The sequence below is a fragment of the Peptoniphilus stercorisuis genome (assembly GCF_017874395.1).
In the GTDB taxonomy this organism is placed as follows: domain Bacteria; phylum Bacillota; class Clostridia; order Tissierellales; family Peptoniphilaceae; genus Anaerosphaera; species Anaerosphaera stercorisuis.
Genome location: NZ_JAGGLJ010000004.1, coordinates 57672 through 115342 on the forward strand (window position 1 = coordinate 57672; position 57671 = coordinate 115342).

The 57671-nt window shown below is 26.1% G+C and carries 61 protein-coding genes, 1 pseudogene, 2 riboswitches and 2 other annotated features (1 of these 66 only partly in view); of the genes and pseudogenes, 11 read left to right on the top strand and 51 right to left on the bottom strand.

Annotated features, from left to right (window positions below; genetic code table 11):
• Together ftsH and J2Z71_RS02765 are read right to left on the bottom strand one after the other, a co-directional pair.
• Positions 1 to 1111 carry the 5' portion of an ATP-dependent zinc metalloprotease FtsH gene (ftsH, locus tag J2Z71_RS02760; RefSeq protein ID WP_245311154.1) on the bottom strand. It extends 764 nt beyond the left edge of the window, so 1111 of the gene's 1875 nt are visible here — the first part of the coding sequence; the start codon lies at positions 1109 to 1111; the stop codon falls past the left edge of the window.
• A 250-nt stretch (positions 1112 to 1361) separates the two neighbouring features.
• Complete coding sequence (locus J2Z71_RS02765) at positions 1362 to 2123, bottom strand: hypothetical protein (protein WP_210060332.1); 762 nt, start codon at positions 2121 to 2123, stop codon at positions 1362 to 1364.
• A gap of 113 nt (positions 2124 to 2236) precedes the next feature.
• On the opposite strand from J2Z71_RS02765, the gene J2Z71_RS02770 reads away from it, so the two are divergent.
• A complete protein-coding gene (locus J2Z71_RS02770) occupies positions 2237 to 2650 on the top strand; it encodes a cytidine deaminase family protein (protein WP_210060333.1) in 414 nt (137 codons plus the stop codon).
• 6 nt (positions 2651 to 2656) lie between these two features.
• Here J2Z71_RS02770 and recR read toward each other — a convergent pair whose 3' ends face one another.
• Genes recR through dnaX form a run of 3 tightly spaced genes read right to left on the bottom strand, consistent with a single transcriptional unit; the run spans position 2657 to position 5252 of the window.
• On the bottom strand, positions 2657 to 3259 hold the full coding sequence (gene recR, locus J2Z71_RS02775; protein ID WP_210060334.1) for a recombination mediator RecR: 603 nt from the start codon (positions 3257 to 3259) through the stop codon (positions 2657 to 2659).
• A gap of 2 nt (positions 3260 to 3261) precedes the next feature.
• On the bottom strand, positions 3262 to 3600 hold the full coding sequence (locus J2Z71_RS02780) for a YbaB/EbfC family nucleoid-associated protein (protein ID WP_210060335.1): 339 nt from the start codon (positions 3598 to 3600) through the stop codon (positions 3262 to 3264).
• An 11-nt stretch (positions 3601 to 3611) separates the two neighbouring features.
• Complete coding sequence (gene dnaX, locus J2Z71_RS02785) at positions 3612 to 5252, bottom strand: DNA polymerase III subunit gamma/tau (protein ID WP_210060336.1); 1641 nt, start codon at positions 5250 to 5252, stop codon at positions 3612 to 3614.
• A 197-nt stretch (positions 5253 to 5449) separates the two neighbouring features.
• On the opposite strand from dnaX, the gene J2Z71_RS02790 reads away from it, so the two are divergent.
• Positions 5450 to 5737: a hypothetical protein gene (locus J2Z71_RS02790; RefSeq protein ID WP_210060337.1), complete on the top strand. Its 288-nt coding sequence runs from the start codon at positions 5450 to 5452 to the stop codon at positions 5735 to 5737.
• Between the two features lie 161 nt (positions 5738 to 5898).
• Complete coding sequence (locus tag J2Z71_RS02795; protein WP_210060338.1) at positions 5899 to 7476, top strand: zinc-ribbon domain-containing protein; 1578 nt, start codon at positions 5899 to 5901, stop codon at positions 7474 to 7476.
• A 160-nt stretch (positions 7477 to 7636) separates the two neighbouring features.
• Positions 7637 to 7844: a binding site (T-box leader), on the bottom strand.
• 52 nt (positions 7845 to 7896) lie between these two features.
• Here J2Z71_RS02795 and J2Z71_RS02800 read toward each other — a convergent pair.
• The 19 genes from J2Z71_RS02800 to J2Z71_RS02890 form a co-directional block, all read right to left on the bottom strand.
• The gene (locus tag J2Z71_RS02800; protein WP_210060339.1) at positions 7897 to 8541 is read right to left on the bottom strand and encodes an HAD family hydrolase; all 645 of its coding nucleotides are present in this window, start codon (positions 8539 to 8541) and stop codon (positions 7897 to 7899) included.
• Positions 8534 to 9001 (bottom strand): 6,7-dimethyl-8-ribityllumazine synthase, encoded by a 468-nt coding sequence (gene ribH, locus J2Z71_RS02805; protein WP_210060340.1) that lies wholly within the window; start codon positions 8999 to 9001, stop codon positions 8534 to 8536. The genes J2Z71_RS02800 and ribH overlap by 8 nt, the downstream gene beginning before the upstream one ends.
• An 11-nt stretch (positions 9002 to 9012) precedes the next feature.
• Entirely contained in the window at positions 9013 to 10215 is a 1203-nt protein-coding gene (locus tag J2Z71_RS02810; RefSeq protein WP_210060341.1) for a bifunctional 3,4-dihydroxy-2-butanone-4-phosphate synthase/GTP cyclohydrolase II, read from the bottom strand.
• A gap of 8 nt (positions 10216 to 10223) precedes the next feature.
• The gene (locus J2Z71_RS02815; protein WP_210060342.1) at positions 10224 to 10874 is read right to left on the bottom strand and encodes a riboflavin synthase; all 651 of its coding nucleotides are present in this window, start codon (positions 10872 to 10874) and stop codon (positions 10224 to 10226) included.
• Positions 10855 to 11964, bottom strand: a complete 1110-nt coding sequence (gene ribD, locus J2Z71_RS02820) for a bifunctional diaminohydroxyphosphoribosylaminopyrimidine deaminase/5-amino-6-(5-phosphoribosylamino)uracil reductase RibD (RefSeq protein WP_210060343.1) — start codon at positions 11962 to 11964, stop codon at positions 10855 to 10857. The genes J2Z71_RS02815 and ribD overlap by 20 nt, the downstream gene beginning before the upstream one ends.
• A 77-nt stretch (positions 11965 to 12041) precedes the next feature.
• Positions 12042 to 12156: riboswitch (FMN riboswitch) on the bottom strand.
• An 84-nt stretch (positions 12157 to 12240) separates the two neighbouring features.
• A complete protein-coding gene (gene thiD / locus J2Z71_RS02825; protein ID WP_210060344.1) occupies positions 12241 to 13059 on the bottom strand; it encodes a bifunctional hydroxymethylpyrimidine kinase/phosphomethylpyrimidine kinase in 819 nt (272 codons plus the stop codon).
• A gap of 47 nt (positions 13060 to 13106) precedes the next feature.
• Positions 13107 to 13204, bottom strand: a riboswitch (TPP riboswitch).
• A 104-nt stretch (positions 13205 to 13308) separates the two neighbouring features.
• Positions 13309 to 13581 carry a hypothetical protein gene (locus J2Z71_RS02830; protein WP_210060345.1) on the bottom strand — a complete coding sequence of 91 codons (273 nt, stop codon included), beginning with the start codon at positions 13579 to 13581 and terminating at the stop codon, positions 13309 to 13311.
• Positions 13582 to 13953: 372 nt separating this feature from the next.
• On the bottom strand, positions 13954 to 14610 hold the full coding sequence (locus J2Z71_RS02835; protein WP_210060346.1) for a DNA alkylation repair protein: 657 nt from the start codon (positions 14608 to 14610) through the stop codon (positions 13954 to 13956).
• The gene (locus J2Z71_RS02840) at positions 14611 to 15063 is read right to left on the bottom strand and encodes a GNAT family N-acetyltransferase (protein ID WP_210060347.1); all 453 of its coding nucleotides are present in this window, start codon (positions 15061 to 15063) and stop codon (positions 14611 to 14613) included. It lies immediately after the preceding gene.
• Between the two features lie 62 nt (positions 15064 to 15125).
• Positions 15126 to 15422 carry a DUF6506 family protein gene (locus tag J2Z71_RS02845; RefSeq protein ID WP_210060348.1) on the bottom strand — a complete coding sequence of 99 codons (297 nt, stop codon included), beginning with the start codon at positions 15420 to 15422 and terminating at the stop codon, positions 15126 to 15128.
• Between the two features lie 7 nt (positions 15423 to 15429).
• A complete protein-coding gene (locus tag J2Z71_RS02850; protein ID WP_210060349.1) occupies positions 15430 to 16404 on the bottom strand; it encodes a sigma-70 family RNA polymerase sigma factor in 975 nt (324 codons plus the stop codon).
• Between the two features lie 169 nt (positions 16405 to 16573).
• On the bottom strand, positions 16574 to 17068 hold the full coding sequence (locus tag J2Z71_RS02855; protein ID WP_210060350.1) for a prolyl-tRNA synthetase associated domain-containing protein: 495 nt from the start codon (positions 17066 to 17068) through the stop codon (positions 16574 to 16576).
• 23 nt (positions 17069 to 17091) lie between these two features.
• On the bottom strand, positions 17092 to 17682 hold the full coding sequence (locus tag J2Z71_RS02860) for a DUF4878 domain-containing protein (protein WP_210060351.1): 591 nt from the start codon (positions 17680 to 17682) through the stop codon (positions 17092 to 17094).
• An 84-nt stretch (positions 17683 to 17766) separates the two neighbouring features.
• The gene (uxuA, locus tag J2Z71_RS02865) at positions 17767 to 18849 is read right to left on the bottom strand and encodes a mannonate dehydratase (protein ID WP_210060352.1); all 1083 of its coding nucleotides are present in this window, start codon (positions 18847 to 18849) and stop codon (positions 17767 to 17769) included.
• A gap of 4 nt (positions 18850 to 18853) precedes the next feature.
• The gene (locus tag J2Z71_RS02870) at positions 18854 to 20443 is read right to left on the bottom strand and encodes a mannitol dehydrogenase family protein (RefSeq protein WP_210060353.1); all 1590 of its coding nucleotides are present in this window, start codon (positions 20441 to 20443) and stop codon (positions 18854 to 18856) included.
• A gap of 11 nt (positions 20444 to 20454) precedes the next feature.
• Positions 20455 to 21474, bottom strand: a complete 1020-nt coding sequence (locus J2Z71_RS02875; protein ID WP_210060354.1) for a zinc-binding alcohol dehydrogenase family protein — start codon at positions 21472 to 21474, stop codon at positions 20455 to 20457.
• A gap of 30 nt (positions 21475 to 21504) precedes the next feature.
• On the bottom strand, positions 21505 to 22782 hold the full coding sequence (locus J2Z71_RS02880) for a TRAP transporter large permease (protein ID WP_210060355.1): 1278 nt from the start codon (positions 22780 to 22782) through the stop codon (positions 21505 to 21507).
• On the bottom strand, positions 22775 to 23284 hold the full coding sequence (locus J2Z71_RS02885) for a TRAP transporter small permease (RefSeq protein WP_210060356.1): 510 nt from the start codon (positions 23282 to 23284) through the stop codon (positions 22775 to 22777). Before J2Z71_RS02885 ends, J2Z71_RS02880 begins: the two co-directional genes overlap by 8 nt.
• Before the next feature lie 54 nt (positions 23285 to 23338).
• A complete protein-coding gene (locus tag J2Z71_RS02890) occupies positions 23339 to 24346 on the bottom strand; it encodes a TRAP transporter substrate-binding protein (RefSeq protein WP_210060357.1) in 1008 nt (335 codons plus the stop codon).
• A 304-nt stretch (positions 24347 to 24650) separates the two neighbouring features.
• On the opposite strand from J2Z71_RS02890, the gene J2Z71_RS02895 reads away from it, so the two are divergent.
• From J2Z71_RS02895 to J2Z71_RS02910, 4 genes are all read left to right on the top strand, one after another.
• On the top strand, positions 24651 to 25316 hold the full coding sequence (locus J2Z71_RS02895) for a FadR/GntR family transcriptional regulator (protein WP_210060358.1): 666 nt from the start codon (positions 24651 to 24653) through the stop codon (positions 25314 to 25316).
• 102 nt (positions 25317 to 25418) lie between these two features.
• Positions 25419 to 26876, top strand: a complete 1458-nt coding sequence (locus J2Z71_RS02900) for an NAD(P)/FAD-dependent oxidoreductase (protein WP_210060359.1) — start codon at positions 25419 to 25421, stop codon at positions 26874 to 26876.
• A 9-nt stretch (positions 26877 to 26885) separates the two neighbouring features.
• The gene (locus J2Z71_RS02905) at positions 26886 to 28118 is read left to right on the top strand and encodes an NAD(P)/FAD-dependent oxidoreductase (protein WP_210060360.1); all 1233 of its coding nucleotides are present in this window, start codon (positions 26886 to 26888) and stop codon (positions 28116 to 28118) included.
• Positions 28115 to 28471, top strand: coding sequence for a DUF1667 domain-containing protein (locus J2Z71_RS02910; RefSeq protein ID WP_210060361.1), 357 nt, complete (start codon positions 28115 to 28117; stop codon positions 28469 to 28471). The genes J2Z71_RS02905 and J2Z71_RS02910 overlap by 4 nt, the downstream gene beginning before the upstream one ends.
• Before the next feature lie 79 nt (positions 28472 to 28550).
• Here J2Z71_RS02910 and J2Z71_RS02915 read toward each other — a convergent pair whose 3' ends face one another.
• Positions 28551 to 29573 (bottom strand): sugar kinase, encoded by a 1023-nt coding sequence (locus J2Z71_RS02915; RefSeq protein WP_210060362.1) that lies wholly within the window; start codon positions 29571 to 29573, stop codon positions 28551 to 28553.
• On the bottom strand, positions 29570 to 30196 hold the full coding sequence (locus J2Z71_RS02920) for a bifunctional 2-keto-4-hydroxyglutarate aldolase/2-keto-3-deoxy-6-phosphogluconate aldolase (RefSeq protein ID WP_210060363.1): 627 nt from the start codon (positions 30194 to 30196) through the stop codon (positions 29570 to 29572). The genes J2Z71_RS02915 and J2Z71_RS02920 overlap by 4 nt, the downstream gene beginning before the upstream one ends.
• A 334-nt stretch (positions 30197 to 30530) precedes the next feature.
• Here J2Z71_RS02920 and J2Z71_RS02925 point away from each other — a divergent pair, with 334 nt between their 5' ends.
• Positions 30531 to 31292 carry an IclR family transcriptional regulator gene (locus J2Z71_RS02925; protein WP_210060364.1) on the top strand — a complete coding sequence of 254 codons (762 nt, stop codon included), beginning with the start codon at positions 30531 to 30533 and terminating at the stop codon, positions 31290 to 31292.
• 12 nt (positions 31293 to 31304) lie between these two features.
• On the opposite strand, the gene abc-f is transcribed toward J2Z71_RS02925, so the two are convergent.
• The 10 genes from abc-f to J2Z71_RS02975 all read right to left on the bottom strand — a co-directional run bounded on the left by abc-f (position 31305) and on the right by J2Z71_RS02975 (position 44314).
• Entirely contained in the window at positions 31305 to 32933 is a 1629-nt protein-coding gene (abc-f, locus tag J2Z71_RS02930; RefSeq protein ID WP_210060365.1) for a ribosomal protection-like ABC-F family protein, read from the bottom strand.
• A gap of 264 nt (positions 32934 to 33197) precedes the next feature.
• Complete coding sequence (locus J2Z71_RS02935) at positions 33198 to 34514, bottom strand: MATE family efflux transporter (RefSeq protein WP_210060366.1); 1317 nt, start codon at positions 34512 to 34514, stop codon at positions 33198 to 33200.
• A gap of 168 nt (positions 34515 to 34682) precedes the next feature.
• Complete coding sequence (locus J2Z71_RS02940; protein ID WP_210060367.1) at positions 34683 to 35903, bottom strand: alanine racemase; 1221 nt, start codon at positions 35901 to 35903, stop codon at positions 34683 to 34685.
• Between the two features lie 164 nt (positions 35904 to 36067).
• On the bottom strand, positions 36068 to 36823 hold the full coding sequence (locus J2Z71_RS02945; RefSeq protein ID WP_210060368.1) for a sulfite exporter TauE/SafE family protein: 756 nt from the start codon (positions 36821 to 36823) through the stop codon (positions 36068 to 36070).
• A gap of 32 nt (positions 36824 to 36855) precedes the next feature.
• The gene (locus J2Z71_RS02950) at positions 36856 to 39270 is read right to left on the bottom strand and encodes an ATP-binding protein (RefSeq protein ID WP_210060369.1); all 2415 of its coding nucleotides are present in this window, start codon (positions 39268 to 39270) and stop codon (positions 36856 to 36858) included.
• A 2-nt stretch (positions 39271 to 39272) separates the two neighbouring features.
• Complete coding sequence (locus tag J2Z71_RS02955) at positions 39273 to 40373, bottom strand: metallophosphoesterase family protein (RefSeq protein WP_210060370.1); 1101 nt, start codon at positions 40371 to 40373, stop codon at positions 39273 to 39275.
• Positions 40374 to 40512: 139 nt separating this feature from the next.
• Entirely contained in the window at positions 40513 to 40821 is a 309-nt protein-coding gene (locus J2Z71_RS02960) for a winged helix-turn-helix transcriptional regulator (protein ID WP_210060371.1), read from the bottom strand.
• A gap of 114 nt (positions 40822 to 40935) precedes the next feature.
• A complete protein-coding gene (locus tag J2Z71_RS02965) occupies positions 40936 to 42018 on the bottom strand; it encodes an iron-containing alcohol dehydrogenase family protein (protein WP_210060372.1) in 1083 nt (360 codons plus the stop codon).
• A gap of 37 nt (positions 42019 to 42055) precedes the next feature.
• Positions 42056 to 43117: a branched-chain amino acid aminotransferase gene (locus J2Z71_RS02970; RefSeq protein ID WP_210060373.1), complete on the bottom strand. Its 1062-nt coding sequence runs from the start codon at positions 43115 to 43117 to the stop codon at positions 42056 to 42058.
• 18 nt (positions 43118 to 43135) lie between these two features.
• The gene (locus tag J2Z71_RS02975) at positions 43136 to 44314 is read right to left on the bottom strand and encodes a hypothetical protein (RefSeq protein WP_210060374.1); all 1179 of its coding nucleotides are present in this window, start codon (positions 44312 to 44314) and stop codon (positions 43136 to 43138) included.
• 64 nt (positions 44315 to 44378) lie between these two features.
• Positions 44379 to 44608: a binding site (T-box leader), on the bottom strand.
• A gap of 170 nt (positions 44609 to 44778) precedes the next feature.
• On the opposite strand from J2Z71_RS02975, the gene J2Z71_RS02980 reads away from it, so the two are divergent.
• The gene (locus J2Z71_RS02980) at positions 44779 to 45213 is read left to right on the top strand and encodes a Dps family protein (protein WP_210060375.1); all 435 of its coding nucleotides are present in this window, start codon (positions 44779 to 44781) and stop codon (positions 45211 to 45213) included.
• A gap of 27 nt (positions 45214 to 45240) precedes the next feature.
• On the opposite strand, the gene J2Z71_RS02985 is transcribed toward J2Z71_RS02980, so the two are convergent.
• Positions 45241 to 46305, bottom strand: a complete 1065-nt coding sequence (locus J2Z71_RS02985; protein WP_210060376.1) for an FUSC family protein — start codon at positions 46303 to 46305, stop codon at positions 45241 to 45243.
• On the bottom strand, positions 46302 to 46739 hold the full coding sequence (locus J2Z71_RS02990) for a MarR family winged helix-turn-helix transcriptional regulator (RefSeq protein ID WP_210060377.1): 438 nt from the start codon (positions 46737 to 46739) through the stop codon (positions 46302 to 46304). Before J2Z71_RS02990 ends, J2Z71_RS02985 begins: the two co-directional genes overlap by 4 nt.
• A gap of 164 nt (positions 46740 to 46903) precedes the next feature.
• Here J2Z71_RS02990 and J2Z71_RS02995 point away from each other — a divergent pair, with 164 nt between their 5' ends.
• Together J2Z71_RS02995 and J2Z71_RS03000 are read left to right on the top strand one after the other, a co-directional pair.
• Positions 46904 to 47524, top strand: coding sequence for a glycerol-3-phosphate acyltransferase (locus tag J2Z71_RS02995; RefSeq protein ID WP_210060378.1), 621 nt, complete (start codon positions 46904 to 46906; stop codon positions 47522 to 47524).
• Between the two features lie 13 nt (positions 47525 to 47537).
• Positions 47538 to 48866, top strand: coding sequence for an MFS transporter (locus J2Z71_RS03000; RefSeq protein WP_210060379.1), 1329 nt, complete (start codon positions 47538 to 47540; stop codon positions 48864 to 48866).
• Positions 48867 to 48927: 61 nt separating this feature from the next.
• Here J2Z71_RS03000 and J2Z71_RS03005 read toward each other — a convergent pair whose 3' ends face one another.
• The 13 genes and pseudogenes from J2Z71_RS03005 to J2Z71_RS03065 form a co-directional block, all read right to left on the bottom strand.
• Positions 48928 to 49797: a GRP family sugar transporter gene (locus J2Z71_RS03005; RefSeq protein ID WP_245311155.1), complete on the bottom strand. Its 870-nt coding sequence runs from the start codon at positions 49795 to 49797 to the stop codon at positions 48928 to 48930.
• Between the two features lie 24 nt (positions 49798 to 49821).
• Positions 49822 to 50817 (bottom strand): annotated as a pseudogene (locus J2Z71_RS03010) (ornithine cyclodeaminase family protein).
• A gap of 18 nt (positions 50818 to 50835) precedes the next feature.
• A complete protein-coding gene (locus tag J2Z71_RS03015; protein ID WP_210060380.1) occupies positions 50836 to 51636 on the bottom strand; it encodes a TrmB family transcriptional regulator in 801 nt (266 codons plus the stop codon).
• Between the two features lie 124 nt (positions 51637 to 51760).
• Complete coding sequence (locus J2Z71_RS03020) at positions 51761 to 52102, bottom strand: zinc ribbon domain-containing protein YjdM (protein ID WP_210060381.1); 342 nt, start codon at positions 52100 to 52102, stop codon at positions 51761 to 51763.
• Positions 52103 to 52181: 79 nt separating this feature from the next.
• On the bottom strand, positions 52182 to 52550 hold the full coding sequence (locus J2Z71_RS03025; protein WP_210060382.1) for an FtsX-like permease family protein: 369 nt from the start codon (positions 52548 to 52550) through the stop codon (positions 52182 to 52184).
• Between the two features lie 126 nt (positions 52551 to 52676).
• Positions 52677 to 53003, bottom strand: coding sequence for a branched-chain amino acid transporter permease (locus J2Z71_RS03030; RefSeq protein ID WP_210060383.1), 327 nt, complete (start codon positions 53001 to 53003; stop codon positions 52677 to 52679).
• Positions 53000 to 53710: an AzlC family ABC transporter permease gene (locus J2Z71_RS03035; RefSeq protein ID WP_210060384.1), complete on the bottom strand. Its 711-nt coding sequence runs from the start codon at positions 53708 to 53710 to the stop codon at positions 53000 to 53002. The genes J2Z71_RS03030 and J2Z71_RS03035 overlap by 4 nt, the downstream gene beginning before the upstream one ends.
• 212 nt (positions 53711 to 53922) lie before the next feature.
• Complete coding sequence (locus tag J2Z71_RS03040; protein WP_210060385.1) at positions 53923 to 54447, bottom strand: HNH endonuclease; 525 nt, start codon at positions 54445 to 54447, stop codon at positions 53923 to 53925.
• Between the two features lie 22 nt (positions 54448 to 54469).
• A complete protein-coding gene (locus J2Z71_RS03045; protein ID WP_210060386.1) occupies positions 54470 to 55183 on the bottom strand; it encodes a toll/interleukin-1 receptor domain-containing protein in 714 nt (237 codons plus the stop codon).
• A 75-nt stretch (positions 55184 to 55258) separates the two neighbouring features.
• Positions 55259 to 56008 (bottom strand): GNAT family N-acetyltransferase, encoded by a 750-nt coding sequence (locus J2Z71_RS03050; RefSeq protein ID WP_210060387.1) that lies wholly within the window; start codon positions 56006 to 56008, stop codon positions 55259 to 55261.
• A gap of 110 nt (positions 56009 to 56118) precedes the next feature.
• Positions 56119 to 56364 carry a hypothetical protein gene (locus tag J2Z71_RS03055; protein WP_210060388.1) on the bottom strand — a complete coding sequence of 82 codons (246 nt, stop codon included), beginning with the start codon at positions 56362 to 56364 and terminating at the stop codon, positions 56119 to 56121.
• 267 nt (positions 56365 to 56631) lie between these two features.
• Positions 56632 to 56985, bottom strand: coding sequence for a hypothetical protein (locus J2Z71_RS03060; protein ID WP_210060389.1), 354 nt, complete (start codon positions 56983 to 56985; stop codon positions 56632 to 56634).
• A 16-nt stretch (positions 56986 to 57001) separates the two neighbouring features.
• Entirely contained in the window at positions 57002 to 57490 is a 489-nt protein-coding gene (locus J2Z71_RS03065; RefSeq protein WP_210060390.1) for a VanZ family protein, read from the bottom strand.
• Between the last annotated feature and the right edge of the window lie 181 nt (positions 57491 to 57671).

Below are 57671 nucleotides of genomic sequence, written 5' to 3' on the forward strand. Positions count from 1 at the left end.
CTTTAACTATTTTTTTAGCATGAACTTTTAATATAGCTTCTCTTCCTGCAAGATCTGGAAGTTCAACAGGAACACGTCTATCAAAACGACCTGGTCTTAATAGAGCAGGGTCCAAACTTTCTGGTCTATTTGTAGCTGCAAGAATTACAACTCCATCATTACCTTCAAAACCATCCATCTCAGATAATAATTGATTTAGAGTTTGCTCTCTTTCATCATTTCCAGAAAATCCTGCACCATCACGTTTTTTACCAATTGTATCAATTTCATCTATAAATACGATACAAGGAGCTTTTTCATGTGCTTGTTTAAATAAATCTCTTACTTTTGCTGCACCAAGACCTACAAACATCTCAACAAATTCAGATCCTGAAATTGAAAAGAATGGAACATCTGCTTCTCCTGCTACTGCTTGAGCAAGTAAAGTTTTACCAGTTCCTGGAGGTCCAACTAAAAGTGCACCCTTTGGAAGTTTTGCACCAATATCAGAATATTTTTTTGGATTGTGAAGAAAATCAACTATTTCTGTTAAAGCTTCTTTTGCTTCATCTTGACCTGCTACATTTTCAAATGTAATTCCATCAGTGCTTTTAACATATATCTTAGCATTGGATTTCCCAAAACTCATTGGTCCAACGCCACCTTCATCTCCAAATCTCTTAACCATCATTTTAGAAATAAAATACCAAACAACTACAAGTATTAAAATTGTAGTTCCCATGGAAATTAATGTTGCTAAAACTGGATTTGGTTCAGTAGGATAAATTCTTTCAAATTTTACTCCCTCATTGTGAAGTCTTTCAACTAAAGTTGGATCCTCTAATTTTGAAGTTTCATATTTTTGTTTTTTACCATCTTTTTCAATTTCAAAAGCAACTTTTTTATCTAGTATTTCAGCCTTTGTTACAACACCTTTATCTACATAACTTAAAAATGTTCCATAGTCTGTAGTCTTAATATCAGGAGCTTTTTGTAACCTTGGATTTATTATAAAGGGAACTGCAAATATAAGTATAATCGCAATTACATAATAAACAAGAAGCGGCCATGATTTAAACTTGTTGTTGTTGTCTTTTTTGTTCTTCTTATTGTCATTTTTTTTATCAAACAATATATCACTTCCCTTTTTCAAAATATATACTACATTTAAGATCAAATATAGTAAAACATAGTATAAGAATACCCAATATATTATTACATAATCTCATGAGTAGACTCGTTCAATTATATAACACCTTTTTTAACTAAGCAAACTTTCACATTTCTTAAATATTAAATTCTATTTAAAAACTATTTAAATCTGCTCCTTATTATTATATATATCCTAAAATAATTAAAAAAAAGAGCAAATCTGCTCTTTTCTAACTAATAATCCTCTTTTCTTTAAATAAAACATAAAATAGCACTAATATTGAAGAAATTCCAATAAAAATTAAAAGCGGAAAATTTCTATTAAAACCATTTTCTGATACTTGATTTATAAAAATACCAATATATATCCAAGCTACTGCCAAAATATATATTCCATCTCTATTAGTTTTAAAAAAGTATATAGAAATTATTATTCCAAGTATTAATAATATAGAACTTATTATTATTGCAAATACATTAAAAGGTTTTAGACCTAAATCTACAAATAAAGCTAATACATTTATAATAGATGATACTGTAATTACACCAAAATATAAATTAAAAGGAATTTTAATAAAAATATTTTGCCTTTCATCTAATGTAAAATCATTTATAATAAAAGAGATTTTATAAAGAGTAAATAACATTAATATCATAATTAATACAGATGCAAAAATTTTATTATAATAATTAAATATATTCCAAAATATATTTAAAATCATATTAGATGCAAAAATTAAATTTATATTATTAAATATCCTTCTTTCTTCTCTTGTGTTTTCATTTTCAATAATATCTATTGAATACAATATATATAGTAATAATCCAAGATATACAATTGGAATAATCACATTAGTAATATTTGTCGGTATTAATAAATTTGAATAGCTTTTTATAATATTATTTTCAACTATATCAGCTTTTTTCATTAGATTTATTAGTAGATTTACAATTATCATAATTACATAAATAACTAAACTTAAGTATTTCATATTATTCCTCCCTTACTTATAATATTTAGTATTTATATTTACCCAAAACTTTAATATCAATTAAATTTTTATTTATTTTTTTAGGGTAGATATAAATGAAGGGAGATTTATTTATGATTGATGAAAAAATTTTTATAAATTTAGAAAAAATAGCAAAAGAACTAGTTGCTCCAGAAAAATTAAACAAATATGTCTCCATTGGAGATGTATCTTGTGCTCTTATTACAGATAAGGGAAATATTTATACAGGAATTAATATTGATACATCTTGTTCTCTTGGGTTTTGCGCAGAACATAGTGCAATCTCAGAAATGCTCAAAAATAGAGAGTATAATATAAAAGCCATTGTAGCTATTAATGAAAATTATAATCCTATTCCTCCTTGTGGCAGATGTAGAGAATTAATAAGTCAGATTTCAGAAAAAAATACAAAGACTTATATTAAAGTTTCAAAGGATAAAATTTTACAATTAAAAGATCTTCTTCCACTTGATTGGAAGGATGTAAAAAAAGAGCCTATTATTTAGGCTCTTTTACTTTAATTCTCTTCTATTTTCCAAAGCAGTTGATATTGTTACCTCATCATAATATTCAAGATCTCCACCAACTGGAAGTCCATATCCTATTCTTGTAGTCTTAACTCCTAGTGGCGATATTAATTTTGAAAGATATAATGCTGTTGTATCTCCTTCAACTGTTGGGTTTGTTGCTATTATTATTTCTTTTATATCATCAGATTCAAGTCGTCTTAATAGTTCTCTGATTTTAAGTTCTGCAGGTCCTATGCCCTTTGTTGGAGCAATCACTCCATGAAGCACATGATATAGACCATTAAAACAATTTGCTCTTTCCATTGCTTCTACATCTTTTGGATATTCTACTACACAAATTATAGAATTATCTCTTTTGTCATCTGTACATATTGCACAGGGATCTAAATCTGTAAAATTAGAACAAATAGAGCATTCCTTAACATTTTTCTTAGCATCAATTATTGAATTTGACAAAAGATTTACTTTATCCTCTTCCATATCTAATATAAAATAAGCAAGTCTTTGAGCAGTTTTATTTCCTATACCTGGCAACTTATTTAACTGATTAATTAAATTTTCAATTGGTCTTGCTGTACTTTTCATAATTAAAGTCCAGGAATATTTAATCCGCCTGTAAGTTTAGACATTTCAGAACCCATTTTATCTTCAGCTGTTCTTAAAGCTTCATTTACAGCTGCAACTATTAAGTCCTCTAACATTTCAACATCATCAGGATCTACAACTTCTTTGTCTATTTTTATTTCAACAACTTCTTTACTTCCATTTACCTTTGCAATTACTGCTCCACCACCAGCAGAAGCTTCAACAACTTCCTCTTTTAGTTTTGTTTGAACATCTTCCATTTGCTTTTGTAGTTTTTGCATTTGCTTCATCATATTATTCATATTTCCACCGCCTGGAAATCCTGGAAATCCTTTTGCCATTTTTATTCCTCCTAAATTCTATCTATATTTTCTTTACCAAAATAACTTTCTACTTTTGATATTGCTTTTTTCTTATCTAAAGTATCTGCTATTTCAATTCGTACATCGATTTTTTCATTGTATTTTTTACTAAAGAACTCTCTTAAAAATTCAATATTATCTTCTGTACTTATAGCTTTATAATGAAACATAAATTTTTCATCATATACAACTATAAGAGTATTTTGATTAAAATCAGAAAGAGTTGCTTCTCTAAGTAATGCTGATACATTTAACCTTTTTAAATCTTTTATTTCAATAAGTATATCTTCCCAATGAGATTTAATCAAATCAAGTGTAACTTTACCATTTTTAATTATATCAGAACTTTCTTTTTTTTGTGAAGCTTCTTCTAATTCTCTTTTTACTCTATTTTCTGCTATTATTTTTTGATTTTCTGTTTGAATTGGTTCTTTTTTTATTACTTCTTTTTCTCTATATTTTAAATCATCTTTTGAAATATTTGTTTTTTTAATATTTCCACTTTGAATCATATTCTCAAGTTGTTCTACTCTATCTTTAAGAGACAACTCATCTTTTGTATTACTTATTTTTATTAAACTCATTTCAAATATTACTCTCTTATCTGGAGCATATTTTACACTTACAAGAGTTTCATTTAATATTTTTAAAATTTCTATTATTCTATTAATCTCTATTTCTTCACATTGCTCTTTATACTTATCTATATTAGAAGTATATAATAATTCTAAAGGATTTTTAACAGTTTTAGTAATCATTAGATTTCTAAAATGAAGTATTAAATCACTTATTAGATTTGAAATATCCTTTCCACTTTTGTAAATCTCCTCAAGAGTTATCAATGCATTATCTATATCATAATTTATTAAATGAGAAGATAGTGTAAATAATATTTCATCAGTTGATATTCCCAAAATATCTGTAGCTAATTTATAATCAATATTATCTTCTCCATAAGACAAACATTGATCTAAAAGAGATAAAGCATCTCTCATTGCTCCATCTGAATTATTAGCAATTAACTTATAAACCTCTTCATCACAGGTTTTATTTTCAAGCTCAGTTATTTTTTTAAGATTTTCTACTATTATATCAGGTGAAATTCTCTTAAAATTAAATCTTTGAGTTCTAGATAAAATAGTTTGTGGAATTTTTTCTGGTTCTGTTGTTGCAAGTATAAATATTAAATGTCTAGGTGGTTCTTCTAATATTTTTAAAAGTGCATTAAATGCTCCCTTAGAAAGCATATGAACTTCATCTATTATATAAACTTTATATTTACTTGTTGATGGTGGATATATTACTTTTTCCTTTAATTCTCTTATATCATCAACACCATTATTTGATGCAGCATCCATTTCAACTACATCCATAATTCTATCTTCTAGAATCCCCTTACAGCTTGGGCATTCATTACATGGATTTCCATCTACTTCATTTGGGCAATTTATCCCACGAGCAAATATTTTTGCAGCAGATGTCTTTCCAGTTCCCCTTGTTCCTGAAAAAAGATAGGCATGAGAAGTTTCCCCACTTGCTATTTGGTGTTTTAGTGCAGATGTAATATGATCTTGTCCAACAAGTTCATCAAAAGTTTTAGATCTATATTTTCTATATAGTGCTTGATACATTTACTTCAACTCCTCTATTTATTATAACAAAATTAAAGAAAATAAGAATAGATTTTCAAATACTAATAATATTAAATAAGTAATATAGAACTAATGTTTTCTTTAATTCCCTTACATTTAACATTTAATACACATAATTTTCACAGATGAGCTATATAGTATAAACATACTAATTATTAATGGGAGGTATATTATTAATGAAAAATCTTAAAAAAGTTCTTAGTGTTGCAACTGTTGGTGTTATGATGTTTGGACTAGTTGCTTGTGGAAATAAAGAAGCTGCTAACAATGCTCCAGCTAACAATAACACAGCTGTAGAAGAAGCTGCTAACAATGCTGAAGAAGCTGCTAACAACGCAGAAGAAGCTGCTAACAACGCTAAAGAAGAAGAAGCAAACGCTAAAGAAGAAGAAGCTAATGCTAAAGAAGAAGAAGCTAACGCTGCTGAAGAAGAAGCTGCTAACGCTGAAGAAGAAGCAAAATAATTTAGCTTAAAATTTAATTTTAATAGAAATTTAGGGGAGCTCGTGCTCTCCTTTTTTCATATTATTATTAATAATATTGTAATTTTTTATTAAACTTTACAAATATTAAATATGTTATACTTATAGTAGTTTTAATAATTTATACAAAGAAGGTGACTTAAGTGTTTTGTCCCAATTGTGGAAATGAAATACCACAAAATAGCAACTATTGCCCAGTTTGTGGTAAAAAATTAAAAGATGTTAAAATATCTATCACTCCTATTAATACTGATGAAAATAAAGATACTAATAAATCTCTTGATGACAATAACAAAGATGCTACTAGAATCTTTAAACCTATTGGTACTATTGATGGAATTGATAATACAGACGAAATAAAAGATATTATAAAAGCTGTTGATGAAAAAATTTCTGAAAACATACACAAATATGAGACCAGTTCTTTTTCAAAAAGCGAACTTAATTTAGACAAAAAAGCTGATTCTAAAATCGATAAAAAAACCTCTTCTAAAAAAGAAGATAAAAAAGAAAATAAAACCAGCTCAAAACAAAAAAACGAAACTTTAGAAGAAAATAAAAATACTAAAGAAAATACTCCTTTAGTTGAGAAATCCTTTACTAAAAAAGAAATAGAAGAAACTCCAAAGAAAAAAAAGAATTTAAAGGAATTATGGAATAATTTTATAAATGAAGATGATGATAAGTTCTCTATATTCTCCTCTTTTAGTGAAGAACAAGATAAAAATACTAAAGAAGATAAAATTGAAATTTCAACTAGCGCCAATACCTCAAATACATCTGATACTTATATGGAAAACACAATGGGTATTCCTAAAATTGAAATTGAAAAAAAATTAAAAGAATCAGGATTTAAAGAAGACATAAAAAAAGATAATACTAAATCTAAAAAACTTCCTGAAAAAGAAAAAGAACAAAAAGCAAATAAAAAAAATAGTAAAAAAGAAGATAAAAAAACTAAAGACAAAGTAGTTGAAAAAACAAAATTAGAAGATCCAAAAGAAAAACTTAGTCATAAGAGTTTTACTGATCAAGTTAATGAGGAACTGAAAAAATTAGAAAATCAAAAAGATACAAATGATAATTCTAAAAAAGACAGTTCTAAATCAGAAAATCAAAAAGAAGATAAAAAAGTTGAAATAAATAATCCAACAAGACTTAAATTTTATAATTTTATGGATTTAGTTTCATCTAAACTTGATAAAGTAAATTCAAAAGTTGTATCTGATGGCAAAAGATCTTTTATGATTACATTGATTATAGGTATTATTCTTTCCTTTGTACCTATTATTATGGGATATAAAAGAATATCCTTTACACTTATATTACTTTTAGTTTTTAAATTACTATTTAATATTTTAGAGTTTTATGTACCATTAAATATTACAACAGAAAAAGTGTGGGTTGAAACAAGTGAGGATGAAGTTAAATATTTTGCTTTTATAAATTGGTTTATATGCCAAGTTTTCCTATTTGTATCCTTTGTATTGTCACCTTGGGATGGAGGATTATTTACATTTAATCTTCTTCCAGCACTGACACCACTACCTATTGCCACTATTATATTGTTTTTAATGGCTATTACTATTACTCTTGCTCAGTATTGGAATCAACTTAAATATGAAAATAAAACCAACTTTATTGGCTGGTATTCAATATCTTTTATATTAATTCATTTCGTATCGAAATTATTTTTTGTTTTAACAAATTTTATGTATTAAGAAAAGCCCATTTGGGCTTTTTTATTTTGCATAAAAAAATAACACGCATGTGCGTGCTATTTCTTAGTAGAATATTTAGTATAAGATTAAAAAATAATACTTATCGTAATTTAATTAGTGGCTCAATGTACAATAAAAAAAGTCTCTTTTTGTAAAAACAAAAAGAGACGTATAATCCGCGGTACCACTCTAATTGATGATTGCTCATCCTCTTAAAACTTTTATCGAAGTTAACCGTCAATAGCTTGTATATACTCACTATTAAATCTCCATAGTCCTAGTTCATATTTCCTTAATATATTGGTTCTCACCTATCCCAATTCTCTTTAATATCTTAAAAATACTACTTCCTATTTCATTGATTAAAATTTATAACTATCTAAAAGTATAAACCCTTTAATTAATTTTGTCAACATTATTTTAAATAATATCTAAAATTTCTTTTATATCATCAATTCTATAATTTGCATTATTTCCTTCTTCTTCTTTTCCATAACCATAATTACAAAATATTGATTTTATATTATTATAATCAGCTGATAGCATATCATGAAATCTATCACCTACAAATATATAATCACCTTTATATTTATCGATTACATTTTCTAAAATTTTTTCTTTTGGAATATAATCAAATTCTTCAGATGTATAAAATCTAGTTACATATTTATCTAGGTTAAATCTTTTAATAGCATTATCTCTATATTTATTCATACAATTACTAATTAAAATAATTGTTTTGTTATCTTCTTTTAATTTACTAAATACTTCTTCAGTTCCCTTGAATAGAGTCGTCTTTTTCGCTAAAATATCAGATTCCAATCTTAAACCTATACTATTCATAAGTTTTTCCCTTTGTTCCTTTGGAAGATCTGGCATAAATTCTCTCCACATATCTGTTGGACTATATCCTAAATATTTCCTAGACTCTTCTTTTGTAATGCTCTTTGATATTCCAGCTAAAATACATGTATCTTCTAAGATCTTGTGATAAGTATCTGCTACATTATGAATAGTACCATCAAAATCTAAAAATACAGTGTTAATCTCTTCAAGTTTATCCATCAATTAATTCTCCTAAATTTGCAAGTTCTATTGCCCCTAGTGCAACTTCATAACCCTTGTTACCACTTTTAGTTCCTGCTCTTTCAATAGCTTGTTCTATTGAATTAGTTGTAAGAACTCCAAATAATACTGGCACATTCTCCTCAAGTGAAATACTTGCTACACCCTTAGATACTTCTGCACATACATAATCAAAATGTGGTGTTGCACCTCTAATTACAGCTCCCAAACATATTATAGCATCATAAGATCCTTTTTTGGCACATTTCTTAGCAATATATGGTATTTCAAAAGCACCCGGAACCCAAATTACATCAATTTCTTCATCCTTTGCACCATGTCTTGTTAAACAATCTATACTTCCTTCTAAAAGTTTATTTGTAATAAATTCATTAAATCTAGCTACAATAATTGCATATTTTTTGCCTTCTGTTATTAGTTTTCCATTATATATATTCATTTTTTATCTCCTTATACAAATTCTTCTAATAGATGATTCATTTTTTCTTTTTTAGTTCTTAAATAAAACTCATCTTCTTTATGGGATTTAATTTCAATAGATTCTCTTTTTGTAATCTTAATACCATATTCCTCAAGTTTATATATCTTGTCTGAATTATTAGTTAAAAGTCTTATTTCTTTTACTCCTAAATCTTGTAAAATTTGAGCTCCTGTGTGATATTCTCGTAAATCCTCAGCAAATCCAAGTTTTAAATTGGCCTCAACAGTATCATATCCCTGTTCTTGAAGCTCATAAGCCTTTAACTTATTTATAAGACCTATTCCTCTACCCTCTTGTCTCATATATAAAAGTATTCCTCTACCCTCTTTATTTATAAGTTCCATTGCCTTATGAAGTTGATCTCCACAATCACATCTTAAAGATCCAAAAGTATCACCTGTTAAACACTCTGAATGAACTCTACAAAGAATATCTTTTCCATCACTTATATCTCCCTTTACAAGAGCAATATGGTGTTCCTTTGTAATTTGATCTACATATCCATAAGCCTTAAAATCGCCATATTTAGTAGGCATATTTGCATGAGATACACATTTTACTAATTTTTTATTTTGTTTAATATATTTTTTTAAATCTTCTATTGTAATAAATGTCAAATTATGTTCTTTAGCTAATTCTAGAAGTTCTGTTTTTCGCATCATATGACCATCTTCAGCCATTATTTCACAACATATTCCAACTTCATTTAAACCTGCAAGTTTTAATAAATCAACAGTTGCCTCAGTATGACCTTCTCTAACAAATATTCCTTTTTCTTTTGCAATAAGAGGAAACATATGTCCAGGTCTTCTAAAATCTTCAGGTTTTGAATTAGAATCTGCAAGTTTCATTGCAGTAAGAGATCTCTCATAAGCAGATATTCCTGTAGTTGTATCAATATGATCTACTGTAACTGTAAAAGCAGTTTCATGATTGTCTGTATTTTTTTCTACCATTTCTCCAAGTTCTAATCTACTTGCAACACTTTTACTCATAGGCATACAAATCAAACCCTTACCATACTTAGCCATGAAATTTATATTTTCTGGTGTTGCAAACTCAGCTGCACATATAAAATCCCCTTCATTTTCTCTATCAGGATCATCTGTTACAACTATAATTTTTCCATTTCTTAAATCCTCTAACGCTTCTTCAATTCTGTTAAATTTCATATTTCCTCCTAAAAGCCATTTTCCGCTAAAAAATCTAAAGATAAAGAACTTACTTTTTCGTCTTTACTTTTATCTCCATTTAAAAATCTATCAATGTATTTCCCAATAATATCTATCTCTAAATTTACTATATCCCCTATTTTTAAATCATTAATTATCGTTTCTTTTAAAGTATGTGGAATAATTGAAACCTCAAAATAATCCTCTTTTAAATCACTAATCGTAAGACTTACTCCACTAATTGTAATAGAGCCTTGTTTAACTAACTTATTTAATAAATTTTCTTTAGCTTTTATAGAATAAACCTTAGACAAATCCTCATCTCGAATATTAGCTATTTCGCCTATTCCATCTACATGACCTTGAACAATATGTCCTCCAAGTCTATCTTTTAAAGATAAAGCTCTTTCTAAATTAACCTTACTAGAAATATCTAAATTATATAAATCAGTCTTTCTTATAGTTGATTCAATTGCATCTACTGTAAAAGAATATTTGTCAAAATCTGTTACAGTAAGGCAAACTCCATTAGTACAAATACTATCACCAAGTTTAATATCCTCTAAAACCTTATTTGCAGATATAGTTAAACTTAATGAATTTGAATTTTTTTTAATATTTTTAATAATTCCCACTTCTTCAACTATTCCTGTAAACATTTTCAACATCTCCAATTACTAAAATATCTCTATCAATTTTTTCAATAGAAGTAATATTTATATTAAATCCATCTTTTATTCTCTCTATACCATCTCCCTCAACAGAGGTCTTAGCATCTTTCCCACCAATAATCATAGGCGCTATATAAAAATACACTCTATTAACTAAATTTTCCTTAAGCATAGAATAATTAAGATTTCCTCCACCTTCTAAGAGAATACTTGATATATCTTTTTCATATAAAACTTTTAATATTTCACTTAAATCTACTTTATTATCTTTTTCATTTACTATAATAACTTCTACATTTTCTTTATCTTTTAATAAATTATATTTTTCCAAATCATAATATTTTGTAGTAAATATAATTGTTTTTGCAGAAGATTTTATATTTAAAACCTTTGAATCTATTGGAATTCTAAGCTTTGAATCCACTATTATCCTAACAGGATCTCTAAGATTATCTATTCTAGTATTTAAACTTGGATCATCTTTTAAAATAGTATTTATACCAACTAATATTCCATCTAAATACCCTCTAAGCATTCTGCCTGATTTTCTACTCTCACTTGATGTTATCCATTTTGAATCACTAGTTTTTGTTGCAATCTTGCCATCTAAGCTCATTGCTGATTTTAAAACTACATAGGGCATTTTATTTTTTATACTATGAAAAAATACTCTATTTAAATCATTACACTCTTTTTCTAAAACTCCTGTAACAACTTCAATTCCTGCTTTTTTAAGCTTTTTAATTCCATTTACCTTAGGGTTTATATCTCTACTTCCTATAACAACTTTTTTTATTTTATTTTTTATTATTAAATCACAACAGGCATTTCTCTTACCAATATGAGAACAAGGTTCTAGCGTTACATATAAAGTACTTCCATAAACACTTTCTACTGCATTATTTATTGCATCTTCCTCAGCATGTTCACCTCCAAAATACTTATGATATCCTTCTCCTATGATTGTATTGTTTTTAACAATCACAGCTCCCACTAAGGGATTTGTCTTTGTATTTCCTCTTGCTAATCTTGCAAGATTAATTGCTTTATTCATAAAATAAATATCTTTATTTTCCATAAATCACCATAAAAAAAGAACCCATTTTCAGGGTTCTCTAAGTAACTATATAATTACGCACAAAAATATGCATAAAAATAAAACTTCTTCCATCCAGACTTTACTGTCGGTCTTGGAATTACACCAAGTCAACCCTTAGGCTCGCGGACTATAACCGCCGGTTAGGAATTTCACCTTACCCTGAAGTATTAATAATCGTTTTCTTAAGTTGTTAAATCAATCTTAAGATAAAGTTAATAATTTGTCAACTACTTTTTTTATTTTTATAAGACTTTTTTATTCTTCTAAATTTCTCATAGCTTTTAACCCACCTTCATAAAGTGCATGGAAATGATTTGTTGGACCATGACCTTTTCCTATTTCTAATGAATTTTCTATTGCCATATTTATATATTTTTTAGCTCTTTTTATAGATTCCTCCATTGAATATCCTAAAGATAAATTAGAAGCAATAGCAGATGAAAGTGTACATCCTGTTCCATGAGTATTTTTTGTATTTATTCTTTTACCTTCAAAATTATAAAAAATTCCATTTGAATATAATACATCAGTTACATCATCAAGGCTATGACCTCCTTTAATTAAAACATTTTTGCAACCTTTTTCGTTTATTATTTTTGCAGCCTTTTTCATATCATCTCTATTTTTTATTTCTATTCCTGCAATTTTTTCTGCCTCTGGAATATTTGGCGTCAATAGGTCTGCTATTGGAAGAATATTTTTTATTAATGCATCTATTGAATTTTCATCCATTAATGGACATCCATTTTTTGCATACATAACTGGATCTACTACAATATTTTTAGGTTTATATTTTTTTATTCCCTTTGCAACAGCTTTCATACATTCCTCATTTGAAAGCATTCCAATTTTTACTGCATCTGTTCCAATATCTTCATAAATTGCATCAATTTGAGCTAGTATATTTTTTGTAGAAATATTTTCTATATCTATTACTCTACTTGTATTTTCTGCAACTACTGAAACTATTACACTCATTGCAAATACACCATGTGCCGACATTGTCTTTAAGTCTGCTTGAACTCCTGCTCCACCACTACAATCTGATCCTGCAATTGTCAAAACTTTTTTCATTTTTTCCTCCTTATAAATAAAAAAAGTGCTCCAAAAGAAGCACTTTAAACTCAAATTCAAACGCTCCCTACGTAGGTATTAACCAACAGGTTCAAAGGGTCAGGCTATGCCTTCTCAACTATTATAAGTTCCCCTGCAATATTTAATTATTATAGTAATATACTATCATTAATTTATTTTTTTAACAATCTATATAATAAATTTTAAAAATAAAAAAGACCAGATTATCTGGCCTTTAGATATGTATATTTAATTCATTGGAATTACCCCTAAAAAAAGTCCTACCACTGGAATTAAAATATCAATAAATTGTCTTAATTCAAAATAACTATCTCTTTTTTTACTTTTTCCATCTAACCATAAAATTTTGCCCATTTGTAATACAAGAATAACTGCAAGCAATAAGTTGCAAGTTGCTCTTAAATTATATCCTAAAAAATTAGGATTTATTATGTATAACATTATAATAAGTACAGATAGACAAAAATAAAAGACATGGAGTTCTTTAATTTTAAGTCTCATATGTATCCCCCTTTTCCCTTAATTTAATATTACGACAATTATACGTTTTCATCAAGACTAATTTTAAGAATTTATGAAAAGGATATTTTATTCTTATAATATATTTATCACAAAAAAGAAAACTTAAACCTTTTTAGGCATTTTCTTTACTTATATAGTGTTATTAATGCATTTTAGTATAAAATTTCTTAAATTAATTAAATATCGACAAATATTAATATTTTTAATAATTCTATTTAAAATACTTATATATTTTAATGAAAAGGCTATTATTAATATAATATACTTCGGACTAATACCTAAAATTCATTTATTAGCCCTAATATAAATCTTCTAAAACTCCTATGAAAGATTATTTTTTACAAATCAATATTATAAATATTTACTAGCTTCTTTTATTGATAAAGTTGATAAATTTTCTCTATTTTCATCTATAAATTCTCTTACAAAGGCACTATTATATTTACTATAATCTCTTAAAGCCCAGCCAATTGCTTTATTTATAAAAAACTCATTGCCATTTAAATTATTTAAAATATTTCGCTCTAAAAACTCTTCATTTGTTTTATCTTTTCTATGAAGTTGATATATTATAGACACTCTTCTTATCCATAAATTACCATCTCTACTCCATTTTCCCATTGCTGTATTTGTATTTTTATCTATATCTACAATTTTAGAAATAAGCCTTGGAAAGTTATCTACACTGTCCCACCAAGATTTTGATTTTATTAATTTATATAATTTATCCAAATCTTCATATTTAAGATAATTTTTCATATTATTTAAATAATCAGTTGCAATATATTGAAATTCTCTTTGTTCTTCTTTCCACAATATTTCCACAAAATCCCAATCTATTTTTCTACTAGTTTTAAGTTCCTTAAAATATTCTTTTTCCAGAGCATATCTAAGTGGAGCATTTATTCCTAAAAACTCAAACTTTCCCCTCATATAAGCACTCATTTTTTCTGACTTATTTAAGTTTTCATATGTTTTAATACTATTTATAAATTCATAATGGTTCATTTAATCACCTATTTCACATTTGAGATATATCATATCTTTTAATTTTACACCACATTCAATTATTTCATCTTCATAATTATCTATAAAAAAATCTTCAATTATCTTATACTTTTTAAATCCAGCTTTTTCATAAAATGGTATAGTTAGTGGACTATCTCCTGTGCCTACTATTAAATAATCATATTCATCTTTAAAGTTTTCTATAATATAATCTATTAACATTTTTCCATATCCATTTTTTTGATAAAATTTATCTATTGCCAAATTTTTTATTTCAAGTGTCTCATTATCAATTTCTATTATAAGTATCCCTCCAACTACTTTGTTATTTTTTTTTAAGATAAACATCTTTCCTTTATTAATATATTTATCTACCATCTTCTCTTCTTCGTCCGCTAATAGAAGAAGCTCCTTATACAGCTTTCTATTTTCTTTTATTTCTTTTATTTGCATTTTTTACCTCAAAAAAATAAGACTTAATTTCTACTAAGTCTATTTTATCATAATTACTTTTATTAATTGCTAAAAAATTTATCTAGCTTTATCTTTTCCTTATCAGTTGCCACAACTCTTGCAACTCCAATATTTTCCCCTAATATAGTAGATATTTTTTCAATATTATCCTCTGAAAAAGCCCCACAAGTTTCTACAGCACCTACTCCATCATCTTTTAGTTTATAAGCTAGCTTATAAGCTTCATCTATATTATTTACTGTATAAATATAGCTCATCATATTTTCAGATTCAAATACAGCCCTATCATCTAAAATATTGTAATCTCCCATTAATATAAATGCATATTTTTTCTTCATTTCGCCCTCAATATAAATATTCCTTAATTAATTTTGCCCTATAAGGTTTTTTTAATTTGTCTAAAGCATCCTTTTCTATTTGTCTAATTCTTTCTCTTGTTAAATTATATTCTGCACCTATTTCCTCTAAAGTCTCAACTTTCTCACCAATAAGCCCAAATCTCTTTTTAACTATATTCTTTTCTTTTTTTGTTAAAGTTGATAGCACTTTTTCTAAATCTCTTCTTAATAAATTATTTGAAACAATTTCAAAAACATCTTCATTTTTACTATCAGCTACTAAATTTAGAAGTTCAGTTTTTTCTGATATACTCTGTCCATTATCTCCATATACTGATAAATTTAATGATGATGAATTTAAAATATCATTATATATTCTATTTAAATTATTAATTTCTTCAATGCTAAAACCAGTATATTTTGTCAATAATTTTAATTTTTCAGAATAACTTATATCTAAAAATTCAACTTCATTTATTTCTCTTCTAAGTCTATTAATATTTTCAAAGACATGAGTAGGAATTCTTATTGTAAATCCATCGTTCTCTATCTTCCTCATAATACCTTGATCTATCCAATGTGTTGCATATGTAGAAAATTTATATCCTAAATTTACATCAAATTTTTTTGCTGCTGTAATCATTCCAATGGATCCTTCTTGAAATAAATCTTCATATTCTAAATCTTGTCTATATGTATTTTTATACTTTTCAACTCTACTATAAATTAATTTTTGATTTTTATTAATTAATATCTCAAGAGCATTTTCATTTCCCTTTTGATATACGATTACAAGTTCTTCATTATTTAATGCATACAAGTCCTTATCTTTTATATTAAACCTATCTTTATCTCTTATTTTTTTAGTCTCTACATTGTCTCTTTCATAAAATTCTTTAAAAAAATAATCAAAATTATAATCTAAATCACTATCTATATAATTTAGTTTTTGATCTGTATAGTCCATTAATTTCTGTCTCATACTCCACCTCAGCAATATATTGTATAACGTTTTCAAATATATTATAGCTCTCTTAAAATCTCAAGTTTTAATAATATTTTTTGCAGTAAAACGTTTTTCATATACAATATAATAACAGATTTTTTAGAATTTAACAAATCAAAAAAGAAGCCCTAAAGCTTCTTAAAATTTATTCAGGTATTTTTATTATTTTATATTCATATCCTAGTTCTTCTGTAAATTTAATCATATCCTTTTTAGATATAAAAACTGTTATTGTATTTACATTAGCATGAAATGTAAATATTTCTTCATTTATAACATCTTCATCAAAAATAATTTTAATATCCTTATCCTCATTATTTATTAAACCAAAAAGAGAAACGACACCAGGTTCAAGTTTCATCTTTTCCATTAATAACTCATCAGAACAAAATCCAAGTCCCTTATCTTCAAGAATTTTTTCAAGAGCTTTCATATTAACTCTTTTTTCATCATCCATTACAATTAAATATAAATTTTTCTTTTTCCTATTCTTTAAAAATAATGTCTTAGTTCTTACTCCCTCATGTCCTTCAATATATTCATCAGCTTTTTCAGTAGTTGTAGCTGCTTTATGCTCAACTATTTTGTAATTGATATTAAGTTTTTCTAATTTTTCAAAAACCTCTTCAGAATTATTCATAAAATCTCCTTTCAAATAAAATACTAATTTAATTTTTTAGATACTGATATAAAATTAGACATCATCACATCAAATAATTCATCTGAAGGGTTGTCTATATACCATTTACCGTCTTTTTTAATACACTCTATATCTATTATTGCATCAACATATAAAGGCTCTATTTCCTTGATTTTTTTATTTAAAATATCATTTAAAATTTTACTATTTTCTTCCTCACTAATATTTCCATCAGAAAAATTCTCATTAATATATTCAAAATATTCATTTAAAGTTTTTCTAATAATCTTTGTTCCATCAATATATTTAAAATAAACTTTTGCAGTAACTATATCTTTATCTTTCTTTACATCTTTAATTTCATATGTAATATTTTTTGCATTGTTTTTTAAATAACTAAGAAATGATTTTTCTATTTGATTTTCAATATTTAAATTATCTTTATTCTCACTATTTACTTTATCTGGATTTACATAACTAAAAACTTTCTCTAAATCAAATTCTTGCATTGCTACTGTAAAATTATCAAGCATCTCCTCAGGACCATCTTTATTACAAGATACTATAAATAATAAAAATAAAACTGAAATTATTATATACTTCTTATTTTTCATTTATCTTCTCTCCTTCATTATAAATATATCTCTATTCATTATATTTTAAACATAAAAAAGAAGCTACCTAAGTAGCTCCTTCTTTTATTTATTTAACTTGTCCATTTTTTCAATAGCTTCTAGTAAACCATTTAAATATGTTAATCCTAAAGCTCTATCATATAATCCATATCCAGCTCTTCCCTTTTCATCCCAAATCATTCTTCCATGATCTGGTCTTATATATCCGTCAAAGTCTGTATCATATAATGCTCTTACTATTTCAAACATATCTAAATTTCCATCACTTGAAAGATGAGAAGCTTCTCTAAACTTCTTTTCTCCTAGATATTTTACATTTCTTATATGCATACAAGCAATTTTTTTCTTTTCTCCAAAATATCTTATAACGGATGGAATATCATTTTCTGGATTAGATCCTAAACTACCAGTACAAACACATAGACAATTTGATGGTGAATCAACTAATTTTACAATTCTATCTAATTGTTCCTTTGTATGAGCTATTCTTGGAATACCAAATACAGGCCAAGCTGGATCATCTGGATGAACAGCCATCTTAATTCCAACTTCCTCACATGTTGGAATAATTCCTTCTAAGAAATATTTATAATTTTCTAAAAGTTTTTCTTCATCAACTGATTTATACTTTTCTAATACATCTTCTAGCTCTGCAAGTCTTTCTGGCTCCCATCCAGGTAGTGAAAAACCACCTGCTGTTTTCATAGTATTTTCAACTAATTTTTGAGGAGTCATACCTTCTAATTCTTTGTGATCATAATATAATGAATTAGAACCATCTTCATCAATTTCTCTTGCAAGATCTGTTCTTAACCAGTCAAATACAGGCATAAAATTATAAACTATAACCTTTACTCCATTTTTAGCAAGATTTCTTATTGATTTTTTATAATTTTCAATATATTCATCTCTAGTTGCAAGTCCAAGTTTAATATCTTCGTGAACATTTACACTTTCAATAACTTCAATTTCAAGACCTGCATCATTTACTTCTTTTACATATTTTGCAAATTTTTTCTCGTCCCAAACTTCTCCTGCTTCAAAATCATCCATCATTCCCATAATTCCTGAGCAATTTGGAATTTGTTTTATATATTTTAAAGGTATTGGATCTGAATCTCCATACCATCTAAATGTCATTTTCATATAATTACCTCACATACTTTTCTAAAGTTTTTCTTATTGAACCTTTACCAGCACTTAATTCTTTAAAATATTGTATTATTAAATTACTAAGGCCTACCTCTTCAAGATTTACTCCAAAAATCATTTCATTTCTCAATAAATCTTTTAACTCTTCAGTTTCTTTAAAATCTCCAACTTTAATATCTTTTAAAGTATTAGTTAACTCTTCTAGTAAAGGATCTGAACTTCTTTCAAATTCTTCTAGATTGTCATCTACTCCTAATAGATATCTTAGCCATCCAGCTAATGCTAGTGGAATAAATTTTAAATCTGATACTTTTTTATCCTCTGAGTTATAATATGATTTTATTGTTTCTCCAAATCTAATTGGAATTTTTTGTGAAGTATCTGTTGCTATTCTTTGTGGTGTATCTGGTATATATGGATTAGGAAGTCTAACTTCTATAACCTCATCAATAAAATCTTTTGGATTTAAAATCAAAGGATCTACAACTACTTTTAAAGCCTCATTGTATCCAATTTCTTTAATTAAACCAACAAGCTCTTTATCTTTCATTTCATCTGATATACTTTCATAAGAAAGCATACATCCATATACTGCAAGAGTTGTATGCAGTGGATTTAAACAAGTTGTAACTTTCATTTTTTCCACTTTATTTACTGTTTCTCTTGATGTCATATATACTCCAACCTCTTCAAGTGGAGCTCTTCCATTTGGAAATTTATCCTCTATAACTAAATACTCAGCTTCCTCTGAATTTACAAATGGAGCTATATAAGTGTGTTTTTCAGTTATAACAGGAGATATATTCTCAAATCCCTTTTCATTTAAATATTTTTCAATAACCTCAGCCGGTCTAGGAGTTATTTTATCAATCATAGACCATGGAAAAGATACTTTTTCTTCATTATTTAAATAATCCAAGAACTCTTTTTCAACAAATCCATTTTCAACCCATTTTTCTACAATTTCTATTATAGAACTAGATAATTTCTCTCCATTATGTGAACAATTATCTAGACTTAAAACTGCAATAGGTAAAGAATTTTCTTTAAATCTCTCATATAATAATCTTGCAACAAGACTCATAATATGTTTTGGATTTTCAATTCCCTTTTCAATATCCTCTTTCACAATATCTAAAAACTCCCCATTTGGTTTATAAATATTGTATCCCTTTTCAGTAATTGTAAAACTGATTATTTGTAAAGATTTGTTTTTTACTATTTCAACTAATCTATTAAAATCATTATTGATTTTTAATGCTTCTGATAAATTAGCTATTAAATTATTTTCAAAATCTCCATCTTTATTTAAAGTTATAGACAAAGTTAAATTATCATAAGGCTTATATATCTTATCAATAATTTCATAATCAAAACTTTCAGCCACATTTATACCTGTATCTACAAGGCCTTTATTTAACATATCTTGATCAAGTCTTGCAATATAACCTCTAAATATATTTCCAGCACCAAAGTGTAACCATGTAGGATTTTTTATAGTATTTTCTCTTACTTCTAAAACATCATACTCTGGAACCTTATCGCATAAACTTTTTATACTTTCTAAATTTTCTATATTTAATTTCAAATTTATCACCTTTAATTAAATGTTAGAACTACTTTAATTGCATTTGTTTTTGGATCCATAAAAGTTTCAAATGCTTTTTCATATTCTTCTGCTACAAATTCATGAGTAACAAATAACTTTAATAAATCTTTTTTCTCATGAAGATATGAAGTTACTATTGGAAACTTATTATTTTGTAGTCTTGTTCCTGATACAGAAATTTCTTTTTGATTTAATGTTTTATAATTCACAGGTATATCATCAAATCCAAAAGCTAAAGGTACAATTCTAGAAGCAGGTGATAAGTATTCTATAGCTTCTTTAATTACCCCATGAACTCCTGTTGTATCTATTAATACATTAGCACCTTCATTATTTGTTAATTCCATAATTTTATCTTTTAAATTTTCTTTTGATGGATTTATTAACACTTCAGCACCAAATTTCTTTGCCATTTCCAATCTATATTCATTAATTTCAGAAACAATACATTTAGCACCCTTTTTAGTAGCAATATCAACTGCTAAAAGTCCCATAGGTCCTGCTCCAGTTATTAAAACCCAATCTCCTTCTTGAACATTAGCTCTTTGAGTACATTGTTCTGCGATTGTATATGGTTCTGCTGTTGCTGCTTCAGCAAAAGTTAATGAATCATCTACTTTATGCCATTTACTTTTGTCTGTTACTAAATATTCACAGAATCCACCATCTCTATGAACTCCATAAACTTCTAAATCCTTACAGACATTATATCGACCTTGTTTACAAGCATAACATTCACCACAAAATTCAACAGGTTCAAGCACAACTTTATCCCCAGGTTTAAAATTAGATACATTAGATCCTACTTCTTCAATTTCTCCAGAAACTTCATGGCCTATTATTCTAGGATATGTTGCAAAAGGATTTTTTCCTTTCAAAATACCAACATCTGAACCACAAATTCCAAACGCTCTAACTTTTACTAATACTTGATCTTTTGATTCTATTTTTGGTTTTTCAATTTCAACCATTTCAATTTTATTAGGTTCTTTTACTTGTATTGCTTTCATTTTCATCACCTTTTTTCTATTAACTAAATATTAACTCATTAACCCCGGTAAAAAAGTAGTAATTGCTGGGACATATGAAACTAATAATAAAACACCTAAAACTACTAACATAAATGGCATATTTGCCTTTATGGCTTTTCCCATGGATATCTTTCCTATTTGAGCTGCAGTTGTTAAACATAATCCTACTGGAGGTGTTATTAAACCTATCATTAAGTTTAATATTGCCATTATAGAAAAATGAACTGGATCCATTCCTATTTGCACAGCAACTGGTAATAGCACTGGAACCATAATTATTATAGCCGCAATAGACTCCATAAACATACCAACAAATAAAAGAACAATATTCATAATTAATATTACTAATATTTTATTTTGAGTTATGTTTAAAATTCCACTAGCAATATTTTGTGGAACTCTTTCACTTGTTAATATCCACGCAAAAAGATTTGCTATTCCTACTAAAACAATAACAGATCCAGCTGATATTACTGTATCTCTAAATATTGCAGGAATATCTTTTAATTTAATTTCTTTATATATAAATATACCAACAACAAAAGCATAAAGAACTGTTACTACAGATGCTTCTGTTGGTGTAAAGATACCACTTAAAATACCAACCATTAATATTATAGGCATTAATAGAGCCCATATAGCTTGTTTTATTGTAGTAACTTTTTCTTTTCCACTTACCTTTTCATGTTTTGGATAATTTCTTTTTTTCGAAATTACATATGTTGGTATTACAAATCCTATTCCTAAAATAATTCCTGGTATAATTCCTCCAACAAATAATTTTGCAATAGATAAATTTGTTAGTGTTCCAGCTATAACCATTGGTACACTTGGAGGTATTATTGGTCCAACAACTGAAGTTGATGCTGTAATCGCAACTGCAAAATCAGCATCATATCCTTCATCTTTCATTGAAGGTATAAGCATAGATCCTAATGATGCTACATCAGCTAGAGCCGTTCCTGATATACCTGCAAATAAAACAGAAGCCAATATATTTATATAAGCTAAAGCTCCTCTTATATGTCCTACAAAAACATTACAAAAAGCAACAATTCTTTTAGTAATTCCTCCTGTATTCATTAAATTACCTGCTAGTATAAATGATGGTATACAAACTAAAGTAAAAGAATCCATACCAGCATACATTTTTTCAACTACTATATTAAAGGGTATTCCTGCTAAGACTAAATAAACTAACGATGAAACTCCTAAAGAATAAGCTATAGGAACTCTAATAAATAGTAATATCAAAAATATTATAAACATTATTAATACATTATTCATTTACTATATCCTCCGGTTCAAAATCTTTTAACGCATTATCTGAATCTTTAAATAATTTTATTAATTTTAATGTTGAATAAAATAAAGAAAATATTCCTAATAAAAAAACAGAGCTATGATGTATAAACATAGGCCAATGTAATGCTGGAGATACTGATCTTTTTCCTAAAACAACAAATTTATATCCACTAAATATTACAACAATGTTAAATAATGCTATTAATGCAAAAATAAGAAAATAGCATATCTTTTTAACTTTTAATGGAAACTTCTCATAAACTAAGTCAACATCCGCAAAAGAATTATATTTAAGTGATAAAGGAGCTCCTAAACAAATAATAAATATAAATATAAAGCGTGTAAGTTCTTCAGTCCAACTTAATGTAAGAGATGGAATATATCTTGCACCTATTTGTAATAATACAACTAATATCATAGCCATATATAAACAAACTGTTATAAAAGATAAAATTTTATCTAATATTTTATCTATTTTTTTCACTAACTTCACCTCATAAAAATTTAAGAAAACTGCTTAGCAGTTTTCTTACTTTAATTAAATTTCTTCACCCATTTTTACTATATCTTCGTAAACTGTGTATGAATCTTCATCAAAATATGATTTTATTGCTGGTTCCATTGCAGCTCTAAATGCTTCTTTATCTACATCTTCATTTATAATCATACCTTTTTCTTCACATTTGTTTTTAAAATCATCTCTAGTTTCAAAATATAAGTTATTTATATATTCTTGAGTTTCTGAAGCAGCTTCTAATACTTGCTCTTGCATTTCTTCTGATAATGCTTCAAACTGTTTATCTCCAACTACAAAAAATAAATATCCTATAACATGTTCTGTTTCGTTAACATATTTTTGAACTTCATAAAAACTAGAATTAAAAATCATATCATATGGATTTTCTTGAGCATTGATAACCCCTTGGTTTAAAGCAGTAAATACTTCATTAAGAGCCATTACGTTTACATTTGCTCCTACTGCTTCCCAACACTTAATTGCTAATGGTGTATTTGATAATCTTAATTTTAATCCTCTTGCCTCTTCAGGTGTACTTACCATTTTATTAGATGTTAAGTTTCTTGGAGTTCTTAGTTGATACATTAAAGGTTTAAATCCACTTTCTTGAATTTGACCTTTAATTTTAGCTCCTGTTTCACTATCTAAAACCTTCTCAATATGTTCTTCGTTTTTATAAGCATAAGGAGCTGCTAATAAGTCTGCAAGTGGTGCCCAATTTGCCATTGATTCTCCAGAAATTGTCATATCAACTGTTCCAGATAAAATTCCATTTAATGCTTCCATTTCAGATCCTAATTCTGAGTTTGGATAAATGTCAATTATTAACTTACCATCTGTTTTTTCTTCCACTTTTTTTGCAAATTCTTTAGCACCTAAATTCCAATTATGGTCTTCAGTTACGATATCACTTAACTTCCAAACTATTGGTTTATCACTTGTTGCTTCTTTTGTACTATTTCCACAACCTACTAAACCTAATGCTAATGAACATGCAAGCCCTACTAATGCTAACTTCTTAAATTTCATTTTTACCCCCTGTATTTTGTTTTTTATTTTAAAATAAAGAGTTTACATAACAAATTATTTAAAATATCTTTGTATGTAAGAAAATTTCACTAAATAATATTGTCTAAATTTTATCCCGCTTTGTGAAACCCTTTACCTTAATATGATACAAATATCATATCTGAAATATTAGTTTTTTTCAATGATATTTTAGATTTTAATTAGAATATTATTAAATATTTTCACTTATCTGTAATTCTTGAAAAAATAAAACTATTAACTTACAATTATTATAAATCGATACTTAAAAATAAAGGAGATTTAAATGGAAAATAAATCATTATCTATAAATACCTCAGAAAAAATACTAGATTATATTATAAAAAATAATCTAAAACCCTTGGATAAACTTCCAAACGAATATGAATTGATGGACCTATTCAATGTTGGAAGAAATACTATTAGAGAATCATTGAAAATATTAAGTTCTAGAAATATTATAGATATCAAACAAGGATCTGGAACTTATGTTTCAGAAAAAGTTGGTATTTCAGATGACCCTTTAGGTTTTTTACTTATTTCTGATAAAGATAAGTTAATTAAAGATATTTTTGAATTTAGAAGTATTATTGAACCTGAAATAGCTGAAATGGCTGCATTAAATGCAACTGAAGACGATATAAATGAACTAGAATCTATTTTAAGTGAAATGTCTACTAAGATTGAAAAAAAAGAAGATTTTTTAATTTCCGATCAAAATTTTCATATTAAATTAGCACAAATCAGCAATAATTTAATTATAGAAAATCTAATTCCTGTTCTTTCAGCTGGTATGAAAATTTTTTCAGAAGAAGTTTTTGAAACTGAATACAAACAAACATTAAAATCACATAAAGAATTATTTAACGCAATAAAATCTAATAACCCTAGAGCTGCTAGAGAAACTATGACATTTCATCTTCTATTTAATAAAGAAAGATTTTTTAAATAGTAATATACATCCTATGTTTTTATATTTAATTTTATATTTAATTGAATTTATTCTACAAAACTGATAATATATGATATATATTTTAAAAAAGGTGGGATGACTTTGAAAGATAATTTTATTTTTGATTTTGCTATAATTGGTGCTGGTGTAGTAGGAAATGCCATAGCTCGAGAATTATCAAAATATAATTTAAAAATTGCAGTTATTGAAAAAAACTATGATGTTTGTTTTGAAACAAGCGGAAGAAATTCCGGAGTTATACATGCTGGTTTTTCATATGATACTGGTAGTTTAAAAAACAAACTATGTGTTCAAGGAAATGAAGAATTTGATGAAGTCTCAAAAATTTTAGATGTTCCATTTAAAAGATGTGGAAAATTATTAGTAGGACACACTGAAGAAGATTTTAATCAACTAAAAAAAATTATGCAACAAGGAAAAAATAATCAAGTTCAAGGAATGAAATTAATAAATGAAACTGAAATTAATAAACTAGTTCCTGATGCTGTTGGTAAATATGGTATTTATTCAAAAAATAGTGGAATTGTAGATCCTTTTATCTACACTATTGCCCTAGCAGAAAGTGCTGCTATTAATTCCGTAAATTATTTTTTCGATACAAAAGTAATTAACATAAAATATTTAGATTCAGAGCAAATATATTGCATTAAAACAAGCAAATCTACAATAAATTCCAGATGGATTATTAATTCCGCTGGTTTGAATTGTAATGAAATTTCAAACTTAGTAGGTATAAATTATAATGTAATTGGTTCTAAAGGAGAGTATATTGTTTTAAATAAAAAATCTGGAAATAAATTGCCTATGCCTATTTATCCAGTTCCAAATAATACTTACATGGGCATACATGTTACTAATACAACTGATGGAAATGTTTTAGTTGGTCCAGATGCAGAAAATGTTTGTTGTTCTTCTAATTATCCAACACATAAAGATAACATTGATAATTTAGCTAAAAATGCAAATAAAATTTGGCCTTTAGTCAATAGAAAAGATTATATAAGAACATATTCAGGTATTTTACCTAAAAAAACCAGTAGTACTGGCAATATTGAAGATTTTACTATTAAAATTGAAGACGATACTACTCCAAATTTTATTAATTTAATAGGAATAGAATCCCCAGGTCTTACTGCTGCTTTACCTATAGGTAGATATGTTGTTAATTTAATAAAAGAAAAAGAAAATCTAACTTCTAATAAGAATTTTATCCCTCATAGAAAAGGAATTAGAAAATTTTCAGAAATGTCTTATGCAGAACAAAAAATCGCTATTTCTCAAAATAAGGACTATGGCGAAATAGTTTGTAGATGTCAAAAAGTATCTAAAGCAGAAATTATACAGGCTATTAATAATCCATTAAATATATCTACTGTTTCATCTATTAAATATCGAACAAAATCTATGATGGGACAATGTCAAGGTGGATATTGTCAAATGAGAATTACTAATTTAATTGAAGAAATTAAAAATATACCTGCAGAAAATATTAAATATCAAGGTGAAAATTCTAATATGTTTATAGGGAAAATTAGATAGGAGGATACTATGAAAATTTATGATGCAATAATTATTGGTGGTGGCCCAGCTGGACTGGCTAGTGCCATTAAATTATATGATTTAGGCATTGAGAATATTTTAATTATAGAACGCGAACAATATTTAGGCGGTATTTTAAATCAATGTATCCATGATGGTTTTGGGCTTAAAAGGTTTAAAAAATCTCTAACAGGACCTGAATATGCAGAAATATTTATAAATGAATTGAATAAGAGAAATATTAATTATGTTACAAATTCTATGGTTATAGATATTAAAAATAATAAAGAAGTTACAATTTCTTCTATTGATGGAGTATATAAAGTTAAATCTAAAGCTATTTTATTATGTATGGGATGTAGAGAAAGAACTAGAGAAATGTTAACTATTCCTGGAACAAGACCTTCTGGTGTTTTTACTGCTGGTGTAGCACAAAGTTATATTAATATTCATAATAGAATGATTGGAAAAAATATAATTATATTAGGTTCTGGAGATATAGGACTTATAATGGCAAGACGCCTAACTTTAGAAGGCGCTAATGTTAAAATGGTTTTAGAAATAAATAACCATCCATCTGGTTTAGTTAGAAACATTGAACAATGTTTAAATGATTATAATATTCCTTTATATTTAAATAAAACTATTTCCTACATACATGGAAAAGATCGTATTTGTGGAGTTACAATATCTGATGTTGATAATAATGGAGTAGTAATTAAAAACAGTTATAAGTTTATTGAATGTGATACTTTAGTCTTATCAGTTGGCCTTATTCCTGAAAATGATTTATCTGAAAATGCAGGAATTATACTAGATGCAAAAACTAATGGACCTATTATTGATAATAACTACGAAACAAATATTAATGGCATATTTGCTTCTGGTAATGTTCTTCATGTTCACGATTTAGTTGATAATGTTTCTTTAGAGTCTGAAAATATGGCTAAATCTGTTTATAACTATATACATGAACTTAATAGTACATCTAAACTTATCGAAATTAAAAAAAATAAAAATATTTCTTATATCTTGCCTCAAAAAGCTAACTTAAACTATGATATTAACCTTTCACTAAGAGTTAATAAACCATTTAAAAAAGCTAAAATAGATATTGTACAATCTAATAAAGTTATTAAATCTTTAAATTACAATAAATTAATACCTGCACAAATGATACAGATAAAAATAAACAAAAATGATTTCATATCTAATGATAATTTGGAGGTATTTATAATATGAAAAAAACAATAAATTGCATTATTTGTCCTAATAGCTGTGAAATGACTATTGATTATAATGGCTCGAAAATTTCTTCTATCGAAGGACACTCTTGTTTAAAAGGAGAAGAATATGCTTATAAGGAATTATTTAACCCTATGAGAACAGTTTGTTCTTCAGTTATTTCTTCAAACAAAAAAGATTTATTAGTCAGTGTAAAAACTTCGTCACCAATACCTAAAAGTTTAATTTTTAAAGCTATGGAAGAAATCAAAAAAGTAAAAATTAATACACCTATTAATTCTGGAGATATTATTATAAAAAATTTCTTAAATTTAGAATGTGATTTAATATCTACTAGAACAATTAAATAAATAAAAAAGTGCATTCAAATTGAATGCACTTTTTTATGTTACATCTATATATATTTAAGAGAAATTCTGTAAGTCTAAATTATCTTTGTACTCTTCCTGATGCATCTCCATCTACTAAAGTTTGAACTTCTTCTTTACTCATTAAGTTAAAGTCACCCTTTACTGTATGTTTTAATGCTGATGCTGCTACTGCAAATTCTAGTGCATCTTTTGAAGATTTTCCTTCTAATAGTCCTGTTATTAATCCTGATGCAAAGGAGTCTCCTCCTCCTACTCTGTCAGTAATTCTTACATCATATTTTCTTGAATGGTAAAATTCTTTTCCATCATATATACATGCACTCCATCCATTGTCTGAAGCACTATATGATTCTCTTAATGTACTAGCAACTACTTTAAATCCAAATTCTTCTTTCATTTCTTTAAAAATTTGTTCATATCCTGAAACATCTAGTTTTCCACTTGTTACATCAAGTCCCTTTGGAGTAAATCCAAGACATAGTGATGCATCTTCTTCATTTCCAATACATACATCTACATATTGCATTAAATCTTTCATTACTGCTTGAGCTTCTTCTGGAGTCCAAAGTTTTTTTCTGTAGTTTAAATCAATACTAACTGTAACTCCATTTTTCTTAGCTGAAATCATTGCAGCTTTTGTAAGTTCTGCACCTTTTTTACTAATTGCTGGAGTTATTCCTGAAATATGGAACCATTTTGCATCTTTAAAGATTTTATCAAAATCAAATTCTTCTACATCAGCTTCTGCAATTGAACTATTTGATCTATCATAGATAACTTTTGATGGTCTCATTGAAGCTCCTGTTTCAGAAAAGTATATTCCAACTCTTTCTCCACCACGAACTATATAATCAGTATTAACGCCATATCTTCTTAGTTCATTTACTGCTGATTGTCCTATTTCATGTTTTGGAAGTTTTGTTACAAAATATGATTCATGGCCATAGTTTGCAAGACTTACTGCAACATTCGCTTCGCCACCACCATATATAGCATCAAAGGATTCTGCTTGAACAAATCTTTCATAACCTGGAGTTGATAATCTTAACATTATTTCTCCCATTGTTACAACTTTACTCATTTTCTTGCCTCCTTAATGTTTTTAACAAAAGTTTTTGCTTTTTCTATTATTTCTTCTGAAGTTCCCTTTACAAGGCTTGAACCTGCACCTACTGCATATGCTCCATTTGCAATCCATTCTGCAACATTATCTGCATCTACTCCACCTGTTGGCATTAAATTTACATGTGGAAGTGGTCCATGTATGGCCTTGAAGTATTTAGGTCCAAATGCTGATCCTGGGAATATTTTAATTACATCTACTCCATATTTTAGAGCTTCTGTTATTTCTGTTGGTGTCATACATCCTGGCATGTATGGAACTTGATATAGATTACATAGCATTGCAACTTCTTTATCAAAAGATGGTGAAACTATAAATTTAGCTCCATTCATAATTGCAATTCTTGCTGTTACTGGATCAAGTACTGTTCCTGCTCCTATTAGAGCTGTTTCTGGAAGTTCATCTTGAAGTCTTTTTAATACTTCTTCTGCTCTTGGTACTGTAAAAGTAATTTCAAGAACATCTACTCCACCTTCAACACATGCTTTTGAAAAGCCTAATGCTTCTTCTACGTCTTTTCCACGAATTACAGCAACAATTCCTAATTCTTTTATTTTACTTAATGTTTCTATTTTAGACATTTTATCCCTCCATATATTCCTATGTATCATATTGTGAAACTCAATATTGTATTGCGAAACTTTAAATAAATTGTATCTAATAACAATTTACAAGTCAAGTCAATATTTAAAATATATATAATTATTCATAATACAGCTTTTAATAATCCCACAATGTGATACACTATATTATATTATGGGATTAAAGTTTAATTATATATTATTACTATTATTATGTAAATGTATTGCTTTTAACTTATTAAATGTTTAACTAATTAAATTTTAAATGAATTCTATTATAGTAATAGTAAGTATGATAAAATATATAAAATCAATTAATTAGATAGGTGATAATATGGCAGAAAAAATCCAATCAATAGCAAGAGCGTTTTCAATACTTGAATCTTTTAGAGATTATCCTGATGGCGCATCAGTTACTCAACTTAGTAAAGATACAGACCTTCATAAATCAACAGTACATAGAATTCTTGGTACTTTATTAGATCTTGGTTATATCGAAAAAGATAAAGACAATAAATATTTAATATCTTATAAATTATATGATCTTGGAAATATTAAACTAAAAAACACTAACTTCATAGAAATATCTCATGGATATATGAAAGAATTATCTGAAGAAGTTAATGAAGTTGTTCATTTAGTTATAAAAGATGATATATATACTGTTTATGTTGATAAAGTTGAAGCAAATAATTCAATTACAATGGCTTCTCATGTTGGAACTAGAAATCATTTAATTTATACATCTGTTGGCAAGGCTATGCTTGCTCCTCTTTCTGATGATGAAATAAAAGATATTTGGGACAGAACCCCTAAAGTTAAGAAAACAGAAAAGACTATTTTAAATTTTGATGATTTTATGCAAAATATTCAGGAAGTTAGAAATACTAATATTGCAAGAGATGCAGAAGAAAATGAAGACGGCATATATTGTATAGGTACTGCACTTTATGATTCTACTGGAAATGTTGCTGGAGCTATTAGCATTACAGGTCCTACTTTTAGAATGACCGATAAATTAGGAACTGAACTTTATGAGAAACTTCTTAAAACTTCTTATAATATTTCTAGAGATTTAGGATATGTTCAAAAATAAAAAAGAGATGAATTAATTCATCTCTTTTTTTATTTTATTTATATTTTTTAATATTTCATCATATTCTCTATTTAATTTTTCTTTTTCTTCTTTTTTTATTTCCATAGATAATTTTCCAATTATTTCAGACATTTTACTTTCTAAAATCATTAAATTATAATTATCATATTTTTTGTTTAAGGATTTTATATAAGAACTATAATTCCCCATATGCTTATTAATCTTTTTATCCTTAATTATTAATAGTTCATCTGCAATATTATCTACAAAAGTTTTATCATGTGAAACAAATATTATTGCTCTATCATAATTCATTAAAGCTTCCTCTATTACTTCAATACTATTTATATCTAAATGATTTGTAATTTCATCAAGTATTAATATATTTATATCTTCAAGTATTATTTTACAAAGAGAAATCTTTACTCTTTCTCCACCACTTAATATTGAAGCTTTTTCATTTACCTTTTCATCTTTTATTAAAAATCGTCCAAGAACTTTTCTAACTGTATTCTCATCATAAATAGAATTTTCCATTACATTTTCAAGTATGCTTTTATCATAATCTAAAATACTCATATCTTGATTAAAATATCCAATTTTTAATTTTGTACTAATTTTTAAATCACTGCTTCTGTTTACTATCATATTTATCAATGTAGACTTTCCGCTTCCATTTTCTCCAATTATAGCTGTTTTTTTATTGTTATGAATTTGAAAACTTGCATCTTTAAATATTATTTTATCTTTAAAAGATTTATTTATATTTTTTCCATCTACTAATATTTTTGCATAAACCTTAGATTTTTCATTAATCTCAAGTTTTATTTCTTCTACTTCTTTAGGCTTTTCAACTATTTCTAATTTTTCTATTCTAGTCTCTAGAGATTTAACAAATTTATCTACTTTAGCCTTGTTTTTTTGTCCACCCATTCTGTGAAGTCTTGATTCGGAATTTCCCATTCTTTTAGGAGTCTTTCTAATATTTTTTGATTGTTCCTTTGATTTTGCTACTACTTTTTTAAGCCTGTCTTTTTCTTTTTCATAGGACTCATATAAAAACTCCTGTCTCTGTATCTCTTCTTCTTTAATACTTAAATATTTCGAATAATTTCCATCATATAATTTTACTTCTTTATTTTCTATCTCGATAATTTTATTACATACATTGTCTAAAAATTCTCTATTGTGAGAAATTATAAGCATTGTTTCTTCTTTTTCTTTAAAAGCCTTAGTCAATATCTTTATACCATTTATATCTAAATTATTCGTCGGCTCATCTACTAAATATAAATTCCCTTTTGAATTTAATAAATCAGCTATTTTAAATTTAGTTTTCTCTCCACCTGATAAATACTTATTATATTTAGAAGGAACTTTTAAAATAGATGCAGATTTTTTTGAAATTTCTGTATTTGTAATTCCTTCAATTTGCTTTAAATACTCTACTTTTATATTTTTATCTAATAAAATATCTCCACTATAATCTTCTATTCCTGCAATCATATTTAATAATGTTGTTTTTCCTGAACCATTTGTTCCAACTATTCCAACTTTATCATATTTATTTATTTTTAAATCTTCTATATTAAATATTTCCCTATTTCCAAAAGATTTACTTACTTCTTTAAAAATAATCATAAAAAAACCTCCCTTAAATTTAAGAGAGGATAGAACACTTATACATAAAAACTAAACCTTCTTATTAAAATAAAAAGATTTAAATAATATATTAAATGTATTTATAACACTATCCACTCTTTAATAAAAAAACATACAACTATTCTAGGATATAAAATTTCCTATTTAGTTATTTTTTCTAAAAAAATGGATTAATAAATCATTGTTATAAAATACACTCCTTCTATATTATTTGAATTCATATTGATATTAACAAAATAAATATTACTTGTCAATGAACTTTTTATTTTTAAATAGTAAAGTAACACTTATTAATGCAACTATAAAATCTGTTAGCACAAAAGATAACCACACACCATTCATTCCTAAAATATTACTTAAGAAAATTACCATAGGTATTATTATTAAAAATCCACGACAAATAGATATTAAAAAAGCCTTTTTAGATTTTTCTATAGCTGAAAAATATGCTGTCAAAACTATATTTATACCTGTAAAGAAAAATCCAATAAAATATATTCTAAGTCCTTTTATTGCAATATTTAAAAGTTTAATATTGTTTTCACTATTAAATATATTTATTAAGTTTTCTGAAAATATAAATGTATTTAAATATACTAATGTAGAAAGCCCAATAGATGTTATTATTGAATACTTTAGTATTTTATTTAACTCAAATATGTCTTTTTTACCATAAGCTCTACTTGTAAGTGGCTGAATACCTTGTGCTATTCCTGTAAATATTGCAATTACAATTAATGCAAGATTTGCAACTACTCCATAGGCTGCTACTCCAATATTTCCACTTATTTTAAGTATTACAAGATTAAATGTAATTAATACAATTCCTGATGAGACTTCATTTATAAAAGATGAAAGCCCTAAAGAAAAAATATTTTTTATTTCTTTTAATTTTAATTTACATTTTACAAAATTAAATGTATTACTTTTATTAAAATAGTGAATTGATAAAACCATTATACTTATTACAGGAGCAAGGCCTGTTGCAAGTGCAGCACCAAACATTCCACCTTTTAATGGAAACATAAATATATAATCAAGTATTATATTTGAAAAACTACCTATTAACATACCTGCCATTGCAAGTTTTGGAGCACTGTCATTTCTAACAAAGGCAAGTAGTATATTATTTAATATAAAAAATGGAGCAAAACTAAATATTACTTTTAAATAGGTACTAGAATAATCAATAGTACTGCTATCTGCTCCAAGTATAAAACTAATTTCTCTTGAAAAAACTTGTCCTATTATTAAGAATATAATTCCAATTAGAATCCCTATTTTTACTGCAATTGTAAAAGTTTCATTTGCATCTTTTTGATTGTTTTTTGATCTTTTAAATATATAGGATGTTGCTGCTCCTATTCCAATCATAAGTCCAGTTCCATGAATTAAACTATATAATGAAATAGAAAAATTAAGTGCTGCAAGACCAGTTGAACCTAAGGCCTTTGATACAAAAAATGTATCCGCTAAAATATAAAATGACAGACCTATCATTCCAATTACATTTAAGCTTACATATTTAATAAATTTTTTTAATATATTGTTTTTTCCCATGTTTTCCTCCCTTATATTAAAAAAAGGTGCCTAAATATTCCTTCAGTGACCTATTGGAATACTTAAACACCCTAAAACTCTACTCGGTAGCAAAATATTAGTGCATATGCTATTGTTTTTGATTATAGCAAAGTTTTTTTATTTTTACAATATTATTTTCTATAAATACTATGCTATTATTGTACTTCCATCTTCTTTTAAATATATTTGAAGTGGTGCTTTATGATTTGCAAATCTTGTTGGTGATAGTGAATATGCATAGCTACCTGCATTTGTAACTATAACTAAGTCTCCTATATTAGCCTTTGGAAGATTTATATTTTTTGCTAAAACATCTGTTGATGTACATAAACTTCCTGCAAGAACTACTTCTTCAAGATTTTTATTATCTCCTTCAGGAATTAAAAATTCAAAAGCATCTCTTCTTGTAAATAATGGCTCAAAAGAAGGTATTTCAACATCTGAATCTAAGTAATTCATTAAAAATTCAGCAAGTGATGGTCTTAAAAATCCATTTAATCCTTTTTCAGCAACTAAATATTTAACACCCATAGATTCTTTTATATCTACTATTTTAGTTACAAATTCTCCTGCTTCACAGATGATAAATCTACCACTTTCTATAATTAATCTTGCATTTAAATCTTTATTATACTTCTCTACAATTCTAGAGCATTCTACTGAAAGTTTATCAAAATCTAGTGGGTTTTCTTCTGTCTTAGAATAAACTATTCCAATTCCTCCACCAAAATCTATAAAGTCCATATTAAAATCTAGCTCATCTTTGCAAAATACTGCAAGTTTAAATACTGTTTCATAATAGTCAGAAAGTCTTTTATAATCAAGAATTTGACTTCTTAAATGAACATGTATTCCAGATACTTTAATATTTTCTAGACTATTTATAAAATCTTTATTTTCAATTAAAGAATCTTCATCTACTCCAAATTTACTGCTAGACTTACCATTAAAATTCATATTAATTCTAAGTCCAACTTCTAAATTTTTATTTTGTTCCTTAGCTACTTCATTTATAATTTCTAATTCATGATAACTATCAGCTACAATTATAGCTTTATCAATTGTTTGTTCAATATCTTTTTTTTGTTTTCCAGGTGTAGAATAGATAATTTTATCTTTTGAAAGTCCCATTTCTACACTTAATAGCACTTCTTCAGCTGATGCTGCATCAGATCCTATGTTTTTTGATGTTAAAAATTCCAATATTGGTTTTAATGGGTTTGCCTTTACAGAATAAAAAAATTCAAATTGTGGTAATTTTTCGTAAAGAGTTTCTACTTGTCTTTTTATGACTTTTTCATTATAAATATAAAATGAATTGTCATGTTCTCTCATTAGGCCTTTAAGTAAATCTAAATTATTTTGCATAAATTATACTCTCCTTAATTATAGTTCACATAAGTGACTTTAAAGTTATTTGAATTAACCATCTTTTTTCCCAAGAAATTATTAAAATGCAAAAAACTGCAATATTAACTAAATTATATCACATTAAATAAATAATATATTAAAAAGAATTAATAGCTAATATATTAAAAAACTTCACTAATTATCTTTATATAAAATAGAGCTAATACAATAAGTATAATTGGTCTTACTGATTTTGAACCATTTGTAATAAAAACCTTAGTCCCTAAATAATTTCCAAGAATACTAAATAGTCCTGCTACTAATCCTAGAGGAATTAACACTTTTCCATTTAGGAAAAATATTGTAAGAGCAGTTAAATTTGTAGTAAGATTAATCGCTTTAGTAATACCAGCTGATGAATTTAAACTCATCTTAGCAACACCTGTTAGAAGAAGTATTAAAAAAGTTCCAGTTCCAGGACCATAAAATCCATCATACATTCCCACAAAAAACGATATTGGTATAGATATTAATATAGTCTTTTTAACAGAATAAGCATCTCCTCCTCCTTCTAAGTCCTTTGTTTTAAAAACATAAAAGGCTGTAATTGGAAGAATAAAAAGCATTAATATTTTAAAAATTCTATCATCAGTTAAAAGTGCTAATTTTGCTCCAATTGAAGATCCTAAAAGAGCAAATATAATTGTAAATATTGCATGATTTAATTTTATAAAGCCTTTTTTTGCAAATCTATATGTTGTAAGAATAGTTCCCATAGCAGAGCTTAATTTATTAGTTCCTATTGCAAAATGAACAGGAAAACCAGCAAGCATATAAGCTGGAAGAGAAATAAGCCCTCCTCCACCTGCTATTGAATCTACAAAACCTGCTAAAAAAACTAAAGGACATACTATTAAAAATTGCATAAATGTAGTCATTTTTTACTCCTTTATTATCTCTATTTTGTTTATTATAATTCTATTAAATTTCCTCCAAGCATACTTGCAGTATTTGGATCACAAGTTGTAAATATTATTTGATTTGACTTTGCAAAATCCTTAATTAAATTGACAGATTCTTCTTTTCTTTCTGGATCTAAATCTACAAGACAATCATCTAATACTACATAGCCATATTTTTCATCAAAAATATAATTTAGAATTGAAAATCTAAGAGCAAGTGTAACAGCATCATAAGTTCCTGCAGATAGAAGCTCTAAAGGAATACTTCCATCTTCCTTCTTTAAATCAATATTAAAGTCATCATCAATATTTGAATTTATAAAACTATCTTTTGTAATTATCTGAAGCAGTCTCTTAAATTCCTTAACTAAAGGCTCCATTGGATTATTATCTAAATCTTCTTTTACCTCATAAAATATATCTTTTATTTCAAGAAGTTTTTTTCCTTTATTTAAAAGTTTAATAAAGCTTTTTTCACTATCTAAATATGCTTTTTTAAGCTCTTCATAAGTTTCATCAAGTAAATTATTTTTAGCATTATAGTAATTATCATTTAAATTTTCTAAGATTCCCTGACCTCTTGATAGAGCAGATCTTAAAGAGTATAATCTATTTCTAAACTCATCAGTTGATGAAAATCTTTCAGGAAGAGGTTTTAAATTTTCTAGTTCATCTTTTTTATTTTTATAAGTAAACTTTATTTCTATTAATAAATCTATTAAATTAGCTTCACTTTTATATTCAGAAGTCCACTTTTCAATATTTTGTTCAGAAGTTTTAATATTTGATAATATTTCAATTTTTTCATTATTTAAATTTTCTAATTCTTTATTTATTTCATCAATATTTAAAGATGTATTTATATCCTTTAAATTAAAAAGTTCTTTTTCTAAATCTTCTAATATTTCTTCTCCAATTAAAATACTTATATTTTCTTCTAAAGATTTAAGCTCTAATTTTTTATTTTTTCTTGACTCATAATCTTTCCTAGCATCTGAAATACTATCTATATCTAAAGATTTTAATTTTTCCTTAAACTCTTCTACTAGTACTTTATAATTTTTAGACAATTCTTCAAAATCTAATTCTCCAGTTTTAATTTCAATTTCAAATTCATTATTATAATTAATATTTATAATTCCATTTGCTTCAAAAGTTTCATCTACTTTTATTTTTTCACTTTCTAAAAAATCCTTTGAAATGAATATATTCTCACTTTTTGATTTTTTTACAAGAGCTATTATTTTACCTGCTTTTATTTCAGTTTCCTTAGTTAAAATATCACTATTTAATTTTTCTAGTAAATCCAAATCTTCTTTTGTTATATCCTTTATATTTAATAGTTCTTCTTCTGTATTTTTTATTTCACTTTTTATAGAATTTATTTTATCTAATTTCTCTTCTATATATTTTTTTCTATTTATACTTTCAATTTGAGATTTTTCATTATTTAATTTAGCTAAACTTTCATTAACTCTTTCCAAATCTCTATTAAAAAACTTAAGACTTTCTGATGTCTTTGGCCACTCTAAATATACATTTGATAATATATATAAATCTTTTTTTACAGAATTTAATTCACTTTCTATAATTGATCTTTTATTTACATCTTCTTCAATTAATTCAAGTTCATCTTTTTCCTTTTCAACTTTATCCTTATCGTCTTTTAAAGTTTTTATATCTTGGCAAATTTCTTCAAAGTTTTTTTCAGATATATTTGCCTCTTCCATTTTTACTTTTAATTCTTCTTTTTCATAATACTTTTTAATAATTTCTCCAAGACCTACTTTATACTGATTATTTACACCTTTATTATTTTCAGGGTAATTTTTTTCAATATCCCATTTTTTATAGAGATATTCTATTTCAGCCATTAGGTTTTCCTCTATTTTATCTATTGAAACTCCATCAAGCTCCATTAATGTTTTTCTTAAAAGATCACTTATTTCATTTGTAGTTTCTTTATCTTCTATAATATTATTAATTGCTGCTTTTAAATCTTTTTGTTTTGCAAAAACTATATTACTATAAGTGCTTTCTCCAAAGGACAAAATATCTAAAAGTTCTTTATTAATTGTTTTTTCATCTTTTAAAATTTTATTATTTGGAGTTTTAAGTATTATATTTTCATTACTTCCCCACTCTTTGGAAATCTCATATTCTCCCTCTTTGGTTTCAAGTACAACTTTTCCATCAATAGAGTCTCCTCCACTTATTGGCATAAAGTAAGAATGGAAATTTTTATCCTTATTATTATTCATTTTAAGTTTTATATTTTTAAATAAAGTAGAGTGTATTCCATGAATTACTGTGCTTTTTCCAGATTCATTTGGCCCTAAAATAACATTTATTCCCTTATTAAATTCAAGCTTTACATCTTTAAGACCTGCAAATCTCTCTGCTTCATAGGATTTTATATACATTTCTACCTCCTTATTAACTCATAGGCTATTTGAAGAGCTTCTTCATCATCTATTAGTTTATTTAAAAATTCATAGGGAAAAGATCCCCTAGTAAATTCTTTTTCTATAGTCTCTTTAGTAATCTTTTCCTTTAAATTAAAATCTTCAATAGCTAAACTAAAAACTCCAGACTCAAGCTCTCTATAAAAATCACTTAAAGAGTTATATAAATCTTTATTTAAACTACCACTTAAATTTAATCTAATTATTTTATGTTCAGGATTATTTTCAAATACAAATTTTTCTATATTTTCAAGATCTTCCTTTGAGTCTATTTCAAAATCTTTATCAATAAATCTATATTTACCAGTTATAATTCTTTTTGCAAATATATTATCATTATCTACTTCTATAAAAAATGCAGAACCCTCGTCTTTATAGTCCATACCATCTGGCTCAGGTGTTCCTGCATTATAAATTTGATTGTTTTTTATTTCATCTACATAGGGATATCTCACATGAGTATGACCTATTAACCATAAATCCACAGGAATATCTTCAAGTTCTCTTTTTGACATATAATAATAATTTCCTTCAATATCTGCAGACAATCCCTCTAAAGCACCATGAGCTATTCCTATATGATGTTTTTTATTTTCTACTAAACCATTTTCTTTAATCCAGTTAATACTATTTTCACTAGAATGCTTATTGTGACAAGGCGCAGGATATATTGCAATATCTAAATCATAATCATCTAATAAATAAGGTCTTTTTTCATTAAGTAAAATTATTTTATCCCCTGAAATATCTACAAAATATCTCCATAGATCATTAATTCCATTGTCATAATCATGATTTCCAGGAAGAACTAAAACTGCCTCTCCATTAAATTTATTTAAAATATCTACTACTTTTTTAATATCACCTTTATTTATATTAATTGCATTAAATAAATCTCCTGCAATTACAAAAATATTACACTCTAATTCATTTGACTTATTTATCATATTTTCAAGAGATAAAAATCTAGCATCAATTAGTAATTCTCTGACATTATCTCCATAATTATTAAATTTCATACCAATATGTATATCACCTGTGTGAAATATTTTAATTGACATAATTTACCTCCATAAATACAAATTCTTTTATATAATAATTATAGCATAATTAAATAAATCAATTTTAATCTATTAATTAAATAAAAGATTAAATTTCTTTCTAATAGAATAAATAAAAAACCACCTAATTATAGATGGTTTAAGCATTTACAAAATATTTATTTTCTAAGTCTTCTAGATGATAAAAAATATGAACTAAATCAGCTCCAAACTCTTTAAGATAATAAGCAGTTCCTTCATTTTCATCAAATCTTTTTTCTATTACATTTCTATCTGATAATATAGATAACTTTCTATTTAACTCAGTATTGCTCATAAATGGAATACTATTTGAAATCTCACTATATCTATGATTGTTTAAATTAATTGACTTTAAAATTTCTGGAACCCATCTTAGTTTTATTAGGTCCTGAACTACTTCAAAGCCACTTGCAATTTTATTTTCCATAAAACCTCCCACAAACAAATTCATCTCTTTTTGTTACTTATATTTTATCATAAATCTTTATCTGAGCAAATTATATAAAAATAGAGATATATTAAAATATCCCTATCTTTAATTCTATGCAATTGATCTTCCATAACTGTCTGCATCTTTCATTGCTTGAATAAATTTTTCCTTTGAAAATGGAAATGCCGCTTTTTTCCATTCAGTAGTACTTGGAGCAGCTTCTGCCATTTCTATTAGATTATCTTCTATTATATCTATATCTGCTAATGTAGTTGGTAGTCCTATTTTTTTATTAAAGGCTGCAATTGTTTCAAGGCCCTTTTGATTTTTTGCATAGGCATGAAGGACCATTACTCCAAAGGCAACAACTTCTCCATGAGAATATTCTTTTTTGCGATGTATATTTGTTGAAGTATTATAAAATATATGGGCTAAGGAAGAATTATAATAATATTCTGGTTGATTTGTTAAATTTGAAACATATCCTGTTGATACTAAAATATTCATAGCAATCTCTTCAATTGCTATTGTATTTTTTTTATTTTTACAATCTTCAACAGCTTGCTCACCATATTTTATAAAAGACTCTTCACAACTTTTACTTAATGTTAAACCTGTCTTTGCTGTATGATTTAATTCTAGTCCCTTTGTAGCATATTCTACTTCTGGTTGTTTACTTAGTCCATCACCTATTCCTGCCCATATATATTTTGTAGGAGCTTCAGCAATTATACTTGTTTCAACAAACATATGAGCTGGTGCAGGAACATTTTCATAATGAGAAAAACTCTTATCATCATTATATACTACTGCGATTGCTGTAACTGCTGCACAATTTGAACATATTGTTGGAAATGTAAATGTATTTTTATTTGCTATATTTGCAAGGACTTTTCCTGTATCAAGAGCCTTACCACTACCTACTGTAAAAATAACATCTGCATTTTGGACTTCTTCTTTATCTAAAAGTTTATTTACATTTGTCATAGAACATTCAGTACCATAAATAAATATTCCAGTTATTTCTATATCTGATCCTTTTAATGCTTCTACTATTTTATTAGAAGCTGCATTTAATGCTTTTTTTCCGCCTATTATTACAACTTTTTTATAATTATACTCTTCACATATTTTTGCTAGTTCTGGATATCCACTTTTCGCTACACTATAGTTACTCATTTTTATTGTTTTCATTTTTTCCCTCTTTTCAACTATATGCTAATTAAAGTATCTATTTTACTATTTTTCTCCAATTGTATTTATCTTCTATATTTCCCCATTGAATACCTGTCAATGTGTCATAAAGTTTTTTAGTTAATTCTCCAGTTTCAAAATCATTAATCTCAACTTTATCTCCCTTATAGAATAATTCACCAATAGGAGAAATTACTGCAGCTGTACCTGTTCCCCAGGCTTCTTTTAGTTCTCCACTTTTACCTTTTTCTATTAATTCATCTATTTCAATTTTTCTTTCTTCAACTTTATATCCCCAACTTTTTAGCAAACTTATTATCGAATCTCTTGTAACACCTGCTAATACAGTTCCCTCTATTGGAGCTGTAATAACAGTATCATTTACTAAAAACATTGCATTCATAGATCCTACTTCTTCAACATACTTACGATGTACTCCATCTAACCAAAGCACTTGAGTGTATCCTAGTTTTTGTGCCTTTACTTGACCTGCCAAACTTCCTGCATAATTTCCACCACATTTTACAAAACCAGTTCCACCAACAGTAGTTCTTGTAAGTTCATCTTCTACATATATTTTTACTGGATTTACTCCTTGAGGATAGTATGCTCCAACAGGACATAATACAATCATAAATCTATAAGAATCTGCTTCATCTACTCCAAGACCACTTTGATTTGCATACATAAAAGGTCTAATATATAAAGATTCCCCTTCACCTGTTGGAATCCAACTTTTTTCAACTTTAACAATTTCAGAAATTGCTTCTATAAACATATCCTCTGGCACCTCTGGCATACACATACGTCTATTTGAATTTGCAAATCTTCTAGCATTCATTTCAGGTCTAAATAAATAAACATTATCATCTTTTCCCATATAGGCCTTTAACCCTTCAAAAGTTTCTTGAGCATAATGTAATACCATAGCAACAGGATCTATTACCATTGGTCCATAGGGTATAATCCTTTCATCATACCAACCCTTATCTCTACTCCAGTCCATTACAAACATATGATCTGTAAAGTTTTTTCCAAATCCTAAAGCACCTTCTGGTTTTTCTTTTAAGTTTTTTGCTCTTTCAATTCTTATATTCATATTTAGCTCTCCTATCAGTTAAACTGTTTCATTAATAAAATTCTCTAAGTTGTCTTTTTCCTTACCAAATGTTCTATTTTTATAAACTCCAACTGTTAATAATGGAACTATTACTACTGCTATTGCTAAATATCCACAGTAGCCATATCCATATTTAATAATATTTGTCAAACCAACCATTGAAATAATCATTGAAAGGCATATTATGAAAGCTGCAACAATAGCTCTTTTTTTAGTTGAACTTTCTATTTTTTCTAAAATTTTTATATTTTCAAATCTTGCTACAAATCCAAAAGTCGTTGTAACTCCAGTAGATAATAGACAAAGCACTAAACATATTCCATATATTACAAATAAAAAATTTAGTCCAATTTCTTTAATTATTAATACTGTTGGTAAAGTTACTCCAGATTCTATATTTAAATAAAAACTTTTCCATGAAGATAACATTATTACTGATAATATTAAAGCTATAGTATTTATTAAAAATGAAAATCTCATAGATTCTTTTACTTCTTCTCTATTTTTTAAAACTTTCCCACAAACAATCATTGTCGGTAAAGTTACACATTGAAATCCTGCATATACAAAGGCATTTTTAATTGCCATTGAAACTTTTGAATATCCAAATCCCATAAAATCTACAGTAAAAACATTAAAAATATTTTCTCCTTTAAAACTACCTATTAAATAAATTCCTACTGCACTAATTAATATAACTACTCCCATAACCGTACTTACTTTTCTTACTAAATCAGCTCCAAACATTGTCAAAGCTAAAATTATAATTCCAACTATAATTACATAAAATTTATAATTAACTGGTATATATTCTTGTAAAGCACTTGCCGCACCTGATATTGCCGCTGCAATAGCCATTATTACCATAATATAAAAAAATATTTCAAAAAATATAACTAATTTATCAAAGGGGTGAAATAATGTTTTGAACAAATCTTTATATGAACTTAATCCATGATCATTAAACATTATCATTGCCTCTCGCATTGTCATTGTTAATAAAAACATAGCAATAATTACACTGAGCAGACTTGCCCAACCTAAATTAATAAAATAAGTATTTGCTTGATTCCCTGTTGCAAAACCTCCACCAGCATGTGCGGAAAATAAAACCATACCTACTGATATTGCAGAGAACATTGCTTTGTTTTTTGCTTTCTTCTTTGATTTGTCCATTTTCTTACCTCCATTTTTTATTTTAGGCAATAAAAAAGCCTCTCGCCTCTTAATTGCCTATAGCAAAAGAGACGAAAGGCTGAAAGCTTCCGCGGTACCACTCTTCTTCATCTTTATGATGCTCCTCGATCCAATAATGAATAGCTCTGTAACGGGAGCTCCCGTTTATCCCTACTTAATTTCAAGATAACCATTTAATGACTAGTTCAACGACTTTATCTAAATACTTCACACCACCCAGTATCTCTCTTTATAGATTCATCATCATCTACTGCTTCATTTCTTTATGTTTTATAAAACTATAGCAGAGTAAAGTTTTTTTTGCAAGCCTTTTTTAAAAAATTATTTTTAAAAATTTTATATTCTTAATAATTAACAAACATATTTGTCTCTTTTTGTTACTTATTTTCCGTAATATAATCTATTTAACGAAAGCAAATAGTATAAAAAATAAGGAGGATTTTATGAAACATATTAATTTATTACAAAAATATTTAGCTAATTTAAACCTATTAAATGTTAAATTTCACAATATTCACTGGAATATAGTTGGAAAGAAATTTATGGAAATTCACAACTTTACAGAGACAATATACGACAAATTTTTTGAAAATATAGATGAAGTTGCAGAACTTTTAAAAATGAAAGAAAACTATCCTCTTTCAACAATGAAAGAATATTTAGAAAATACAGATTTAGAAGAAATTCAAGCTCGTGATTTCACAGCTGATGAAGCACTTAAAATAATTAAATCTGATTTTGAATATATGAAAAATCAAGCAATTGAAATTAGAAACTTAGCAGACGAAGAAAATGATTTTGAAACAGTTGCAATGTTTGAAGGTTTTATATCTGAATACAGTAAAAATATTTGGTTTTTAAATTCAATAATGAAATAAATAAAACACCTGCTTAGCAGGTGTTTTTTATATTTTAATTACTTCCTCATTAAAATCAATCTTTAAAGAAACTATATAATCAAATACCGTTGAAAAAATAATAAGAAATATTACAGCAAATATATTGTCTATTATACGAGTAAATATTGCAATATCTCTACCATATACTGCCATTGCAAGACTTAATGCACCTAGAGCATTAAATACAGTTTGATATTTATAACTTGTTGCAAAACCTACTAATAAGCCACCAAATATTCCTATAAAAGGATATAATTGTTTCGGCAAAATTAAAACTATTATATAAAATAATAATGATCCTAAAATAGTCCCAAATAATCTATTTAATATCTTTTCTCTTCTCATTTCACTAAAAGGTGTAAGTAAGGACATAGTTGCTATTCCAACCCACATAATCTTATTAAGTCCAAGTTTTTCTCCAATATACATTGAGCTTGAAACTAAGACTGCAAGTTTTATTTTCCATAGATTTTCTTTTATATTTAATTTAAATTCAAGTACTAAATCTTTTATGCTTTTGTTTAATTCCTTATCTTTGTGATTTCTATATAGACATAGACTCACCCAAAGACCACCTATTAAAAGCCCTACAACTCTATTTAAATATATATCTCCCTTTACAAAGGATCCATATAATAATAAATAAGATAAAACAATAGTTGCATGATTATAAAATTCAACTTTATAACATCCTAAAAATAAAAGTATAAATATAGATAATATATTTATTAAAAGTCCTATAATACCTCCATATAAATTTGCAAAATATGGAAAAATAGAAAATATAATAAAAAATATCAAAATAGAAAATCTACTTTGATTAATATTATATCCCATATGTATTTGCCTAAAAGTAAGTAAAAATAATACTATAACTACTCCAGCTACTCCATTTTCATTTCCAAATATTTTTGTAAAAACACCTACAAAAACTGTGCAAAATAAAACAGTTAAAAATACCTTTAAAACATAAATATTTATATGTTTTAACTTTTCCTTTTTTGTCTTTGATAAATTTATTAAATCCTTTGAACCCTTTGCACTTAATTGCAGTTCACTGTATAAATTCATCTATTCATCTCCTTATTCTTAAAATTACTTAATTTTATTAAATTTATTAATTTTTCAAATTCATTATCTCCAATAGCATCTTTAATCTTTAATAATGGATCTAAATAATATAAATATACATTTTTTGTTTCTTCAATTCCCTCATTAGTAAGTTTTAAATAATATACTCTTTTATCTTCTTCTGATCTTTCTTTTTTTAATAAACCCTTTTTTATAAGTCTATTAATAAGCCTACTTACTGCAGGTTTTGAAAGATTCATACTATTACATAATTCTAAAGATGTAATATTTTTTGACATATTAACTCTAGACAATAGGTCTAATTCCTGCATAGATACAACCTTTCCTTCAATATTTCTTTGAGATATATTATTACAGAAAATTCTTAATTCTTGCATATTTTTTAACATTTCAATTAATTTTTCATTATCCATATATTCTCCCCTTAATATAGTTTACATTGATAACTATATTTTAATATTTTTCTTTTCCATTGTCAATTTCCCTTTAAAATTTATCTTATAGATTTATAAGAATAACTATAATATAATTAGTTAAATGAATATATTTATTAAAATTCATTCTTTAAGGAGGATAAATGAAAACAATATTTATTGTAATTCTAATTGGTTATTTCATAGGATGTTTTCAAACATCTTATTTTATAGGAAAAATATTCAAAAAAACTGATATTAGAACTTTAGGAAATAAAAATGCAGGAGCATCAAATATAACTATTGCTTTTGGTTGGAAATATGGTCTATTTGTTGCAATTACTGATATTTTAAAGCCAATTATATCTATATTTATTATTAGACTTATGTTTTTTAAGACAATTAACGAATCTGATTTAATGTTTTTAATATATTTAAATGGACTATTTGTAATTCTTGGACACAACTATCCCTTTTTCTTAAACTTTAAAGGAGGTAAGGGAACTGCTTCTCTAATTGGTCTTCTTTTTGCAATTAATATTAAATTTGGACTTATTGGACTTTTAACTATGATTATTGTAAGTTTTGCAACAGATTATATAGTCCTTGGAACTATATCTCTTACTTTAATATTTTTATTTGGGACAATATTTTTAAATTTTAATATTTACTGCATTTATATTGCTTTATTTATTACAATTCTTGGAATTTATAAACATATTCCAAATATTAAAAACATTATAAATAAAAAAGAACCTGGTCTTAGAAAGTCTTTAAAAAAATAGATAGGAGATTTCTATGAATGAAAAAAGTAATCTTAGTATAAAAACACAGATTTTTTATGGTCTTGGTGTAAGTTATGCTATTCTCGATCAAATATTTGTACAATGGGTTTTATACTATTATTTGCCACCTGAGTCCTCTGGATTAAAACCCTTAATCGCTCCAATCTTTATTACTATAACTCTTATTATTTCAAGATTTATAGATATGATTTTTGATCCACTAGTAGGGTACTTATCAGACAATTTCAAATCACCCTATGGACGAAGAATACCCTTTATTGCAATGGGAGCTATTCCTCTTGTAATATGTACAATTGCATTTTTTTATCCTATTTTTATAAAATCAACTCCTGTTTATCTAACACTAATAGGATCTTTATTTTTTATATTTTATAGTGTTGTAGGAGCTCCCTATAATGCACTTATTCCAGAAATATCAAAAAGTAAAATTGACAGATTAAATCTATCAACATGGCAAGCTCTATTTAGACTAATTTATACAGCAATAGCTATGATTACACCAGGAATACTAATAAAATACTTTGGTGGTAATAATACAGAACTTGGAATTAGAAAAATGGTAATATTTTTAAGTTTATTTTCTCTAATTGGAATGTATATAACTGTCTTTGGAATAAAAGAACCTAGAAGAGATTTTAAATCTAATGAAAAAGATTTAAACTTTTTTAAATCAATAAAAATTATTTTTAAAAATAAATCCTTTGTATTTTATTTATTTGGACTTTTATTTTTCTTTACAGGATTTAACACTTTAAGAACATCTATAAATTATTATGTAGAAGATATAATGTTACTTGGAAAGACAGATATAACTATTATTTCTGCAATACTCTTTGGAACATCAGCAATATTTTTTTATCCAACTAATAAATTATCCAGAAAATTTGGATATAAAAAAGTAATGCAAAGCTCCTTAATTCTATTAATTGTATTATCACTTTTATTATTTAATCTAGGTAAAATAGTACCAAATAAATTTGGATATATAATATTTGCCCTAATTGGAATTTCAATATCAGGATCAGCTTTTATATTTCCACCAGCAATGCTTAGTGAAATAATAAATAAAATAAATATGAAAGAAAATACATCAATGGAAGGGCTTTATTTTGGAATACAGGGCTTTTTCTTAAAATTCGCCTTTTTAATATCAGTTGGAATAGTTCCAATACTATTAGTTTCAGGAGAAAGTATTGAATTTTCTAAAATTTTTATAAATGAAGCATCAGTAGTTCAAAAATCTGGAATTTATAGCACTACACTTTTTTCTACAATCTCCTTTGCAATATCACTTTTATTTTACTCACTTTATAAAGAATAAAAGACCAAAGATAAAATCTTTGGTCTTTTTTATATTAATTCTTTAATGATTATTTTAATTTTTAAGATTTTGTAATACCAATAAATACTCCACCTATTACCACTAATAATAGTCCTAAAAGTACATATATTAATTCCTTTTTAGTCTTTTTTTCTTTTAATATTACAAGTCCTCCAATTGTTGCAATAACAACATTCATCTGTGTTAAAGTAAATCCTACTGAAAGACCATTTATTTCATTTGAGATCATAAGAGTAATATTTGCAATAGCAAATATAGCTCCAGTTATTATATGTTTTATAGAATTTTTAGTAAATAATTTTTCTTTATAATTTCTTTTTGAAAGTAAATAAGAACCAACTAATACTCCTAATCCCTGTGGAATTAATGCATCCCATATATTTATATTTGCCACTTTTAAAATAACTGTATATAACACAAATCCCACTGATGATAATATTAAGGTTATTATTCCCTTTTTTAAATTACTTTTTTTAATATTTTCTTCTTTTTTTTCTTCAAAAGTAGTCATAGAAACTCCTATTATTATTAATATAATAGCAATTATTCCAAGAATATGTTGAAATGTACTACTCCACTCTTTAAAGTACAAAACACCTACTAATGTAGCTCCTATTAATTGTGTTCCCGTTGAAATAGGAGTTCCTTTAGATATTCCAACTAAAGAAAATCCCCTAATCTGATTTATTAACCCATAACTTAAAGCAAGTCCATCTACAAAAGATATTAAAATTAAAGTAGAACTTAAATTATTTGGTCTTTTAAAAATTGAAATAAATAATGCTACTAGAAAAATCCCAAGTCCCATTCCAACTACTTTTTCTTCAGACTTACCAGAGAGTTTAGTCATAATGATTGGCTGTATTCCCCACATAAGTGCAGGAATTAATCCAAATAAAATATTTTTCAATACTTAATCCTCACTTATTTAATATTATAGATTAATAATATTTCCAATATTTTTTTGCTTTGCAAAGTCATAGATTTTTTTAGCTGCCATAATATCTAATACAGCATTTCCAGTAGTTTCAAAAAATGTTATTTCTTCATCATTTTCTCGACCAAGCGTTTTTCCTAATATTAATTCTCCAAGTTCACCTGTAACTTTTTCAATATTAAAATCTCCACTTTAAACTATTTGAACAAAATCTCCACTTTCAACAATTGCATCTTTAGTATCAATATAAATTTTATCTGATTTGAAAATTAATTCACTGTCTATCTCTGCCATTTCAGGAGTATAAGATCCTACACCATTTACATGAGTTCCTTTTTTTACCCATTCTCCATTAAAAGTTTTATTTCTTGCAGTTGTTACAGATGTAATAATATCTGATTTTTTAATTACCTCTTCTAAATCTAAAGCTTCTTTTATTTCTACATTATATTTTTTAGAATATTTATTATTCATCTCTTGTACAAATTTTTTTCTATTTTCTTCAGAAATATCAAATATATATACTTCTTCTATATATCTAATTGCAAGGACTCCTTCTAGTTGTAATTCTGCTTGTCCTCCAGCTCCAATTATTGTAAAAATCTTACTGTCTTTTCTAGCTAATAAATCAGTTGCAGCACCAGAAATAGCACCAGTTCTAAGCTGAGTTAAATAAGTTCCGTCCATAATGCTTACAGGAAATCCAGTTTCATCATCTATTAAAAGCATAACTGATGGTACTGAGCTAATTCCTTTTTTTATATTATCTTTATATACACTTACAATTTTTATTCCAAGAGCATCTTCTGATGACAAATATCCTGGCATATATAAACTTTGTCCATTGTGTTTTTCTATATTTAAATTAGTTCTTAAAGGCACATTTGATAATCCCTTAGAATATTCTCTTAATGCAATTTTATTTACCTCTATAACTTCTTTTATATTAATTACTTCTTTCATTTCTTCTTTATTTAAAGCTAAAATTTCCATATTTTCCCCTTTTAGATATTAACTATAAATATCTCTAATTTCTTTCATATCCTTACCATACTCACTAATAAGCTCACTTCTAAACTTATCTATTAATTTTAGACAATAGGCATCGTGTTTTACATATTCCTTTGCAAAAAATGATAAAAATTTATTTCTTGTATATACTCCCGATACATCTTTATCTGAAAGTATTCCCCCATAAAGAAAAATTTCATCATCTGCTATTACACTTATCCATCTATTAGACATATCCTCAAGTCGCTCCATTTCAAAACCATGAGCAAAATACTTTTTAAGATTTGTCTTATATTTTTGATTTTTGTCATATAAAATTACTACACTTTTTTCTATTTCATCAATTTTTTTATTTATACTATTTGTTAAATCCTCATTTAATTCTTCAGACCAAATTTGTATATATAGAGAATTTTTTGCATTTGAAATAATTTCTTCAAATTTTAAAATCAAACTATTATAATCCTCTATCTCCCAAATTTCCTCATCATCATTTATTAATGGAATGTTTTTTACTAATTCTTCAAAGGAATTTAAAGTATTATTTAGAGATTTTCTAGATAAATTTATTAATTCATCTGGTGAAATAGCTCTATATAAATTCACTTTTTCTGTACTATTTATTTCGATTACTCCTCTGCTTAGCATAGTTTCTAAGTGATTATATATTTTTGATCTTGGAATACCTGAATATTTACTTATTTCATATCCTGTACTCTTTCCATATTTTAATAAAGTTATATATATTTTTGCTTCATTTTCACTAAAGTTCATTTCTTTTAATTTATTAATAATAGACATTTTAACCTCCAAAATAAATAGTAGTTCCCTTTAGTAACTACTATACAAATTTATATTATTTTTGTCAATTCATTTTTACAAAATAAAAAAGACTAAAGTTTTCACCTTAGTCTTTTAATTTATCCTATGCTTTTTTCACAACTTCTGATTTTAAATTCATAGGTCCAAATCCTGGAATTTTACATCCAATATCATGTCCATCTACTTCTTCTTGAAGTACTATGGATTTTACTTTTGTACCTTGCTTAAGAGGTTTTGATTCACCTTTTACTTTTAAATCTTTAATAATTACTACATCATCACCATCTTTAAGCTCATTTCCAACAGAATCTCTAACTACTTTTTTCTCTGCTGCCTTTTCCATTTCAAGTTTTGTCCATTCATGAAAACACTCTGGACAAACAAATAAATGACCATCTTCATATGTATACTCACTGTTACATTTTGGGCAATTTGGTAAACTCATTTAATCACACTCCTTAACAATAGTATACACGAAAATAATAAAAAGTCATTAATATTCATTTTTTATATAAATATATTAATTAAATTAATTTTAAATTATCTACAATATTTTCACTTTCAATTTTTTTAATACTATATTTCATACTTAAAAATATTATAATAAATACAAATAATATTCCTATTATTAAACTTTTATAGGGCAGTATATAATCTATTTCTAAACCAGAAAAAACTAATCCCCTATATATTAAAATAGACACTATTATAGAAAATATAATTGAATAAAATAAAGATTTAATAGAGTAAAAAACAGCTTCAAAATTCATCATTTTTCTAAAGGATTTATCTCCCATTCCAATAGATTTTAACATTGAAAGTTCTCTTCTTCTAAGATTAATATTTGTTGATATAGTATTAAATACATTTGCAATAGCAGTTAATCCAATCATTATAACAAATACATAGGTAAAAATATTTATTATAATTATAGTTATTTTTCCTATAAAAGTCATAAAGATAAAAAAACTATATTTATAAGATAACTTAAATAAATATAGTTTAAAATATGTATTAAATTAAAAAACTACTTGTATAAGAAACATATATAAAATAGTACCACCAGCTATAGATATTAGCATCTTTCTTTTCCATATATGAATACTTATTATAAACACAATAGAAATAAGTTCTGGTATTCCATGACTTCCCGTTAAAATACTTATATCTTTTAAAGAATATACTACAAGCATTCCAAGAACTGCTGGAGGAAGCACAGTGCCTAAATATTTTATAAATTTTGGTGTTTCTTTACTTGGTGGAAATAAAATAAATGGCAAAAATCTCGTAATAATTGTTCCTAAAACTATCATTGAAATCGTTATTATTCTTTGAATAAATGTCATTGTACTTCACCGACTTTCTCTAGAGAATCTTTTAATATAGTAAAAAATAATAATATTAATATCATTGCAGGAACCATAAACTTTGTACCTTTGAAAATTATCAAACAAACTAAAGAAATTACAAGTCCTAAAATAGAACTAAAATGATTTTCTTCCTTAAGCCATTGTTCAAGAAAAATAACAAGAAATAAAGCTGTCATTACAAATTCAATTCCCTCTGTACTAAAGGGAATAATAGATCCAAATAGACCTCCAAGAGTAGCACCAGATACCCAGTATATATGATTAAGTAAAGTTACAAAAAACATAAACCAACCTTTGTTTATTCCATCAGGAGCATCAGTCATACAATTTATAGAAAAAGTCTCATCACACATTCCAAAAATAAGATAATATCTTTTAAAACCATCTACATTATACTTATCAAGCATTGAAAGACCATAAAATAAATGTCTAGCATTAATCATAAGAGTTAAAAACAAAACATTTAATGGATTAAAAGCACTAAGAAGCCAACCAACAGCTGCAAATTCAACAGAACCACCAAAAATAGTAATGCTCATAAACATTGGATATAAAAAAGAAAAACCAGAAACATTCATATAAATCCCATAAGCCATTCCCAAAAACATAAATCCAGCTAAAATAGGTATTGTAAAAGGAAATGCCGCTTTAAATGCATTTGTAATAGTCTTTTTCCTATTCATTTTTTATCACTCTTTCTATGTATAAATTTTTTAAAAAATCATCTCACTTGTCGCTTTATTACTTTATTATAGCTTATCAATATTTTATTATAAAATCAAATAACTTGTTTTTTCTTAATAAAAAAAGTAACTAAGATTTCCTTAATTACTTTTACAAAATCATTTAAATATTATAATTCCTTTTGTATTACATATTAAAACTATCCTATTTTTTATTTTATATATATATCTTTATTGTACTTATTTATTGATATTCTTAAAACTCCTGCTATAGTTGCTGCATTTAAATATGGATGCCCGAAATGATAAGTTGTTTTTTTAATTTCCTCTTCAATTAAATTTTTAAATTTTTGTTCATCATAAATTTTTCGTTGTTTTATTTCCTCTTCAATAGAAACAGAATAAATTCTATTATATTCTTCAATTCCTCTATCTATCCAAAAAGTATCATATAATGATGTTTTATAAGCAAATATCCAATCCCACATTATATCTTTATCAAAACCATTTGGATTTTCTATATGACATCTTTTACATAATAAAACTAAATTTTCTGGTGAATCTTCTCCACCTAAGGAATCTGGAATAATATGACATCTTTCAAGTGGTACTTTATATCCACATCTCCAACACCTCTCATGTGCTTCTGTAAAATCAACACTTAAATTAGATTCATCTATTTTATTAAACCAATAATTAACAATTTCTTTTTTAGTAGTCTTAATATTTTTTCTCATATGAATTTCTCCATAATTTAAATTATTTAAAGGCTTGAACTAATAAATCAAAACCTTTACTATAATCTTCTCTAAAATCCGCATATTTTTTCACCTTAAGAAATTCTGGTATTTCACAATCATTTAACAAAACTGGAATGACTTTTACTTTATTATTTTCTATTTCATTCCAATACATAGTTTGCCATTCCGCTTGAACCCATTTTGATTCAACTGAATTTGGTGATAGTAAAACTATAATGTAATCAGCTACTGATAATGCTTTTTGTATTTTCTCAGGTATTGACTGTCCAACTTTAATATCCCAAGTATCTATCCATGGATCATGTCCAAGTTCTGCTAAATCTACATATAAAGTATTGGCATAGATTCTGTCCAAAGATGAATATGAAATAAAAATCTTTAATCCATTTTTTGTAGAAAATCTTGACTTAATATGTCGTTCATAAAAAAGAGTTTTAGCATAAACTAATTCTTCTAAAAGTTCTAATCTTTCATTTTTAGAATTAGTTTTATTAATTTCACTATATAAAATTTCTAGTCTAATTGCTAAATCTCTCATAGTAATTTTATCTGTAACACATTCTATTGGAACTAAATCAGAATTCATACACAATAACATATCTCCCCAATAAACAACAGCACATTCAATATCATCTTCATCAATGTCATCATCATAATATCCTATTCGCCCTTTATATTTACCATCAATACACTTCACTGGTCCATAATACATATATACACCTACTTTCCAATAAATAAATTAAGCATTCACAACTAAATTATATCAAAGATTTTTCTAAAATATAGTCTATTCCTTAAATAGTCTCTTGATATAACTTACATCAACTAAATTCACAGTTTTAAACTCACCCTTATAAAACACAGCATAATTATTAAAAACACAAGGCATATTCTTAGCATCCTTAAGTGTATTTACTTCTACTAAAGATACTAAAATATTTTCTAATTTGCAGTATTCTTTAATTTTTTCAATATTTTGATATATAAAAGGACATTGCATACTGTAATAAATTGTAAGATTTTCATTATCAATTTTTTCACTTTTAGCATTTTCTAAAAATTTCGGATTATTTCCATCAAAAGAAAGCGCAAGAAGTTCATATCCATTTTCTGTTGTGTCTACTGCTTTAAATCCAAACTTTTTTGCAAAAGACTTATCCGAAAGCCAAGCTTTTTGTTTTTTTGCACTTAACATACATATTCCAGACTTATTATTTTTCTTAGCATCATCAATGCAGTAATTCATAAGAGACTCTCCATATCCCTTTTTCTTATAAATTCCATCCACCCACAGGCAATATATATAATAATAATTTTCACCATCTATAGGAACCCAAGCTTTTTCTAATGGAGCATATTCAATAAATACAGGAGCCTTTACATCTAGTTTTCTAAATATATGACCTTCTTTTAATCTATTAAAGATCCAAGTCTTTTTTGCCTCAATACCTACATGTGGTTTTCTACTTCTAATTATGCAGCTTATATGTTCATCTGCAATATTTTTAGTATTTAAATTTATAAAATTCCCGGACATTTTAAACCCCTTTTTTTTAATATTTTATGATTAAAATCTTTTGAAAAAATCATTTTAAATTTTTTATTAATTAAATTTAATTAAACTTATTTACTATTATTTAAACTTTACTATATATTTTTATAAGTCGTTTTCAAAGAATCACGAATCATTTCGTTAATTTTCATAACACTTAGAGGTGTTATATTATTAAAATTAACTTTGTCTTCAAATATCTTTTTTAGTTCTCCCGATGAATCTTCTCCATACTTAGATAGTAAAATAAGTGCTCTATCACCTTTTTGACTATCATCTTCAAACTCTATATTTTCAATGTCTGTTTCATAAATATATTTAATTAGTTCTTTAATTTCCATACTTTAACTCCTTCTACATATTTAAATTTACTTATTCTTTTCTCATTATATCAAAAATAGGCCAAGATACTTTAACTATTTAGTACCTTAACCTATTTTTAAATATCTATTTAATTATACATTTTATTTTTATCTCTATATCATTATGAATTCTGACTTTATCAATTATTCTTTAAACTAAACCTAATCTATTACATAAAAAAACGGCCCAGACTTTTATATCTGAACCGTTAAAATTATCTACTCATAAATTAGTTAAACTTTAAATCAATCTATAATCATATATATTTTTCTCATATATACTAAGTATTTTTCGTTATCTTTAAACAAAATAAAAGAATTAATTAAATCACTATTTTTATCAACCATAGAGACATTTCCTAATTTTTGAAAATTATGAACATCTTCTTTATTTACAACGGTAAATGAATAGTCATTTTCTTTTCTACCAATTTTATTTAAATCTTTTTCATCAACTTCTGAACTTAAAAAACTTTCCATCTTACTAAAATCTTTTAAATTTTCACTAATCTTAGTACTCTTACTATATTTAAATTGATATATAAATATAGCAAGAGAAGAAACAACTAGCAATAATACAATTAAAACTCTTCTATTCATTTTATAAAGTTCCCTTCTAATTTATATAATTACAATTTTTTACCACAAACTCAGTAATAATTTTATAAAATAAATATCCAAAGACTGCCCCTAATACATTTAGTATAATATCATCTACATCAAATTCACCAAGTCCAGTTAAAAGCTGAGTACATTCAAAGCTTAAATTTAAAATAAATGAACTTATTATTATAGGTTTAAATTTACTAATTCTATTTGTTAGTAATGGCATTAAAAAACTAAAGGGCATAAAGGCAATAATATTTCCTAATAAGTTTTTTACTGAAATTCTAATATTTTTACTATTAAATAAATATTCAAAAATACTTTTAAATGGCATAAAATTACCATGTTCTATTCTAAATCTCAATGAAGATAACTTAAAATCTTTCAAAATCGTCTTTATCATAGGTAGTGGATATTTAAAAAGTATGACTTTTATTAAAAAAACTAAATATATAGCAAATAAAACAAAAACTATCTTCTTTCTTTTTCTAATATTCATTCTTACTCCTAAATTTCTACACAATTCTCTTTCCAATATTATTATGAACTAAAAAATTACTTTTACTTTCTAATCAATATTACTACATTCTCCACATGCAACGACCTGTCAGGATTGATGTTTTTTACAGTTCCTTACTTTTACTAGTGTATTCTGGTATTCTCTAGTCTTGGTGGTAGTC

Bases quoted from the DNA above. Each gene is read 5' to 3' on its own strand.
- J2Z71_RS03000 (WP_210060379.1), top strand. From the start codon at position 47,538: ATGAATGAAAAAAGTAATCTTAGTATAAAAACACAGATTTTTTATGGT.
- J2Z71_RS02810 (WP_210060341.1), bottom strand. From the start codon at position 10,215: ATGAAATTTAACAGAATTGAAGAAGCGTTAGAGGATTTAAGAAATGGA.
- J2Z71_RS03030 (WP_210060383.1), bottom strand. From the start codon at position 53,003: ATGACATTTATTCAAAGAATAATAACGATTTCAATGATAGTTTTAGGA.
- J2Z71_RS03065 (WP_210060390.1), bottom strand. From the start codon at position 57,490: ATGAATATTAGAAAAAGAAAGAAGATAGTTTTTGTTTTATTTGCTATA.
- J2Z71_RS02770 (WP_210060333.1), top strand. From the start codon at position 2,237: ATGATTGATGAAAAAATTTTTATAAATTTAGAAAAAATAGCAAAAGAA.
- J2Z71_RS02965 (WP_210060372.1), bottom strand. From the start codon at position 42,018: ATGAAAACAATAAAAATGAGTAACTATAGTGTAGCGAAAAGTGGATAT.
- J2Z71_RS02855 (WP_210060350.1), bottom strand. From the start codon at position 17,068: ATGAATAATTCTGAAGAGGTTTTTGAAAAATTAGAAAAACTTAATATC.
- J2Z71_RS02935 (WP_210060366.1), bottom strand. From the start codon at position 34,514: ATGGGAAAAAACAATATATTAAAAAAATTTATTAAATATGTAAGCTTA.
- J2Z71_RS03015 (WP_210060380.1), bottom strand. From the start codon at position 51,636: ATGTCTATTATTAATAAATTAAAAGAAATGAACTTTAGTGAAAATGAA.
- J2Z71_RS02910 (WP_210060361.1), top strand. From the start codon at position 28,115: ATGAAAAAAACAATAAATTGCATTATTTGTCCTAATAGCTGTGAAATG.
- J2Z71_RS02850 (WP_210060349.1), bottom strand. From the start codon at position 16,404: ATGAGACAGAAATTAATGGACTATACAGATCAAAAACTAAATTATATA.
- J2Z71_RS02830 (WP_210060345.1), bottom strand. From the start codon at position 13,581: ATGAGACTTAAAATTAAAGAACTCCATGTCTTTTATTTTTGTCTATCT.
- J2Z71_RS02765 (WP_210060332.1), bottom strand. From the start codon at position 2,123: ATGAAATACTTAAGTTTAGTTATTTATGTAATTATGATAATTGTAAAT.
- J2Z71_RS02990 (WP_210060377.1), bottom strand. From the start codon at position 46,739: ATGGATAATGAAAAATTAATTGAAATGTTAAAAAATATGCAAGAATTA.
- J2Z71_RS02790 (WP_210060337.1), top strand. From the start codon at position 5,450: ATGAAAAATCTTAAAAAAGTTCTTAGTGTTGCAACTGTTGGTGTTATG.
- J2Z71_RS02970 (WP_210060373.1), bottom strand. From the start codon at position 43,117: ATGAATATAAGAATTGAAAGAGCAAAAAACTTAAAAGAAAAACCAGAA.
- J2Z71_RS03040 (WP_210060385.1), bottom strand. From the start codon at position 54,447: ATGAGAAAAAATATTAAGACTACTAAAAAAGAAATTGTTAATTATTGG.
- J2Z71_RS02975 (WP_210060374.1), bottom strand. From the start codon at position 44,314: ATGGACAAATCAAAGAAGAAAGCAAAAAACAAAGCAATGTTCTCTGCA.
- thiD (WP_210060344.1), bottom strand. From the start codon at position 13,059: ATGAAAAAAGTTTTGACAATTGCAGGATCAGATTGTAGTGGTGGAGCA.
- J2Z71_RS02860 (WP_210060351.1), bottom strand. From the start codon at position 17,682: ATGAAAAATAAGAAGTATATAATAATTTCAGTTTTATTTTTATTATTT.
- J2Z71_RS03060 (WP_210060389.1), bottom strand. From the start codon at position 56,985: ATGAATAGAAGAGTTTTAATTGTATTATTGCTAGTTGTTTCTTCTCTT.
- J2Z71_RS02845 (WP_210060348.1), bottom strand. From the start codon at position 15,422: ATGAAGAAAAAATATGCATTTATATTAATGGGAGATTACAATATTTTA.
- J2Z71_RS02895 (WP_210060358.1), top strand. From the start codon at position 24,651: ATGGAAAATAAATCATTATCTATAAATACCTCAGAAAAAATACTAGAT.
- J2Z71_RS02980 (WP_210060375.1), top strand. From the start codon at position 44,779: ATGAAACATATTAATTTATTACAAAAATATTTAGCTAATTTAAACCTA.
- J2Z71_RS03035 (WP_210060384.1), bottom strand. From the start codon at position 53,710: ATGAATAGGAAAAAGACTATTACAAATGCATTTAAAGCGGCATTTCCT.
- recR (WP_210060334.1), bottom strand. From the start codon at position 3,259: ATGAAAAGTACAGCAAGACCAATTGAAAATTTAATTAATCAGTTAAAT.
- J2Z71_RS02800 (WP_210060339.1), bottom strand. From the start codon at position 8,541: ATGGATAAACTTGAAGAGATTAACACTGTATTTTTAGATTTTGATGGT.
- dnaX (WP_210060336.1), bottom strand. From the start codon at position 5,252: ATGTATCAAGCACTATATAGAAAATATAGATCTAAAACTTTTGATGAA.
- J2Z71_RS03055 (WP_210060388.1), bottom strand. From the start codon at position 56,364: ATGGAAATTAAAGAACTAATTAAATATATTTATGAAACAGACATTGAA.
- J2Z71_RS02920 (WP_210060363.1), bottom strand. From the start codon at position 30,196: ATGTCTAAAATAGAAACATTAAGTAAAATAAAAGAATTAGGAATTGTT.
- J2Z71_RS02925 (WP_210060364.1), top strand. From the start codon at position 30,531: ATGGCAGAAAAAATCCAATCAATAGCAAGAGCGTTTTCAATACTTGAA.
- J2Z71_RS02995 (WP_210060378.1), top strand. From the start codon at position 46,904: ATGAAAACAATATTTATTGTAATTCTAATTGGTTATTTCATAGGATGT.
- J2Z71_RS02950 (WP_210060369.1), bottom strand. From the start codon at position 39,270: ATGTATATAAAATCCTATGAAGCAGAGAGATTTGCAGGTCTTAAAGAT.
- J2Z71_RS02945 (WP_210060368.1), bottom strand. From the start codon at position 36,823: ATGACTACATTTATGCAATTTTTAATAGTATGTCCTTTAGTTTTTTTA.
- J2Z71_RS02875 (WP_210060354.1), bottom strand. From the start codon at position 21,474: ATGAAAGCAATACAAGTAAAAGAACCTAATAAAATTGAAATGGTTGAA.
- uxuA (WP_210060352.1), bottom strand. From the start codon at position 18,849: ATGAAAATGACATTTAGATGGTATGGAGATTCAGATCCAATACCTTTA.
- J2Z71_RS02955 (WP_210060370.1), bottom strand. From the start codon at position 40,373: ATGTCAATTAAAATATTTCACACAGGTGATATACATATTGGTATGAAA.
- J2Z71_RS03025 (WP_210060382.1), bottom strand. From the start codon at position 52,550: ATGATTGGATTAACTGCTATTGCAAATGTATTTAATACTATATCAACA.
- J2Z71_RS02905 (WP_210060360.1), top strand. From the start codon at position 26,886: ATGAAAATTTATGATGCAATAATTATTGGTGGTGGCCCAGCTGGACTG.
- J2Z71_RS02880 (WP_210060355.1), bottom strand. From the start codon at position 22,782: ATGAATAATGTATTAATAATGTTTATAATATTTTTGATATTACTATTT.
- J2Z71_RS02960 (WP_210060371.1), bottom strand. From the start codon at position 40,821: ATGGAAAATAAAATTGCAAGTGGCTTTGAAGTAGTTCAGGACCTAATA.
- J2Z71_RS02890 (WP_210060357.1), bottom strand. From the start codon at position 24,346: ATGAAATTTAAGAAGTTAGCATTAGTAGGGCTTGCATGTTCATTAGCA.
- J2Z71_RS02915 (WP_210060362.1), bottom strand. From the start codon at position 29,573: ATGAGTAAAGTTGTAACAATGGGAGAAATAATGTTAAGATTATCAACT.
- ribH (WP_210060340.1), bottom strand. From the start codon at position 9,001: ATGAATATATATAATGGAAAACTAATAACAGAAGGCAAAAAATATGCA.
- ribD (WP_210060343.1), bottom strand. From the start codon at position 11,964: ATGGAAAATAAAGATATTTATTTTATGAATAAAGCAATTAATCTTGCA.
- J2Z71_RS02835 (WP_210060346.1), bottom strand. From the start codon at position 14,610: ATGAACCATTATGAATTTATAAATAGTATTAAAACATATGAAAACTTA.
- J2Z71_RS03020 (WP_210060381.1), bottom strand. From the start codon at position 52,102: ATGAGTTTACCAAATTGCCCAAAATGTAACAGTGAGTATACATATGAA.
- J2Z71_RS03050 (WP_210060387.1), bottom strand. From the start codon at position 56,008: ATGTCCGGGAATTTTATAAATTTAAATACTAAAAATATTGCAGATGAA.
- J2Z71_RS02780 (WP_210060335.1), bottom strand. From the start codon at position 3,600: ATGGCAAAAGGATTTCCAGGATTTCCAGGCGGTGGAAATATGAATAAT.
- J2Z71_RS02985 (WP_210060376.1), bottom strand. From the start codon at position 46,305: ATGAATTTATACAGTGAACTGCAATTAAGTGCAAAGGGTTCAAAGGAT.
- J2Z71_RS02940 (WP_210060367.1), bottom strand. From the start codon at position 35,903: ATGCAAAATAATTTAGATTTACTTAAAGGCCTAATGAGAGAACATGAC.
- J2Z71_RS02840 (WP_210060347.1), bottom strand. From the start codon at position 15,063: ATGCAAATAAAAGAAATAAAAGAAAATAGAAAGCTGTATAAGGAGCTT.
- J2Z71_RS03045 (WP_210060386.1), bottom strand. From the start codon at position 55,183: ATGTATTATGGACCAGTGAAGTGTATTGATGGTAAATATAAAGGGCGA.
- abc-f (WP_210060365.1), bottom strand. From the start codon at position 32,933: ATGATTATTTTTAAAGAAGTAAGTAAATCTTTTGGAAATAGGGAAATA.
- J2Z71_RS02815 (WP_210060342.1), bottom strand. From the start codon at position 10,874: ATGTTTACAGGAATAGTTGAAGAAGTGGGAATTATTAAAAATATTAAA.